This is a genomic window from Mesorhizobium sp. Cs1299R1N1, from assembly GCF_037179655.1.
In the GTDB taxonomy this organism is placed as follows: Bacteria; Pseudomonadota; Alphaproteobacteria; order Rhizobiales; family Rhizobiaceae; genus Mesorhizobium; species Mesorhizobium salmacidum.
Genome location: NZ_JAPYKR010000004.1, coordinates 279,521 through 337,191, shown reverse-complemented (window position 1 = coordinate 337,191; position 57,671 = coordinate 279,521). Strand labels below are relative to the sequence as shown.

Below are 57,671 nucleotides of genomic sequence, written 5' to 3'. Positions count from 1 at the left end.
ACGAACTGTTCCATCGCTTCTGGGAGCATCCGCTCGGCGTGCGCGATTTCGGCCATGCCAGCTTTCCCTATCACCGCACCATCTACGAATGCATCGCGGCACGCGATCCACGGGGCGCTCGCGCCGAGGCGCTGAAGCTCATCGCCACCGTCGAGGACGACCTGAAGCGCGGTGCGGCCAAACTCAAACTTCGGACCTGAGATGAACGAGCAGCCAGCCGGTTTCGATCAAGACTATCTCGCCGAGGCGGCGACGCTTTTGGCGCATGACGAGCCGTTCCCAGGCGGCGCCGTCGTGCCGCCGATCTACCAGACCTCGCTGTTCACCTTCGCCAATTATGCCGAAATGGCTGAGACCTTTGCCGGCAAACGAAAGCAGCCGATCTATTCGCGCGGCGACAATCCGACGGTGATGGAGTTTGAGTCGCGGGTCGCGGCGCTCGAAGGCGCCGAGGCTGCACGCGGGTTCTCCAGCGGCATGGCGGCGATCAGCGCAACCGTGCTTGCCTTCGTCGGAGCGGGCGAGCGCATCGTTGCGGTGCGCAATTGTTACGGCGATGCCTACCGGCTGTTCGAACGCCTCCTGCCGCGGCTCAACGTCAAGGTCGATTATGTCGACGGCTCCGACCCGGATGCGGTCGCGGCGGCATTGCCCGGCGCCAAGCTGCTTTATCTGGAAAGCCCGACCTCGATGGTGTTCGAGCTCCAGGACCTGCCGCATCTGACCCGGCTGGCAAAAGAGCAGGGCATCGTCACCACCATCGACAATTCCTGGGCGACGCCGGTGTTCCAGAAGCCGATCTCGCACGGCGTCGACCTCGTGCTGCACTCGGCCTCGAAATATCTCGGCGGCCATAGCGACACCGTTGCCGGCGTGGTGGCGGGCTCGGCCGCGCACATCAAGCATATCAACGAGCAGACCTATTCCTATCTCGGCGGCAAGCTGTCGCCCTTCGAGGCCTGGCTGCTGCTGCGCGGCCTGCGCACGCTGCCGCTGCGCCTGCCGCACCACATGAAGAGCGGGCTTGCCATCGCCGAGCGGCTGAAGGCGCACGGCAATGTCGAGCGGGTCAACCACCCTGTCTATTCGAACCATCCGGGCAAGGCGACGCTTGCCGGCTATGGCGGGTTGTTCTCGTTCGAGGTTACCGAGGATATCGACATTCCCGTCTTCGTCGACGCGTTGAAATATTTCCGCATCGGCGTCAGCTGGGGCGGGCATGAGAGCCTGGTCGTGCCGGCCAAGGCGTCGCTGGAGCAGACACCGGGACTGAATTCGATGGCGCGCTTCGGCGTCAGCCCCCGAACCATCCGCTTCAATGTCGGATTGGAAAGTGTCGAGGATCTCTGGGCGGATGTCGCCCAGGCCTTCGAAAAAGCCAGAAAATAACAAGCGGGTTCAAAATGGGAGTCTTGAACATGAAAAAACTGACCGTCATGCTTGCCACCGTCGCGGGGCTGGCGATTTCCGCCGGAGGCGCGCTCGCCGATTCGACCCTGAAAATGGTCGAGGTGATCACCAGCCCGCCACGCACCGAATTCCTGAAAAAGCAGATCGCCGAGTTCGAGGCGGCCAATCCCGGCGTCAAGGTCGAGCTCGTCTCGCTGCCCTGGGGCCAGGCCTTCGAAAAATTCCTCACCATGGTGCAGGCCGGCGATACGCCCGATGTGGTCGAGATGCCCGAACGCTGGATGGGGCTTTACGCCAACAACGCCCAACTCGAGGATCTCGGCCCCTATATGGCCAAGTGGGACGACGCCAAGACGCTCGGCGACCGCGCCAAGCAGTTCGGCTCGACCGTGAACAACACCCAGTTCATGATCCCCTATGGCTACTATGTGAATGCGCTGTTCTGGAACAAGAAGCTGTTCAAGGAGGCCGGTCTCGACGGCCCGCCGGCCACGCTCGACGATTTCGTCGCCGATTCCAAGAAGATCTCCGCCATCCCTGGAAAGTATGGCTATTGCCTGCGCGGCGGGCCGGGCGCCTTCAACGGCATGCACATGTTCATGAACATCGCCGCCGGCAAGGGCGGCTATTTCAACGAGGACGGCACTTCGACCATCAATGAAGAGGGCTCGGTCAAGGGCCTGCAGATGCTGGCCGACATGTACAAAAACGGTCTTGCGCCGAAGGATTCCGTGAGCTGGGGCTTCAATGAGACCGTCACCGGTTTCTATTCCGGCACATGCGCCATGCTCAACCAGGATCCGGACGCGTTGCTCGGCATCGCCGACAAGATGAATGCCGACGACTTCGCCGTGGCGCCGCTGCCGGTCGGACCGAGCGGCAAATCCTACCCAACGCTGGGCTATGCTGGTTGGGCGATGTTCGCCAATTCCCAGCACAAGGACGACGCCTGGAAGCTGATGGCGACCCTTTTGTCGCCGAAGGACAATCTGGAATGGGCCAAGGAAGTCGGCGTCGTGCCGATCCACAAGGGCGCCGAGCAGGATCCCCATTTCAAGACCGAGCAGTTCAAGGGCTGGTTCACGGAGCTGAGCGACAGCTCCAAATACGAAATGGTGACGCCGCCGACGCATCTGGAAAACCTCGGCAATTTCGTCGACCAGGTGGCGATCAAGAACTTCCAGGAAGTGCTGCTTGGCCAGAAGACGGCCAAGGACGTCGCCGACCAATGGGCTGCCTTCCTGACCAAGGAACAGCAGGACTGGTTGGCGAAGAACAAGAAGTAAGCGCCTCTTTTGCCTTCTCTCCGTTCACGGGGAGAAGGTGGCCCGATAGGGCCGGATGAGGGGCAGCGCTGTGTTCTGGGAAGCTGGCGCCGCCCCTCATCCGCCTGCCCGTCCCCCGCTGCAGCTGCGGAGGGTGGACCGGCATCTTCTCCCCGAAAAACGGGGAGAAGGACGCTTGTCGCCAACGCCGCGCCCCCAGAGGACGTCCACAGCCAATGACTTATGCCGTATCCGAAATTCGATCCGCAGGGCTGCCGCGAAAGAAGCGGCTCTCCCACGCGACGATCGAGCCCTGGCTCTATCTCAGCCCGGCGATCATCCTGCTGGTCGTGGTGCTGCTCGTGCCGCTGGTCATCGGCATCAGCTACTCCTTCCGCAAATTCTCCGCCTTCAAGTCGGAATATGTCGGGCTCGGGCAGTATCAGGCGATGCTGTCGGATCAGGTGCTGGGTCAGGCGCTGATCAACACGCTGTGGTGGACGGTGACCAGCCTGTTCTTCCAGTTCTTCCTCGGCCTTGGCCTCGCGCTGCTGCTCGACAAGCCGTTTCGTGGCCGCAAGGCGGTGCAGGCGCTGGTCTTCCTGCCCTGGGCGGTGCCATCCTTCTTGTCGGGCCTGACCTGGGCGTGGCTGTTCAACCCGATCGTCGGACCGCTGCCGCACTGGCTGTTTGCCTTGGGGCTGAAGGCCGAACCGACCAACGTTCTCTCCGATCCCTCAACCGCCATGTGGGGCCCGATCATCGCCAATGTCTGGTTCGGCATTCCGTTCTTCGCCATAACGCTGCTGGCGGCGCTGAAGTCTATCCCCTCGGAACTGCATGAGGCGGCGGCGATCGACGGCGCTTCGCCGTGGCAGCGCTTCACCAAGGTCACGCTGCCGTTCCTGGCGCCGACCATCGCCATCACGGTGATGCTGCGCACCATCTGGATCGCCACCTTCGCCGATCTGATCTTCGTCATGACCGAGGGCGGACCGGCCGGCTCGACCAACACGGTTCCGGTCTACATCTATGTCAGCGCCTTCAAGTCGTTGGACAAGGGCTATGCCTCGGCTGTGGCCGTGCTGCTGCTCGTCCTGCTCATCGCCTACGCGATCGTGCTGATCGCCATCCGCCGCTCGCTTGTGAGGCACGTCTGATGATCGCTGGACGCTCAGCCCCGCAGCGCTTCTTCGGCGGCATCGGCCTGTACGCCGCGATCGCCGCCTATGTGGTCTTCGCTCTGTTCCCGATCTACTGGACGCTGAAGATCTCGGTCACGCCGGAGCGGCTGCTCTATTCCGAAGGCATCACATTCTGGCCGTCGCACATGACGCTACAGAACTTCGTCACCGTGCTCGAGGCCACCGATTTCCCACGCTATTTCCTCAACAGCGTCATCGTCTCGGTGTCGACGGCGGCCCTGGTCACGGTCATCGCCACGCTCGCCGGCTACGCCATGTCGCGCTTCACCTTTCGCGGCAAGGCTGCACTGGCGCTGATGCTGCTTTTGACCCAGACCTTTCCGCTGGTGATGGTCATTCCGCCGATCTACCGCGTGATGGGTCAGATCGGCCTGATCAACAGCCTGACCGGGCTGATCGTCATCTACACCGCCTTCAACACCGCCTTCGCCACCTTCCTGATGCAGTCCTTCTTCGATGGCATCCCGAAGGATCTGGAAGAAGCGGCGATGATCGACGGCTGCACCCGCGCGCAGGCGATGCGCCGGGTGATCGTGCCGCTGACGCTGCCCGGCATGGGCGCGACGCTGGGCTTCGTCTTCACCGCCGCCTGGAGCGAGCTTCTGTTCGCGCTGATGCTGATTTCCAGCGACGACCAGAAGACCTTCGCCGTCGGCCTGCTCACCTTCATCGGCAAGTTCGCCGTCGACTGGGGGCAGATGATGGCGGCGTCGATCCTGGCGCTGATCCCGGTCTGCATCTTTTTCGCCTTCCTGCAACGCTATCTCGTCACCGGCCTGACCGCCGGCGCCGTCAAAGGATAGATCGATGGCCTCTGTTACGCTCGAAAAGGTTCGTAAGGACTACGGCGCCGTGCGCGTCCTGCACGCGGTCGATCTTGAGATCGCCGATGGCGAGTTCGTTGTGCTGGTCGGACCGTCCGGCTGCGGCAAGTCCACGCTTTTGCGCATGATCGCTGGGCTCGAGGAAGCCTCCGGCGGCGAAATCCGCATCGGCGAGCGGCTGGTCAACGACGTGGCGCCCAAGGACCGCGACATCGCCATGGTGTTCCAGTCCTACGCGCTCTATCCGCATATGGACGTATCGAAGAACATGGGCTTCAGCCTGATGCTGCGAAAGGCCGATAAGCCGGCGATCGATGCGCGCGTCGATGGTGCGGCCAAGCGGCTGGGGCTCGACCCGTTCCTGCAACGCTTGCCCAGGCAATTGTCCGGCGGCCAGCGCCAGCGCGTCGCCATGGGCCGCGCCATCGTGCGCGATCCCAAGGTTTTTCTCTTCGACGAGCCGCTGTCGAACCTCGACGCCAAGCTGCGCGTCCACATGCGCGCCGAGATCAAGGCACTGCACCAGCAGTTGAAGACCACTTCTGTCTACGTCACCCACGACCAGATCGAGGCGATGACCATGGCCGACCGCATCGTCGTCATGCATGACGGGCTGATCCAGCAGGTCGGCGCGCCGCTCGATCTCTATGACCGGCCGGCCAATATGTTCGTCGCCGGCTTCATCGGCTCGCCGGGGATGAATTTCCTGCCGGCCACGGTGGAGAAGGGCGGCAAGCTGGACGCCGTGTTGTCCGATGGCCAGAAGCTTCGGCTGCCGGACGGCTTGCCGCTCAGGGATGGCGACGTCATCACCGTCGGCCTGCGCCCCGAGCATATCCGGCTGGCCGATGACGGCGCCCTGCAAGGCGAAGTGGGAGTGGTGGAGCCGCTCGGTCTGTCGACGCAGTTCTATGTCAAGCTGGCCGGCCAGCAGCTTTGCGTCTTTGCCATGGGCCGCGCCGGCGTGAAGCCCGGCGACATGGTGCGGCTGGCGGCCGATCCCGCGTCGCTGCATCTGTTCGATCCGAAAAGTGGCGATCGCATCGGCTGAATGAATTCATCCAGGGCTGAGGGAACTCAGCCCGGAGCCTTCCGCCTTGTAAACGAAAAACGCCGCCCGATGGGCGGCGTTTCGGCATTCCAGAGGAAAAACCCAGATTACTTGATCTTGGTTTCCTTGAATTCGACGTGCTTCTTGGCGACCGGGTCGTACTTGCGGAACGACAGCTTGTCGGTTTTGGTACGGCTGTTCTTGCTGGTGACGTAGAAGAAACCGGTGTCGGCGGTCGACAGAAGCTTGATCTTGATGTTTGCGGCTTTGGCCATGATCTCAGTCCGTTTGTTCGTGGAGTTTTGGCCGCTGGAGCACGGGGAAAACACCCGGACGCGGGAAACTTGGCGCGACACATAAAGAACGTGCCTGGAAAGTCAAGCCCGGCGGACCTGATGTGGCCCGCCCAAGCTGCACTGCATGCATATAATCAGGCGTTTTCCACCTCTGATACCGCAACCTTCTTCCAGTCTCCGGTCGTGTTCCACCAGCGATTCGGATTGGCGCGGTCGTCCAGACCCTTGGAGCGGCTGGCAAGGATCGGCTGGATGCGGATCACCGGCTCCTGATAGGAATGCGCCTGGAAAATCGCCTCGACGACGCGGGCCGCCAGCGCCTGGTCATCGGGCAATTCGAATGAAACCTCGACCGTGCCCGGGCGGCGGCGCAACTCGGTTTCGGCGCCGGCCGCGGCCCCTTCAAGCGGCCTGTAGCGTTCGATGCCGTGCGCCGACTGGTAGGCGTTGCGATCATACTTGCCCATGGCCAGCGGTGCGATCGCAACGACCGCGTCCATGATGCGGTCGACATCGGCAGCCGGAGCCTGGAAGCTGACGAGCAGCAGGAGCGTCATTCGCAGCGAAGTGGTTTCAAAGCCGCTGTCGATCATCGGAGTGTCCTCGGTTCAGGATGTTTTAGGACACCCTTTTAACCGGTGGCTGCTGACACGGTTCTGTCAGCAGCCTGCCGCTGCACCGTGCCGATGAACGACCGGGTTGGGCTCTACAGGAGTATTTTGCGGACGAGCCGGAAGCAGACCAGGGCGATGTAGGCGGCGAAGAACAGGCCGAGCGACCAGCCAAAGCCGGAGGGCCCGAAACTATCCATGCCGATGCCGATCGCCTGCGGGCCCAGCACCATGCCGACGCCGTAGCACAGCACGAAAGCGGCATTGGCCGACGCCAGTTCGTGGCCGGAAAGCTGCGAACCGAGATGGGCGAGGCCAATCGTGTACATGGCGGCAACGACACCGCCCCAGACGAAAAGCAGCGCGGCCATCAAGTGCCAGTTCGCGGCAAAGAACGGCATGAACATCGTGCCGGCGAGACCGACCGTGGCGCAGGCGAGCAGCAGATAGCGCCGGTCCGTGACGCGGTCGCTGATCATGCCGATCGGGATCTGCAGCAGCACGTTGCCGAGGCCGATCATGGTCAGCAGCAGCGCCGCATCGGCCTCGGAGTAACCGATGCGGTTGCCATAGATCGGAAACAGCGCGAAGCCGCCGGTCTCGACCGCGCCGAACACAAGCACGGCGAAAGTCGCGGTCGGCACCAGCCAGATGTAGCGCAGGAAGTGGCTGGTTTCGCTGTCGGCCACGATGGTGGGGCTTTCGTTGCGCGCGGCCAGCACCGGTATCGCGGCCAGCGTCACCAGGGCGATGATGACGCCGAACGGCCTGAAGCCGGAACTGCCGAGATGGGCGAACAGCCACGGCCCCGCGGCAAAACCGAGCGACAGGACGGTGGCATAGATGCCAAGCACAAGGCCGCGTCGGTGTGGCGGCGCCGACGTGCTGATCCAGAATTCCGACAGGATGAACAGCACGGTCAGCGCGATGTGCAGCACGATGCGCAGGGGAAACCACATCCAGAAATCGGGCGCGAAATGGAAACCGACGAAGGCCAGCGCGCCGGCGGCGATCATGGCAATCATCGTCCAGGCGACGCCGAAGCGCATGGCCAGCGGCGTGGCCAGTGGCGCCCCGGCGATCGAGGCCAGGCCGGCGACGGCCGTATTGAGGCCGATCATCGAGGCCGAATGGCCGCGTGTTTCCAGGATGACGCTGAGCAGCGGCATGCCGAGGCCAATGGCAATGCCGACGACGCTGATCGACGAGATCGCCGCCACCATCGGCAGCCAGTGTACGCGTTCGTCGCCCTTTGGTTGGGTATCGACCGTCATGAGATGCTGAATACTCTGTCTGTTTGATCTTACGCAATTCCGGACGGAAAACCGCGTCACACTTTTCCTGGAATTGCTCTAGAGAAGTTCGCGGGTGAAGCGGTTGCGGACAAGCCTGTAGAAGGGGACAGGGCCGCCCGGACGCAGCAGTGGATCATTGGCGAGCCGCTTTTCAAGCTCGTCCAGGATCATTCGGGTGATGTCGGGTATATCAGCCTGCTTGGCCTTGGCGAGCGGCAGCCAGACCAATTCCTCCAGTTCGTTGGTCGGGCCGCCATCGGCCAATTCGACGGCGACGTCGCCACGCCAGGCGCTGAAGAAGCGGGTGTCGAAGCGGCGCACCCGGTTCGGCGGCGTGATGGCGCGCGCGACAAAGCGCAACGCCTCCAGCGACGGTGCCACGCCATGTTCGACGAAACCCTGCCAGTCGCGCCTGGTCGAGGCAAAGGCGCCTTTGCGGCCGATCAACAGCCCGGCTTCCTCGTAGGTCTCGCGGACCGCCGACAAAGCGATGGCACGGGCGCGGGCGTGGCTGGTGCGGCCGGGGCCGGCGGTCAGCTTGGCTTCTTCGTGCTGGTTAAGTGTGGTCGCCGTCGGGATGCGGCTGTCGGCAGGGTCGGTGCGGCCGCCCGGGAAGACGAATTTCCCTGGCATGAAAGCGTGTCCGGCATGGCGGCGTCCCATCAGCACCAGGACGTCGTCGCCCTTGCGGTCGAGCAGGATGAGCGTCGCGGCGTCACGCGGACGCAGGGGCCGGCCGCCATGCGTGGCAAGACCCTTGTCGAGCTTGTCGGCATCCGCCTTGGTCATTGCTTCCATGCGCAGGACCTAGCGGAAACTTCTTGCATGCGAAAGTAGCCCTAACGATTGGCATGTTGCGCCAGCCAACATTTCAGGCCCCGGGATGCGGCTCGATCACATCCTTTTCGCCACCAAACCCGTGCATATAGAACGCCCATTGCAATCCGATGACGGCGCCTTTGACTGGCTGCAGCAGCGCGACCGACAGAAGGATGGTCAAGGGCACCCAGATGAGGATGTGCTGCCCGGTGGACAAGGTCGAGGTCGCCTCGACACCCATGAAGGCGCCGAGCACGATGTGGCCGACGATGACGATGACGAGATAGGCGGGCAAATCGTCGGCGCGATGGTGATGAATCTCCTCGCCGCAGACGCTGCAGGCTTCGACGGTCTTGGTGAAGCCGCGGAACAGCTTGCCTTCGCCGCAATTCGGGCAGCGGCCCAAGAGGCCCCGCTTCATCGCCGTCCACAATGGGCGGGCAATCCGGCCCGAGTGATGTTCGCCGCCAAAAACCTGTTGTTCCATCATCGTCTCCTGCCGCGCGGCCCCGGTCGCGATTGCGACGCACGGGCGCGGCCCTTGGCCTTGTGAAACGACCTGCTGGAGCCTGGCAGGGGCTTTGGGTCGGTCAACATCTCGAAGCGCATCGCTCCGGCCATCGGCGCCACCTCGACGAGCCGGACCTCGACACGGTCCGCGAGCTGGTAGCCTTTGCCCGAGCGTTCTCCGAACAGGGAGCGAGCCGTTTCGTCATATATGTAGTAATCGCCGCCCAGAGTTGACACAGGAATGAAACCATCGGCGCCATACTGCGGCAATTGGACAAAAAGTCCTGATTTGGTGACGCCGGAGATACGGGCATCGAAGCGGTCGTTGATGCGCTCGGCGAGATAGGCGGAGATCAGCCGGTCGACTGTGTCGCGCTCGGCAGCCATTGCGCGCCGTTCCGTGCCGGAGATCAGCACCGCAACGTCTTCGAGGCGAACCTCCTCATCTTGCGTCAGCCCTCCGGGACCAAGGCCGAGCGCGGCAATAAGCCCGCGATGCACGATCAGATCGGCATACCTGCGGATCGGCGAGGTGAAATGCGCGTAGCGGCTGAGGTTGAGGCCGAAATGGCCGATGTTCTTGGGTGAATATTCGGCCTGGCTCTGCGAGCGCAGCACCACCTCGTTGACCAGCGCCTCGTTGTCGGCGCCGCGTACGCGCTCCAGAATGCCGTTGAACTGGCTGGGCCGCATCTGCGCACCACGCGCCAATGACAGGCTAAGCGTCTGCAGGAATTCGCGCAGCGATTCCTGCTTGGCCAGCGACGGCGCGTCATGAATGCGGTAGACCAGCGCCTGCTTCTTGCCCTCCAGCGTTTCGGCCGCGGCGACGTTGGCCTGGATCATGAACTCTTCGATCAGCTTGTGGGCATCGAGCCGCTCCGGCACGATGACGCGGTCGACCGTGCCATCCGGCTTGAGCAGGATCTTGCGCTCCGGCAGGTCGAGCTCGAGCGGCTGGCGGCTGTCGCGGCCGCGCTTGAGGATCGCGTAGGCGTCCCACAGCGGCCTCAGCACCGTGTCGAGGATCGGGCCGGTCTTGTCGTCCGGCACGCCGTCGATCGCCGACTGGGCTTGGCTGTAGGCGAGCTTGGCCGCCGACTTCATCATGACGCGGTGGAAGGAATGCCTGATCTTGCGGCCATCGGCGGAGAAGGTCATGCGCACCGCCAGCGCCGGACGATCCTGGCCCTCGCGCAGCGAGCAGAGATCGTTGGAGATGCGCTCGGGCAGCATCGGCACGACGCGATCGGGGAAATAGACCGAATTGCCGCGCTTCATGGCCTCGCGGTCGAGAGCCGTGCCGTAGCGGACATAGGCGGCGACATCGGCGATCGCGACGGTGGCGATAAAGCCGCCCAGATTTTTCTCGTCGATGTCAGGCGTAGCGAACACCGCGTCGTCATGGTCCTTGGCGTCGGCCGGATCGATGGTGACCAGCGGCAGGTCGCGCCAGTCCTCGCGATGGGCAAGCGTCGCCGGCTTCACCACCTCGGATTCGGCAATGACATCGGCTGGAAAAATGTGCGGAATGTCGTGCGCGTGAATGGCGATCATCGAGACCGCCTTTTCGCTGGTCAGCGAACCCAGCACGTTGAGCACCTTGGCGCGCGGCAGCCCGTAGCGGGAGGCGCGCGCGGGCTCGACCTCGACAAGATCGCCATTTTTGGCGCCGTTCTGGAATTCCTTGTCGACGATCAGCTCAGGCTGGCGCCGTTCCACCGGTTCGATGCGGAAGCTGCCGTCCTGAAGCACACGGAAGACTCCGAGGACGGCATCCGTGCGCTTCTCGAAGATCTTCATCACCCGGCCGGTATAGGCAGGCCCCGACGGATCGTCGGTCGGAAAGGTCTTGGCCAGCACGCGGTCGCCAATGCCTGGCGCTGGTCCGCTGCCCCCACGCGAAACGCGGATCGAGACCACGGGAGGCTCGCCCGGGCCGACCGCCTCGGTCGGGTGCGCCAGCAAGATACCATCGCCATCGCGGCCAAAGATGTCGAGCACGGCGACATGAGGCAAGGTGCCGACCCGGGCCAGCCGCTTGCGCTCCTTGGTCAGAACGCCTTCGTCCTGCAGATCGCGCAGGACATCCTTCAACCAGACGCGGTCGTCGCCGCGCAGTGCGAACGCCTTGGCGATGTCGCGCTTTCCGGCGCGATCCGGGTTTTCGGCGATGTAGCGCAGGATTTCGTCACGCGAGGGCCGGTAGTTGTCCTTGACCTTGGCCCGGGTGTCGGCGGTGCGGGGATCGCCGTGGCTTCTTCCGGTGATCCTGCGCGCCACGCCGTTCTACCCTTTTTTCTTCGCGGCCGGCTTCTTGGCGGCTGCCTTCTTGGTTGAGGTTTTCTTGGTTGTGGGGGCCTTGGCCGCCGCAGCCTTGCGGAACGGTTTCTTGCCGCCGCCGCCCTTTGCTTCCTTCTCGGCTATCAGCGCCAGCGCATCCTCGATGGTCACCGATTGCGGATCCTTGCCTTTGGGCAGCGTGGCGTTGACCTTTCCGAAATTGACGTAAGGTCCGTATTTGCCGTCGCGCACGACGATCTTGCCGCCGCCGTCCGGATGGTCGCCGAGCTCCTTCAGGGCTGCCGGCGTGCCGCCGTTGCGGCCGCCCTGGCCCTTGGACTGCTTCTCGGCAATCACGGTGACGGCGCGGTTGAGGCCGATCGAGAACACGTCCTCGATACTGTCCAGATTGGCGTAGGTGCCATCGTGCAGCACGAACGGACCATAGCGGCCGAGCCCCGCCGAGATCATCTTGCCGGATTCGGGATGTTTGCCCACGTCGCGCGGCAGCCCCAGCAAGGCGAGTGCCTTCTCGTGATCGATGGATTCCGGCGTCCAGCCCTTGGGCAGGCTCGAGCGCTTGGCTTCCTTGCCCTCGCCGCGCTGGATGTAGGGGCCGAAACGGCCTGAGCGCAGCGTGATTTCCTCGGCGGTGTAAGGATCCTTGCCGAGGATCTTGGTGCCGTCCTCGCCACCGCCATTCTCCCCGTTGGGATTGGCGGCGTCGCCGAGCTGGCGGGTGAAGGAGCATTCGGGATAGTTCGAGCAGCCGACGAAAGCGCCGAACTTGCCGAGCTTCAGCGACAGATTGCCGGTGCCGCATTTCGGACAGATGCGCGGATTGGAGCCGTCCTCGCGGGCGGGGAAAACCAGCGGCGCCAGTTCCTCATTCAGTGCATCGAGCACATCGGTGACGCGCAATTCCTTGATGTCGGCGACGGCGCCGGAAAAATCCTTCCAGAAATCGCGCAGCACGTCCTTCCAGGCGAGCTTGCCGTCGGAAATCTCGTCGAGCTTTTCCTCCAGCGATGCGGTGAAGTCGTACTCGACATAGCGCTCGAAGAAGCTTTCCAGGAAGGCCGACAGCAGACGGCCCTTGGCCTGCGGCACCAGCCGGCGCTTGTCGATCGTGACATAGTCGCGGTCCTCGAGCGTCTTCAGGATCGCCGTGTAGGTCGAGGGACGGCCGATGCCGAGTTCTTCCAGCTTCTTGATCAGCGACGCCTCGGAATAGCGCGGCGGCGGCTCGGTCGTGTGCTGGGCGGCATTGATTGCACGGCGGGCGAGCTGCTCGCCGGCGCGGATTTCCGGCAGACGGCGGTTTTCCTCGTCTTCCGTGTCGTCGTCCTTCTGGTCGGTATAGGCGGCTATGAAGCCGTCGAAGCGGACGACCGAGCCAACGGCGCGAAGCTCGGCGGTGCGGGCGCCATTCACCGCCTCGATCTCGACAGTGGTGCGCTCGATCTCGGCCGACTGCATCTGGCTGGCGATGGCGCGCTTCCAGATCAGTTCATAGAGCCGTGCCTGGTCGGCATCGAGATATTGCCGGACCGACGCCGGGGTGCGCATGAAATCCGTCGGGCGGATGGCCTCGTGTGCTTCCTGGGCGTTCTTGGCCTTGGTGGTGTACTGGCGCGGCTTTTCCGGCAGGTATTTCGGGCCGAATTCCTTTGCGACCGCATCGCGAGCGGCGTCGATCGCCTCGGGCGCCATCTGCACGCCGTCGGTTCGCATATAGGTGATCAGGCCGGTGGTTTCGCCGCCGATCTCCATGCCCTCATAGAGCCGCTGCGCCACCTGCATGGTGCGCGTGGCCGAGAAGCCGAGACCCGACGACGCGGCCTGCTGCAACGTCGAGGTGGTGAAGGGCGGACCGGGGTTGCGCTTGGTCGGCTTGGCTTCGACGGACAGCGCCTTGAAGGTAGCACCCTCGAGCATCGCCTTGATGTCGTCGGCCTGCGCCTTGTTGGAAATGTCGAGCTTTTGCAGCTTCTTGCGCTCGAATGCGGTCAGGCGGGCTTCGAAGGTCTCGTTGCGCGGTGTGCCGAGGATGGCAGCGATCTGCCAGTATTCCTCGCGGATGAAGCGCTCGATTTCGGATTCGCGGTCGCAGACCAGGCGCAGCGCCACCGACTGGACGCGGCCGGCGGAGCGGGCGCCCGGCAATTTGCGCCACAGCACCGGCGACAGCGTGAAGCCGACGAGGTAATCGAGTGCCCGGCGGGCGAGATAGGCGTCGACCAGCGGCGCATCGATCTGGCGCGGATTGGCCATCGCCTCCAGCACCGATGATTTGGTGATGGCGTTGAAGACGACGCGGCTGACTGGCTTGTCCTTCAGCGCGCGCTTCTGCTTCAGGACTTCCAGCACGTGCCAGGAAATCGCTTCGCCTTCGCGATCCGGGTCGGTGGCGAGGATCAGGCCGTCGGCATCCTTGACCGCCTTGGCGATGTCGGCGAGACGCTTGCCGGACGCGGTGTCGACCGCCCAGGACATGGCGAAATCTTCATCCGGACGCACCGAGCCATCCTTGGCCGGCAAATCACGGACATGGCCGAACGAGGCCAGAACCTTGTAGTTCCTGCCCAGGTATTTGTTGATTGTCTTCGCTTTGGCCGGCGATTCGACGACGACGACGTCCATGAGGTCTCATATCAGCTGTGATGCGGCAGAAGAATTCCGCTGCGCGCGACGAAATCTCGGTTCTGTTCGCCGCTCACATGGCCGCGCTTTTGCATCCGGTCAAGGGGAAGGGGCCAAATTGCGGGGATGCCGGCAGCAATACACTCTTAGAGTGTATGGAGAAATCACAGAATTTCGGTCAAGGCGACGGCAGTCGGGAGTCGGCGGAAACGGCCGCTTCAAACTCCGGGCGAGTCGTGGAAAGCCGTTCGCTCGCCTGCCGTCGATCGATGCTGGCCGCCGGCTGAACAGAGGAATGCGGCGACCAGCTTGCCCGCCCGCAGGCAGGGAGCAGGGGCAGGCCTAATCGGCCTTGACGACGTGCCAGACACCGGCGACGCCATCACCGCTCATGTCGCCGGTGTTCTTGTCCTTGATGAAGGTGTAGACGGGCTTGCCGTCATGGGCCCACATCTTGGTGCCGTCGGTGCGATCGACAACGCTCCATTCGTCGCCGGCCTTGGCGCCGGCCTTCGCCTTCAGCGGCGGCCAGTTGGTGGCGCATTTGTCGTAGCAATTGCTCTTGCCTTTCTCGTCCTTGTCATAGGTGTAAAGCGTCATGCCTTTGGCATCGGTATAAATCTTGGTGCCGCCGACATCGGCTTCCTTCCACGCCTCTGCGGCAAAGGAGGCGGCGGTGCTGAGCAGAAGCGCGGCCAGCGCTGCGGTTGTCGTTTTCATGGAAATCTCCGTGGCTGATATTCGCAGGCGCGCGGAAAGTCGCGGCCTCGTTGTGTCAACGCCCTGCGCATGTGCTTTCTTCCCCGACCCGCGATGACTTGCCACACGATGGTGATTGGCGGACAAACCCGCGTGCAGCTATATCGTCGCCAAACAGTCGGAGCTTTGGAATGGCATTGGATATCGGCTATGTCAGCGCGGTCGGGGCGGGGGCCATCTCGTTCCTGTCGCCGTGCGTGCTGCCGCTGGTGCCGCCCTATCTCTGCTACATGGCCGGCGTGTCGGTCGACGATTTTCGCGGCAATGCGAGCGCGACGGCCCGCGAAGGCGCGCGCGGTGCGCTGCTTTATTCCTCGATCGCCTTCGTGCTCGGTTTTTCGACCGTGTTCGTCGCGCTCGGTGCCGGCGCGTCGACCATCGGCCGGTTGCTGCGCGTCTGGCAGGAGCCGCTGGCGATGGGCGCCGGCGTGCTGATCATCCTGATGGGCCTGAACTTTTTGGGCATCCTGCGCATTCCGCTGTTGTCGCGCGAGGCGCGTTTCCAGTCGCAGGGCAAGCCGGCCAGCGCCGTCGCCGCCTATGTCATGGGGCTTGCCTTCGCCTTCGGCTGGACGCCCTGCATCGGCCCGGTGTTGGGACCGATCCTGACGCTGGCCGGCGGCCGCGAAACCGTGGGCGAGGGCGCGCTGCTGCTCGCCGCCTATTCGCTAGGCCTCGGCATCCCGTTCCTGATCGCCGCGCTGTTCTCCGGCGCCTTCATGCGCTTCCTCGGCAAGTTCCGCGTCCACCTCGGCCTTGTCGAGAAGTCGATCGGTGCGCTGCTGGTGGTCGCCGGCGTGTTTTTCCTCACCGGCGGTGTGCAGACGGTGTCCTACTGGCTGCTGGAGAATTTCCCGGTGTTGGGGCGGTTGGGCTGAGGCTTGGCGGCGTGGGGCGAGGCACGGGGTTGAGCCGCGGACCCGCTGATTAAAGAGTCAGCTGCTCTACCATCTCACCGGAATTTAACCGCATTGGTGCAGCATGGCGCCACTGCTAGCATGTCTTGATTCCCAACCCTTTTCAGATGGTTGCCTTTCCATGAGCCAGAGAACCTGCCTGTCCGTCATCCTCGCCGCCGGCGAAGGCACACGCATGAAGAGCGCACTGCCGAAGGTGCTGCACCAGATCGCGGGGTTGCCCATGGTCGCCCATGTGGTGAAGGCGGCCGAGGCCGCTGGTGCGAGCGGCGTGGCGCTGGTGATCGGTCATGGCGCCGACGAGATGCGCAAGACGGCGGCGAAGTTCGCACCTGAGGCTGAGACCTTTGTGCAGGAAAAGCGCCTTGGCACGGCGCATGCAGTGATCGCTGCCCGCGCAGCGATATCAAAGGGTTATGACGACGTCCTCGTGATGTTTGGCGACACGCCGCTGATCGATGCGGATGCCCTGACGGTGGCGCGGCTGAGGTTGGCGGAAGGTGCCGCCGTCGTGGTGATCGGATTCCGCCCACCCAATCCGACCGGCTATGGTCGGCTGATCGAAAAGGGCGGCAAGCTGATTGCCATCCGCGAGGAAAAAGACTGCTCCGAAGAGGAGAGGAAAATCGGCTTCTGCAACGCCGGCATGATGGCGGTGGCCGGCGCGCACGCGCTGAAACTGCTCGACGCCGTCGACAACAAGAATGCCAAGGGCGAGTATTACCTCACTGACATCGTCGAGATTGCCGGCGCACAGGGCCTCGATGTCGTTGCCACCGAAGCCAGCTTCGAAAGTGCGCTCGGCATCAACAACCGCGCCGAACTGGCGCAGGCCGAAGCCATCTGGCAACAGCGCCGGCGCCATGAGGCGATGCTGTCGGGCGTGACGCTGATTGCGCCGGAAACCGTCTATTTCTCGCACGATACCGAAATCGGCGCCGACACGATCATCGAGCCCAATGTCTGGTTCGGACCGGGTGTGATGGTTGCCTCGGGTGCGAAGATCCACGCCTTCAGCCATATCGAAGGCGCTACCATCGCGTCCAGTTGCGATGTCGGGCCGTTCGCACGGCTGCGGCCAGGCGCCGATCTCAGGAACAAGGCCAAGGTCGGCAATTTCTGCGAGGTCAAGCAGGCCGTTATCGAGGAGGGCGCCAAGGTCAACCACCTGACCTATATCGGTGACGCGCGCGTCGGCGCCGGCGCCAATATCGGCGCCGGCACCATCACCTGCAACTATGACGGCTATTCGAAATTCTTCACCGACATCGGCGAGGGCGCCTTCATCGGCTCCAATTCCTCGCTCGTGGCACCCGTCACCATCGGCAATGGCGGCTATATCGCCTCGGGCAGTGTCATCACCGAAAGCGTTCCCGACGACGCTCTGGCCTTCGGCAGGGCTCGCCAAAAGACGATCCCCGGCAAGGGGAAGGAGTTGCGCGAACGGTTTGCTTCGGCCGCGGCGGCGAAGAAGAAGGCAGCCGGCACCGACCATTAGCCATTGGTCGACAAGTCTGCTTTTGGTCGACAAGTCTGCTTTCTTGCCGAAGCAATCGAAAAAAACGAACGATTGCAGTAACCGGATTGCAAGAGCGGTCTGTCATGGTGCATGCGTGCGCAAGTGTCCGTTACACCGGACGAAATGCAATGTGACTTTCGCGGCAGGCCGGCCACCCCTAAATAGCGCTGGTTTTCCATGGGCAATCGGGGACTGTCTGCATGTGCGGTATCGTTGGAATTGTCGGCCACTCGCAGGTTGCGCCGCTCATCGTCGACGCGCTGAAGCGGCTCGAATATCGCGGTTATGACTCGGCAGGCGTCGCCACCATCGAAAAGGGTCAACTTGGCCGCCGCCGCGCCGAGGGCAAGCTGGTCAACCTCGAACGCCGGCTCAAGGATGAGCCGCTCGACGGCACGATCGGTATCGGCCATACACGCTGGGCGACCCACGGTGTGCCCAACGAGACCAATGCGCACCCGCACTTTTCGGAGGGCGTCGCCATCGTCCACAACGGCATCATCGAGAATTTCGCCGAACTGCGCGACGAGCTGGTCCGCGACGGCTATTCCTTCTCGTCGCAGACCGACACCGAGGTCGTGGCGCATCTGGTGGCACGGGAACTCGCGAAAGGTCTGAAGCCGATCGAGGCCGCGCACAAGGCGCTGAAGCGGCTGGAAGGCGCCTTTGCGCTGGCCATCATGTTCAAGGGCGACGAGGACCTGATTGTCGGCGCGCGCAACGGCCCGCCACTGGCGGTTGGCCATGGCGATGGCGAGATGTTTTTGGGCTCCGACGCCATCGCGCTCGCTCCGTTCACCAATTCGATCACCTATCTCGAGGACGGCGACTGGGCGGTGGTGCGCCGCGAGAGCGTCGCCATCTTCGACATCGACGGCAAGAAAGTCGACCGCAAGCGCCAGCAGTCGCTGTCGACCAGCTTCATGGTCGACAAGGGCAACCGCCGCCATTTCATGGAAAAGGAAATCCATGAGCAGCCCGAAGTGATCTCGCACACACTGGCGCACTACGTCGATTTCGTCTCCGGCGTCTCCAAGCCGCTCGACCTGCCATTCGATTTCGCCAAGATCGGCCGCCTGGCTATCTCCGCCTGCGGCACTGCGTATCTTGCCGGCCTGATCGGCAAATACTGGTTCGAGCGCTATGCTCGGCTGCCGGTCGATATCGATGTCGCGTCGGAATTCCGCTATCGCGAAATGCCGCTGTCGGCCAGCGATGCCGCCTTCTTCATCTCGCAGTCGGGCGAGACCGCCGATACGCTGGCTTCGCTGCGCTATTGCCGCAAGGCCGGCATGAAGATCGGCGCGGTCGTCAATGTGCGGGAATCGACCATGGCGCGCGAATCCGACGTCGTGCTGCCGACGCTGGCGGGGCCTGAGATCGGCGTCGCTTCGACCAAGGCTTTTACTTGCCAGCTCTCGGTACTGGCCTCGCTCGCAGTGCGGGCGGGCGTGGCGCGCGGGGCGATCTCGAAGGAGCAAGAGAAGACCCTGGTGCGAGCGCTTTCGGAAGCACCGCGCTACGCCAACCAGGTGCTGAAGCTCGAAGAACAGATCGAACGGATCGCGCGGGAGCTGTCTCGCTACAAGGACGTGCTCTATCTCGGACGCGACACCAATTTCCCGCTGGCCATGGAAGGCGCGCTGAAGCTCAAGGAAATCTCCTACATCCATGCCGAAGGCTATGCCGCGGGCGAGCTGAAGCACGGGCCGATCGCGCTGATCGACGAGAACATGCCGGTGATCGTGATTGCGCCGCACGATCGCATCTTCGAAAAGACCGTGTCCAACATGCAGGAAGTGGCGGCGCGTGGCGGCAAGATCATCCTGATCACCGACGCCAAGGGCGCGGCACAGGTGAGCGTGAAGACGATGGAGACCATCGTGCTTCCGGATGTGCCGGAAATCATCTCGCCCATCATCTACGCGCTGCCGATCCAGATGCTTGCGTATTTCGCCGCCGTGTTCATGGGCACCGACGTCGATCAGCCGCGCAATCTGGCGAAATCGGTGACAGTGGAATAGGCGCTTGTAAACAAGCGCCTTTAAAAACTTCGCAGTTCCAAAGCGCCTTCCGGTTCACTAATGTCGGGTCGCAATAGCGCCCCCGGGTGAACCATGTCAGACGCTTCGAAGACTTCCGGCATGACCCGGCTGAGGAACTATTTCCTCACGGGCTTCATCGTCTGCGCGCCGCTGGCGATCACCGCCTATATCGCCTGGTCGTTCATCGGCTGGGTCGATTCCTGGGTAAAACCCTATATTCCGGCGCGTTACAGCCCCGACAGCTATTTGCCGTTCCCGGTTCCGGGGTTTGGGCTGATCGTCGCGCTCATCCTGATCACGCTGATCGGCTTCCTGACGGCCAACATTGTCGGCCGCGCCATCGTCGGGTTTGGCGAGCGCCTGCTTGGCCGCATGCCGCTGGTGCGCGGCATCTATGGGTCGCTGAAGCAGATTTTCGAGACCGTGCTGTCGAACAAGGGCGACATGTTCCGTCAGGTTGGGCTGGTCGAATATCCACGCAAGGGCGTGTGGTCGCTGGTGTTTGTCGCCAGCGAGAAGGAAACCGAGATCAACCAGAAGCTCGACCAGGAAGGCGATCCACTGATTGCGGTGTTCATGCCGTGCACGCCGAACCCGACGACCGGTTTCCTGATGTATGTTCTGAAGTCGGATATCGTGCCGCTCGACATGACGATCGAGGACGGCGCCAAGCTGATCGTATCGGCCGGGTTGGTGGCCCCCGAGGTGAAGACGAAACTGGTGACGCTGAACGGTGAGCCGATCAACGGAACCCTGGCCAATCCGCCGCTAGGGCCTCATCCGGCGCGCAGGAGCCGCACGGCCTCGTCGCGGCCGAACAAGTAGAGCAGGAGCCGCAGCGCCTCGCCGCGATCCGATTGCAGTTCGGGATCGCGCGACAGGATCAGCCTGGCGTCGTCTCGGGCGGCCTCCAGTAGGTCGGCATGCGCCTCGATGCGCGCCACCTGGAAACCAGGCGTGCCGGACTGGCGGGTACCGAGCAATTCGCCTTCGCCGCGCAGTTTCAGATCCTCTTCGGCGATCAGGAAGCCGTCCTCGGTCTCGCGCATCACCGACAGCCGGCGTTTGGCGGTCTCGCCAAGCGGGTCCTTGTAGAGCAACACGCAGGATGACTTGATGTCGCCGCGTCCGACCCGGCCGCGCAGCTGGTGCAACTGGGCGAGCCCGAAGCGTTCGGCATGCTCGATGACCATGATCGTGGCGTCAGGAACGTCGACGCCGACTTCGATGACCGTGGTGGCGATCAGGATGCGCGTCTCGCCTTGCTTGAAGGCACGCATCGCCTCGTCCTTCTCGGCACCCTTCATGCGGCCATGGACAAGGCCGATGCGATCGCCGAACAGCGGCTTCAGCGAAGCGAAACGATCCTCGGCCGACATTAGCTTGATTTCTTCGGATTCCTCGACCAGCGGGCAAATCCAGTAGATCTTCTGGCCATCCGCGACGGCATCGAGCATGCGGCCGACCAGCTCGTCGAGCCGTTCGAGCGGCAGCGTGACGGTGCGGATCGGCTGACGGCCGGCCGGTTTTTCCGTGAGCTTCGAGACATCCATGTCGCCGAAGGCGGTCAGCACCAGCGTGCGCGGGATCGGGGTCGCGGTCATCACCAGCATGTCGGGCGCGTCGCCCTTGGCGGTGATGGCAAGCCGCTGATGGACGCCGAAGCGATGCTGCTCATCGATGACGGCCAGGACCAGATCGTGGAAGCTGACCGTTTCCTGAAACAGCGCGTGGGTGCCGACGATGATATCGATTTCGCCGCTGGCAAGACCAGCCAGTGTTTCGGCTCGCTCGCGGCCCTTTTCACGGCCGGTCAGGATGGCGATGCGCAAGCCGACCTTGGCTGCAAGCGGGGTGATCGTCGCCAGATGCTGGCGCGCCAGGATTTCGGTCGGCGCCATCAGCGCCGCCTGGCCGCCGGCCTCGACGGCGCGTGCCATGGCCAACAAAGCCACGACCGTCTTGCCCGAACCGACATCGCCTTGCAGCAGCCGCAGCATGCGCTCTGGATCGGCGAGATCGGCGTTGATTTCGGCGAGCGCGAATTCCTGCGAGGGAGTGAGCGAATAGGGCAGGGCCGCACGCAGCTTCTCGACGATGCGGCCATCGCCGACGAGAGGGCGGCCTGACAGGCGTCGCACCTTTGCCCGCACCAGGGCCAGCGAGACCTGGCCGGCGAGCAATTCATCATAGGCGAGGCGGCGCCATGCAGCCCCTTCGACCGTGACATCGATCGGATCGCCGGGATAATGGATACGGGTCAGCGCGTCGCCAAAGGACGGAAAGCTCTGGCGGCGCATGAAGGCATCATCCTGCCATTCCGGCAGGTCCGGCAGGCGGCCGAGCGCCTGGCCGATCGCACGGCGCAGCACCTTGCCGGACAGCCCCGCGGTCAGCGGATAGACCGGCTCGACCAGCGGCAGGTTCTCGGCTTCGCTGGCGAGTGCGATATGGTCGGGATGGACCATGGTCGGGCGTCCGTTGAACCATTCCATACGGCCTGACACCACGACATGCTCGCCGACAGGCATTGCCTTTTCGAGATAGGCGGCATGGGCATGGAAGAAGGTCAGACCGATTTCGCCGGTATCGTCATGGGCGTAGACCCGGTAGGGCACAGACCTGTTGCCGCGCGGCGGCGGCTGGTGGCGGTCGATGCGCAACTCAAGCGTCACGATGGCGCCTTCCGCCGCGAGGGCGATGCCAGGTCGATTGCGGCGGTCGATGACGGTGTGGGGCAGCACGAACAGGAGATCGCCGGCGCGCGCGGCGCGATCGCCGAGGTCGGCCGCCACGACCTTCTCGATCAGGGCACCGACCTTCGGCCCGACGCCGGCAAGCGAGGTGATCGGGACAAACAGGGGATCGAGTATGGAAGGACGCATGATGTCAGCTTATGTCGCGACGGCCGCAGCGCAAAGGCTGACACCGCCCACTATCCACGCTATATGCGCCGCTTGAAGCGAGGATGCGGCACAATGACCGGAACGAAACGATCAAGCGAGGGGCTGGACGCCCACCGCCGCAAGCTGTTGTTCCGCTCCTGGCATCGCGGCTTACGCGAGATGGACCTCATCCTCGGCACCTTCGCCGATGCCGAGATCGGCACCTTGACCGCCGAGGAAATCGACCAATATGAGAGGCTCCTCGATATTGCCGACACAGAATTCCTGCCGCTGGTCACGGGCGAACGCCCGGTGCCGGCGGAGATCGACTGTGCCGTCCTGCAAAAAATCCTGGCGTCCCGCCGGACCATGACATTCTGAACAAAAGCAATTCCAGGAAAAGTGCGAAGCGGTTTTCCGTTCGGAATTGCGATAAACAAGACCGTGATTTGATGGCTCTCATCCCCACCATTGGCTTGCCGAAGGGCCGCGCCGGCCAGTTCATCGTCGACGGTGTCGCCGACGGCTACGAGGCCTTCGCGCTGGTACAGACGGCGCTCGAAATCGCACCCGACAAGCCGGTGCTGTTCGTGGCCCGCGACGGCCAGCGCTTGCCTTCCATCATCGAGGCGCTGTCCTTCGTCGCGCCCGGCCTGCCTGTGCTGGAACTGCCTGCCTGGGACTGCCTGCCATACGACCGTGTGTCGCCCGGTTCCGATGCCGCCGCCAAGCGCCTCGATGCACTGACCGCCATGATCGCGCTGGCGAAGAAACCGCACCGTGCCGTCATTCTCACCACCGCCAACGCGCTGCTGCAGCGCATTCCGCCCGCTGAGCTTGTCGAGGCGCAGACCTTCCACGCCAGGCCCGGCAACCAGATCGACATGAATGCGCTGATCGCAAGGCTGGAGACGTCGGGATTCGAGCGGGTGCCGACCGTGCGCGGCATCGGCGAATTCGCGGTGCGCGGCGGCATTCTCGACCTTTTCGCACCCGGTTGGACCGAGGCGCTGCGGCTTGATTTCTTCGGCGACACGCTGGAATCGATCCGCGTCTTCGACGCCGCCACGCAGCGCACCACCGGTCAGCGCAAGTCGATGGCGCTGCAGGCGATGAGCGAAGTGGCGCTGACGCCGGAAACCATCAGCCGCTTCCGCCGCTCCTATATCGAAGCCTTTGGCGCGCCATCGCGTGACGACGGGCTCTACGCGGCGGTCAGCGAAGCGCGGCGCTTCGCCGGCATGGAGCATTGGCTGCCGTTCTTTTACGAGCGGCTGGAGACCGTGTTCGACTACCTGCCCGACGCACCCGTGGTTTTCGACCATCTGGCGCATGAGGCGCTTGCCGAGCGCCATACGCTGATCCTCGACCACTACGAGGCGCGCAAAAAACAGGCTGACGGGGCGCTTAGGGATGCGGTGCCCTACAAGCCGGTCGCACCGGACCTGCTCTATCTCTCGCCGGAGAATCTCAAGGCTTCGCTTGGCGAGCGCGAAGACATTGACTTTACCGTGTTCGATGCGCCCGATTTGGGGGGTAAGAAAGTCTTCCACGCCGGCTCGCGCCATGGTCGCAGCTTCGTCGAGGAGCGAGCCGATCCGAACGTCAATGTCTTCGATGTCGTCGTCCGGCACATAGCCGACGAGCGCGCCGCACGCCGCCGCGTCGTCATCGCCGGCTGGACCGAAGGATCGCTCGACCGGCTTGGCCAGATCCTGGCCGAGCACCATCTCGGCAATCTCAAGCAGGTCGAGACGCTGGCGGAAGCGGAACAGCTCGAGCCGGGACAGGCCGCATTGGCGGTTTTGCCGCTGGAATCCGGCTTTGAAACTGAAAAGCTGGTCGTTGTCGCCGAACAGGACATTCTGGGCGACCGGCTGATCCGCCGATCGAAGCGCAAGAAGCGCGCTTCCGATTTCATTGCCGAGGCCTCGGCCTTGTCGGCCGGTGACATTGTCGTCCATACCGACCATGGCATTGGCCGCTTCATCGGCCTGCGCACCATCGAAGTGGTCGGCGCGCCGCATGACTGCCTGGAAATCCACTATGCCGGCGACGACCGGCTGTTCCTGCCGGTGGAAAACATCGAGCTGCTGTCGCGCTACGGCTCCGACACAGCCGAGGCGACGCTGGACAAGCTCGGCGGCGGCGCCTGGCAGTCGCGCAAGGCCAAGCTGAAGCGGCGCCTCCTCGATATGGCCGGGCAACTGATCCGCATCGCCGCCGAGCGTCAGATGCGCGCCGCGCCGGCGCTGGTGCCGGCCGAAGGCCTCTATGACGAGTTTGCCGCCCGCTTCCCTTACGAGGAAACCGACGACCAGCAGACGGCCATCGACTCGGTGCGCGGCGACCTTGGCGCCGGCAAGCCGATGGACCGGCTGATCTGCGGCGACGTCGGCTTTGGCAAGACCGAAGTGGCGCTGCGCGGCGCCTTCATCGCGGCGATGGAAGGGTTTCAGGTCGCGGTGGTGGTGCCGACGACGCTGTTGTCGCGCCAGCATTTCAAGACGTTCTCGCAGCGTTTCTCAGGGCTTCCCATTCGTGTCGCCCAGGCCTCGCGGCTGGTCGGAGCCAAGGATCTGGCCGAGACCAAGAAGGGCATTGCCGAAGGGCAGGTCGACATCGTCATCGGCACCCATGCGCTGCTCGGTTCCGCCATCTCGTTCAAGAATCTCGGCCTGCTGATTATCGACGAGGAGCAGCATTTTGGCGTCAAGCACAAGGAGCGGCTGAAAGACCTGAAGACCGACGTCCATGTGCTGACGCTGTCGGCGACGCCGATCCCGCGCACGCTGCAGCTGGCGCTGACGGGCGTGCGCGAACTGTCGCTCATCGCCACGCCGCCGGTCGACCGCATGGCGGTGCGCACCTTCATCTCGCCGTTCGATCCCTTGGTGATTCGCGAGACGCTGCTGCGTGAGCGTTACCGTGGCGGGCATTCCTTCTATGTCGTACCTCGTATCAGCGATCTGGCGGAAATCCATGATTTTCTGAAGGAATCCGTTCCCGAACTGAAGGTGGCTGTGGCCCACGGCCAGATGCCGCCGGGCGAACTCGACGACATCATGAACGCCTTCTACGACGGCCAGTACGACGTGCTTCTGTCGACCACAATCGTCGAATCCGGCCTCGATATCCCGACAGCCAACACGCTGATCATCCATCGCGCCGACATGTTCGGCCTGTCGCAGCTCTACCAGCTGCGCGGCCGCGTCGGGCGCTCGAAGGTGCGCGCCTATGCGCTGTTCACCCTGCCGGCCAACCGCAAGCTGACCGACACCGCCGAGCGCCGTCTGAAGGTGCTGCAATCGCTCGACACGCTGGGTGCCGGCTTCCAGCTCGCCAGCCATGACCTCGACATCAGGGGCGCCGGCAATCTTCTCGGCGAGGAACAGTCCGGGCACATCAAGGAGGTCGGCTTCGAGCTCTACCAGCAGATGCTGGAGGAGGCGGTGGCCGAGGTGAAGGATTCCGGCGAAGTCCAGGATGGCGGCTGGTCGCCGCAGATCGCCGTCGGCACCGCGGTGATGATCCCGGAAGGCTACGTGCCGGACCTGCAGCTCAGGCTGGCGCTCTACCGCCGTCTCGGCGATCTCGAAAATACCGAGGAAATCGACGCCTTCGGCGCCGAGCTGATCGACCGTTTCGGCGCGCTGCCGGAGGAAGTAAAACATCTCCTCAAGATCGTCTTCATCAAGGCGCTCTGCCGCAAGGCCAATGTCGAGAAGCTCGATGCCGGGCCGAAGGGCGTCGTCATCCATTTCCGCAAGCGCGAATTTTCGAACCCCGTCGGGCTGGTCAAGTATATTGGCGAGCAGGGTTCGCTGGCCAAGATCCGGGCCGACCATAGCGTGGTCTTCACCCGCGACTGGCCGACGGCGGAGAAGCGTCTGGCGGGCTCGGCTGTCGTCATGACGCAACTGGCGAAGTTGGCTCAGAAGACGGCCTGATCTCACCTTTCGGGGCGTCCTGAGGGCGTCAAGCCATTCGCCAGCACCGAAATTCCGGTCTAGAATAGGAAATCGGCTTCGTGTATGGAGCCGCCACCCCATTTAGGGGCTGGAAATGGCGGGCAAGATGTTCGCCGGAAAGAGCGTTGGGTGCAGCGATGACGAAATGGTCGCCGAATTCGTGGAGAGCAAAGCCGATCAAGCAGGTTCCCGCTTATCCGGACCTTGCCGCGCTGAAGAACACGGAAGCCCAACTCGCCACCTTTCCGCCGCTGGTCTTCGCCGGCGAGGCGCGCAAGCTGAAGAAGCAGCTGGCGACTGTTGCCGCAGGTGAAGCCTTCCTGCTCCAGGGCGGCGACTGCGCCGAGAGTTTTGCCGAACATGGCGCGGACAACATCCGCGACTTCTTCCGCGTCTTCCTGCAGATGTCGGTCGTGCTGACCTTCGCCGGTGCGCAGCCAGTGGTGAAGGTTGGCCGCGTCGCCGGCCAGTTCGCCAAGCCGCGCTCGTCCGACAACGAGACCAAGGGCGAGGTGACGCTGCCGAGCTATCGCGGCGACATCATCAATGGCATCGAATTCGACGCGAAATCACGCATTCCCGATCCCGCCCGCCAGGAAATGGCTTATCGTCAGTCGGCGGCGACGCTCAATCTTCTGCGTGCCTTCGCGCAGGGCGGCTATGCCAACCTGGAGAATGTGCATCGCTGGATGCTCGGCTTCGTCTCCGACAGCCCGCAGGGCGAGAAATACGAATCGCTTGCCAACCGCATCACCGAGACCATGGATTTCATGCGCGCCGTCGGCATTACGTCGGAAACCAATTTCGCGCTGCGCGAAACCGACTTCTACACCAGCCACGAGGCGCTGCTGCTCGGCTACGAGGAGGCGCTGACCCGTGTGGATTCGACCTCCGGCGACTGGTACGCCACGTCGGGCCATATGATCTGGATCGGCGACCGCACGCGCCAACCCGATCACGCGCACGTCGAATATTGCCGGGGCATCAAGAACCCGCTCGGCCTGAAATGCGGTCCGTCGCTGACGCCGGACGGCCTGCTGGAACTGATCGATCTGTTGAACCCCGAGAATGAGCCGGGGCGATTGACGCTGATCGCCCGCTTCGGTTCCGACAAGGTTGCCGACCATCTGCCGAAGCTGGTGCGCGCGGTGCAGAAGGAAGGCCGCAGCGTGGTCTGGTCGTCGGACCCGATGCATGGCAACACGATCGAAGCGGCCGGCTACAAGACGCGGCCCTTCGACCGCATCCTGAAGGAGGTGCAGACCTTCTTCGAGGTGCATCGCGCCGAAGGCACGCATCCAGGCGGCATCCATGTCGAGATGACCGGCAAGAACGTCACTGAATGCACCGGTGGCGCACGCGCCATCACGGCCGAGGAGTTGCAGGACCGCTACCACACCCATTGCGATCCGCGCCTCAATGCCGACCAGGCGATCGAACTGGCGTTCCTGGTCTCGGACCTGTTGAAGAAGAGCCATCCGGTGCAGCACAAGCAGGTCGCGAACGGCTGAGCCTGGCCAATTGGATCGATAATGCAAAGGCGCCTGGGAAACCCGGCGCCTTTTCCATTTTCATCTTTTGCGTCCGACCGTGCCGATGCAACCGCAAAAGCTTCAGTCTTGCTTGTAGAGCAGCCAGCTCTTGCCTGCGCGCCCTGCCATGGCCGAATGCCTGGTAACGCGGTTGCGGCCACTGACTTTCGAGCGATAGAGCGCCCGATCCGCCTTGGTGTAGAGGTCCTCGGGGCCTTCGGCCTCGGACGCCATGCAGATACCCATCGATACCGTCACCGTGCCGTAATTCATGCCGGTCTGGCTGCTGGTGAACGGCGTCTGCTCGATCAGGGCGCGAATGCGTTCCGCGATCTCGTAGGTTGCCTCTTCGCTGGCGCCCTCGATGATCAGCGCGAACTCCTCGCCGCCGGTGCGGGCGACGAACATGTCGCCGCGAATGCTGGTCTGGAAAATCTCGGCGATGATCTGGATGATCTTGTCGCCGACAGGATGGCCGTAGCGGTCGTTGATGTCCTTGAACCGATCGATGTCGACGAGGATCAGGGCATTGAACAGGATACCCTTGTTGCTGTTGTAGATCCTGGTGATTTCCTTGTCGAAAGCGCGGCGGTTCCAGATCTTGGTCAACGGATCCGTGTCGGCCAGCCGCTTGTATTCCTCGAGCTTCGACTTGACGCTCTCGAGTTCTGCCGTCTTGTCGCTGAGCGTCGAGGCGATCTGCCGGCCGTGATCGATCGTCGAATTGGTCGCGATGGTCATTGCGTTGGCGATCTTTTGCAGAAGGTCCTGGGAGAGAAGGCTGCGGTTGCTCAGGCCGCTTGATGTCTCATCGAGGATCCTGCCGTATTTTTCGATGTGGCTGCGCTCGCTGCGCAGGAGCGACGCGACCTCCTCGAGTTCTCGGGCGATGACGTCTCTGGCATGCTCGACGATCCCGGGACCATGGTTATGGGCGAAGAAGGTGCGCCCGATCTGGTCGAGTTCGTCCTGCGTCGGCCGGTTGCTCAACGACACGACGGCGAGGCTGAGCTCGCGATTGGTGCCGCTCAAGGCCTCATAGAAAATCTCGTAGTTGCGTGGCAGGCCGAGTACGCCAAGCTGGCGCATGGTCGCGACAACGGTGGTTGCGATATCGGTGCTTCGTTCGGTCGAGGCTGCTGCCGGCTGCATGTCTGATTCACTCTTCCCCTCGGATCCCGACGCAGAATTCGCGGGTCCATTGATCGCCGACCTGGGGAGCGCTACCCAATGCTCCAGAACATCTTGCGAAGAGGCGCGGCCCCATCCGCACCCTTCGCTTGTGAGATCATAGTTGCATCGGCGCTAAAGTTTCCTTAATTCGCACGACTTCCACAGGTTTTCTCTACCTGTGGCTGTACGCGCGTAAAGTTTTGTATTGCCATCGCGGGACAGCACTCAGTTTGGTGGTCTTGAATTCGAAGTTCTGCGGTGTGCTGCCGCAAATGAAACTGAATTTCGAATTCGTCACGCCAATCGATGTCGTACTTGCTTGCGCGTAACCACCGCGAAGCTGGAATCCTGACGGTGATGCTGGACGAAGTTTCTTCGAGGAGTGCCGAAATGAGCGACAACCACCAGGGATCATGTCTGTGCGGAGCGGTCCGCTTCCGGACAAGTGGGACGCTGCGTGGCGTTGTCTACTGCCATTGTTCGCAATGTCGTAAACAGAGCGGGCATTTCTATGCCGCGACCAATGTCGCCGATACAGACATCGTGATCGAAGGCCCCGAAAGCATCACCTGGTATGAAGCGTCCGCTTTCGCCAGGCGCGGCTTCTGCAAGACATGCGGGTCGCTGTTGTTCTGGAAGGCAATGGATAAGGGCCATATTTCGGTCATGGCGGGATCGTTCGACAAGCCGACAGCGCTCAAGGGCGAATGTCATATCTTCGTCGGCGACAAGGGCGACTATTATTCGATAGACGACGGGCTGCCTCAGTTTGAAAAGTCGACACCATCCGTACCGGTCGCTGAATGAAATTTGGACGATCCGCCTTATTCCATTGATCGGGGCATTGCTTTATCCCGGGCCGGTGATTTCGAGAGGGGCCTGGGTATGCAGCGGCTGATCGATGCTTTTATCAATTCGGTGCGGGCATTTCGCAAGCTTGCGGTCAGCGAGAAGGCTTTCCAGCAGGAATTGATGCTGCTGGTGCTGGCCTTGCCGGCCGGATGGTTCATTTCAGTGTCGTGGCGCGGCTACGCGCTGCTGATCGGCGCGGTGCTCCTCTTGATCATGGTCGAAGTGCTGAACACCGGCATCGAGGCGGCGTGCGACGCAATTTCTCGTGAATTCCACATCGACATCCAGCTCGCCAAGGATTGCGGCTCGCTGGCGGTGCTGATTTCGGTAGTGATTGCTGGCGGCGTCTGGGGCATCGCTCTCATCGAACGCATAACGGGGGTGCCGATCTGAGACTTTGATCCCTATATGACAGTCACCAAAGGAGACCGTCATGGCAGAGCTCACGAATTCCTCGCTTCTCGAACGCTTGGGCCTGCCGGAAGACCTGCGCTGGCTGGCCGAAAAGTATCCGCGCGAGAACTGGCAGGCTCACGCCAATATTCACGGCATGGCCAATATGTGGCTGCAGCGGCACGACATGTTCCGCGAGCTCGGCGGCATGCTCACCGGCGGCATTGACGACTATCGCGAAGGCGCACTGGCGGCTCCCGATTTCGCGCGCTGGTTCGCACCGCGCCTCAACCATTTTCTCGGGCATCTCGACGGCCATCACAATGTCGAGGATTACCAGTATTTCCCGGCATTCACCAAGGCGGAGCCCCGTCTGAAACGTGGCTTCGACATTCTCGATGCCGATCACCACACGATCCACGAAGGACTGGAGCGCAACGCCGAGGCAGCGAATGCCTTCATCCGTACACTTCAGGAGAGTGAGGACAAGCAGCGCTTCGCCGCCGATGCTTATGCCGACGAAAACAGCCGACTGATCGCGATGCTGACCCGGCATCTCGCCGATGAGGAGGATCTGATCATCCCGCTCATTCTCGATCGGGGTGATCAGGGGCTCGGCATCGACTAGCCCGGTCAAAACTCCTTGGCGCGCTCCCGCTTGGCGATGTGGCGGGCGACAAGCCAGGCAAGCACGGCCACGGCAAGGCCGATGCCAAGCCCGACGAACAGCCGCTCGTGGCGCATCAGCGCCTGGCCAACCAATTCTTCGGCCCCCAACCCGAAGACATAACCGATCGTGCTGAACAGCACCGCCCAGATCACCGATGAGATGGCGTTGAGGATAACGAAGCGCGGCGCCGTTATGGTCGAAAGGCCGGCCGCCACGCCGCCGACCAGGCGCATGCCGTAGACGTAGCGGTTCGACAGCACGAAGATGTTGGGATGAGTGTCGAGCAGGCGGTAGGCGCGGCGAAAGCCGGGCCGCCGGCGCAGCCTGACGACATGGCGATTGTCGGCGAAACTCCTGCCGAGGGTGAAGAAGAAGGTGTCGCCGGCGAAGGCACCCAGCGCTGCCGCGACAAAGGCATGCCACAGTACGAAAACATGCTGGTGAGCGAAGAAGCCACCCAGGATCGCGGCACTTTCGCCTTCGGCCACGCAGCCGAGAAAAACCGCCAGCAACCCGTATTGTTCGATGAAATGGTGGATCGCGTCGGTCATGAAGCCGACTGCTGTGACAGTCTTTCGTCGATCCGCTTGACTACTTCCGCCAGCCGCACGATCTCGTCGCGCATGCCGATGATCTCGCTGTGGCGCAGTTCGTCCAGTTTCTCATGCAGCGCCATGATCTCGATCTCGGCCTTCAGATTGACCTCATAGTCATGGGCGGCATCGATGCGGTCGCGCTCGGTCTGGCGGTTCTGCGCCATCATGATCACCGGCGCCTGCAGGGCGGCGACCATCGACAGCACCAGGTTGAGGAAGATGAAGGGGTAGGGGTCGAACGCATCGCGCGACAACAGCCAGACATTGCCTGATGTCCACACGATCAGGAAGGCGACGAAGGTCAGGATGAACGACCAGGAGCCCCCGATGCGGGCTATCGTATCGGCAAGGCGGTCGCCAAAGGTCTGGTGGAAGGCCACGGCCTTGTTGGTGTCCCTGGTGATGGTGGTACGCTCGATGGTGCTTTGCAGCACCCGGCTCTCCAACTGGCTCAGCCCATCCGGCTTTCGCCTCAGCCAGCGGTTCGCCAGATCGTCGATCGTCTTGTTCATGGTCGTCTCCAAGCGCTTTGCTGCGCTAGAGGTAGAGGCTGCCGGCCCGGGCGGGAAGTGCTAGATTGAGGCGAAACGAGGGGGACCGATGGCCGACTTCAAGAAAATTCGTGCTCGCGCGGCAAATCGCAAGGGCGGTGAGGCGGAACTGACCTCCCTGTTGGGACCGATGCCCGACAATGCGGTGGTGGCCGACATCACCGATGACCGTATCCTCTCGACGATGGCCGAGCGCGTCTTCGCCGCCGGGTTCGTCTGGCGTGTCATCGAGCAAAAATGGCCTGGATTCGAAGAGGCGTTCCTGCGCTTCGAGCCCAAGCGGCTGTTGTTCCAGCCTGACGATTTCTGGCACGACCTGGCTTCGGATCAACGCATCGTGCGCAATCCGCAGAAGATCAAATCCGTTCGCGACAACGCCGCTTTCGTTGAACGCGTGTCCAGGGAACATGGCGGCTTCGGCAATTTTCTCGCCGAATGGCCCGCCGACGACCAGGTCGGGTTGATGGCTTATCTGGGCAAGCATGGCAGCCGGCTCGGCGGCAACACCGGCCAGTATTTCCTGCGCTGGCTGGGCTGGGATGCTTTCGTTATTTCGGCCGACATGGCGGCCGCACTTCGCGACGCGGGCCTCGACATCGCCGAAAATCCGACATCGAAGAAGGACCTCGACAAGGTCCAGATACAGATCAACCGATGGGCTGACGAGACAGGCCTGCCGCGCCGGCACATCTCGCGCATCCTGGCGATGTCGATCGGCGAAAACCACTCTCCGCAATCGTTGCGCGACTATATGGGCGACGATTGACGGTCTGAATTGGTCCAAACGAACGCCATTGCGAGGTGAATTCCGCCGCGCTAAGTCAGCAGCATGACCAAGAAGCTCGACATACTGCGTATCGCCATCGCCCAGCTCAATCCGACCGTCGGTGACGTCGCCGGCAACCTCGCCAAGGCACGCGAGGCGAGGGCGGATGCCGCCCGCCAGGGCGCCGATCTCGTGCTCTATACCGAGCTTTTCCTTGCTGGCTATCCGCCGGAGGATCTGGTGCTGAAGCCGGCCTTCCTCAGGGCATGCGAGCGCGCCGCCGAGGACTTTGCCGCCGATACCGCCGACGGCGGTCCGGGCGTCATCATCGGCACGCCGCTGAAGCGCAAGAGCGGCACGCATAATTCCATCGTCTTCGCCGATGGCGGCAAGATCATCGCCGAACGCTACAAGATCGACCTGCCGAATTACGGCGAGTTCGACGAGAAGCGCGTCTTCCAGGCAGGGCCTGAGATCCAGGGACCGGTCAACTTCCGCGGCGTGCGCATAGGCATACCGATCTGCGAGGACATCTGGGGCGAGGTCGGCATCTGCGAGACGCTGGCCGAAAGCGGCGCGGAAATCCTGCTGGTGCCTAACGGTTCGCCCTACTATCGCGCCAAGATCGACGTTCGCCACCAGGTCGTTATCAAGCAGGTCATCGAATGCGGATTGCCGATGATCTATGCCAACCAGCTCGGCGGCCAGGACGAGCTGATCTTCGACGGCGCCTCCTTCGCCATCGGGGCCGACAAGACGCTCGCCTTCCAGATGAGCCAGTTCGAGGACGCGGTCGACGTCACCATCTGGAAACGTACGGACAACGGCTGGGTCTGTTCGCAAGGACCGATGTCGAAAATCCCGGACAAGGAGGAGGCCGACTACCGCGCCTGCATGCTCGGCTTGCGCGACTACGTCAACAAGAACGGCTTCAAGAATGTCGTGCTTGGCCTGTCCGGCGGCATCGATTCGGCGATCTGTGCCGCCCTTGCGGTCGATGCGCTCGGCGAGGAGCGGCTGCGTGCCGTCATGATGCCTTATCGCTACACCTCGAAGGACTCACTCAAGGATGCAGAGGACTGCGCCCGTGCGCTCGGCTGCCGCTATGACATCGTGCCGATCTTCGAGCCGGTCGAAGGATTTTTGCACACGCTGACGCAGATGTTCGAAGGCACCAAGGAAGGCATCACCGAGGAGAATTTGCAGAGCCGTGCGCGCGGCACCATCCTGATGGCGATCTCCAACAAATTCGGCTCCATGGTGGTGACCACGGGCAACAAGAGCGAGATGTCGGTCGGCTACGCCACGCTCTATGGCGACATGAACGGCGGCTTCAATCCGATCAAGGACCTTTACAAGATGCAGGTCTATGCGCTGTCGCGCTGGCGCAACAGTCATGTGCCGCCGGGCGCGCTCGGACCTTCGGGCGAGGTGATCCCGAAGAACATCATCGACAAGGCGCCGTCGGCCGAATTGCGCTTGAACCAGACAGACCAGGATTCGCTGCCGCCCTATCCGGTGCTGGACGATATTCTGGAATGCCTGGTCGAGAACGAAATGGGTGTCGACGACATCGTCGCGCGTGGCCACGACCGGGCGACGGTGACGCGCATCGAACATCTGCTCTACATCGCCGAATACAAGCGCCGGCAGGCGGCACCGGGTGTGAAGATCACCAGGAAGAATTTTGGCCGCGACCGCCGCTATCCCATCACCAACCGTTTCAGGGATCGTGGATAGGCGTCTTTTCGCTTGCTGAGCGAGAGTGCGCGATGCTGCGAGTGCAAGCATGGCGACTGTCGCGGATCGATTTCCGAGCGACCTCCGACCTGTTGATGGCCTGCCGGGTGAAAACCATGCGGCCACGATAGGCACAGGTCCGACTGTTGCAAAATCGCCTCATCGGCTGGACCAGAAGTGCTTTTGGCCATGGCTTGCCTTGGCGAACGATTGAAGCGTCCGTATAACGGCGTCTCCGCGATTCCCTTCAGGGAGGACCGAATGCCCGGATTTGACATCGTTATGCGAGGCCGCGAGGCCTAGGTCTGCGCCGGTGTTCCGAAGTATCGGAACCAAACCGGACGCAGAAAAAGGCATTTGCCGCTGCCGGTCGCCGCCCAAGGGCAGGCGACCAACCTTAGCCGAACCTCCGCATTCAAGGGCCATTCGCCCGGCGCGGTTTTTCAATTTTCGACCTTACTGGGATCGGGCTCGTTTGCGCCCGAATGACATCATGGCTCGTTTCAAGATCGATTTGCGCGCCAGCGCCTTTCGCAGCGTTCTTGGGTTTACGCTCATCCATTGGCGGCGTCAGCCCTGGCGGCTCTCGCTGATCATGGGCGGTTTCCTGCTGTCGACGCTGGCCGACGTGCTGACACCGCTCTATTCCGGCCGGCTGGTCGACGCCGTCGCCAGCAGTGCCGGCGCGGACGCCATTGCCTGGAATGCAGCGATGACGGCATTCTTCATCCTGATGGCGCTGGCGCTCACTGGCGTCGTGCTGCGCAATCTTGCCTTCATGGGCATCGTCGAGTTGACACTCAAGATGATGGCCGACATCGCGGCCGACGCCTTCCATCGCGTCCAGCGCTTTTCGACCGATTGGCATGCCAACAGTTTTGCCGGCTCGACCGTGCGCAAGGTGACGCGCGGCATGTGGGCACTCGATCTGCTCAACGACACCATCCTGATCGCGCTGCTGCCGTCCGTTGTCATGCTCGCCGGCTCGACGCTGCTGCTTGGCTGGTTCTGGCCGCTGATGGGCGTAGTCGTCGCAGCCGGCTCGGTGCTGTTCATCATGGTGACGGCGATGCTGTCGCTCGGCTATGTCGCGCCGGCGGCAAGGCTCGCCAACACCTGGGACACGCGTCTCGGTGGTTCGCTGGCCGACGCGGTGAGCTGCAACGCCGTGGTCAAGGGCTTCGGCGCCGAGGAGCGCGAGGAGCGCCGCCTCGCCAGGGTGGTTGCCAAATGGCGCGCCCGCACACGGCGCACCTGGGTGCGCGGCACCATCAACGGCACCACGCAAGGGGCGCTGCTGCTGGTCATGCGCGCCGCGGTGATCGGCCTGGCGCTGATGCTGTGGTCGTGGGGGCAGGCGAGCGCCGGCGATGTCGCCTTTGTGCTGACCTCGTTCTTCGTGCTGCAAGGCTATTTGCGCGATATCGGCACGCATATCCGCAATTTGCAGCGTTCGATCAACGACATGGAGGAACTGGTCGATTTCCAGTCGGAGCCGCTCGGTATCGAAGATCGGCCCGGCGCCGGACCGATTGCCATCACGCAGGGTCACATTGCCTTCGACAACGTCACCTTCCACTATGGCAATCACCGGTCGCCGCTCTACCGCGACTTTTCGGTCGATATCGCGCCAGGCGAACGTGTCGGACTCGTCGGTCACTCGGGTTCGGGCAAGACGACATTCGTCAAGCTCATCCAGCGGCTCTATGACGTTAGCGCGGGAAAGATCGTGATCGATGGCCAGGATATCTCACAGGTCGCCCAGGCGTCGCTGCGCGGCCAAATCGCCATCGTCCAGCAGGAACCGATCCTGTTCCACCGTTCGCTGGCCGAAAACATCGCCTATAGCAGGCCAAGCGCCAGCCAGGAGGAGATCGAGCATGCCGCCAGGCTGGCGAGCGCGCACGACTTCATCGCCAACCTGCCGAAGGGCTATGGCACGCTGGTCGGCGAGCGCGGCGTGAAACTGTCGGGCGGCGAGCGCCAGCGCGTGGCGATCGCCCGCGCTTTCCTGGCCGATGCGCGCATCCTGATCCTGGACGAGGCGACGTCGAGCCTCGATTCGGAATCCGAGGTGCTGATCCAGCAGGCGATGGAACGGCTGATGGTCGGCCGCACGACGCTGGTCATCGCGCATCGGCTTTCGACGGTGAGGGCACTCGACAGGCTGCTGGTCTTCGATCGCGGCAAGATCGTCGAGGAAGGCTCGCATGACGAGTTGATCCGCCTGAAGGGCGGCATCTACCGCCGCCTGTTCGAGCGCCAGGCGCTGGAGCTGACCAAGGGCCTCGTCGATTGACCTGAGATGGCCTCCGGCTTTGGCCGGAGGCCATCCGGAGTGCCTATCACTTGGCGTATGCTGGCTGAGCGAACCCGCCAGTGAAGCCCTTTTCCAGACATCGATTTGCGACGTCTGTTTACGTTACCGACCGAAATTCGTTTCTCTACTTTTGGTTGTTGTATACCAAAGAAGCAATCTAAGCGGTCTCACAATGCGTCTTGATTCCGAAACTACCGGTGTGGAAAAGGTGGCTGCGCCATCGGTGCTGGAATCCCAGCACGGCTCGGTTCGGCCGCTTGCCGCCGAAGATCTCGAACGCGTCGCCGCACTCTTCCTGACGAAGTTTCGCGGGCGTCGGCGTCACCGCCTCGATCGCGCGATCGCGGAAACGGCGGAGTATATGGGGAAGATCTATCTTGACCCTGCCGGCCAGTCCGGTGAGAGCAACGCTCTTGTCCAGATCAACCCGCAGGGCGATCTAGGTGGGTTCCTTGGCGTCCTGAAAGCCCGTTACGAGCTCAACGGAGCGGCATTGAATGCGGCGATCATCGGTCCGTTCATGGCCGACCCCGGCGCCGATCACGGATCGGCCGGACCGCAATTGCTGCGTGCCTTGCATCAAGGCGAATTCGATCTGCAGCTGACCGATTCGGCCAACCGGGTGTCTCTGGCCTTCGCGCGTCCGATGAAATACCAGCTCCTGCCGGTCCATTGTCTGGGATGGACCTATGTTTTCCGGCCGGCCGCGATGGCCGCCGCCGCATTGCACCGCAAATGGCCCCGCCTGCCTCGCCTGGCACTCGATCCCTGCGCGAGAGCATTCGACGTTCTCGCGAAACGAAGGTTCGAACCGCCCGTCCAGCATTCATCGTCGCAACGGGTCCATGCCGAGCCGATCAATGCCGCGCAATTTGCCGAGCGGCTGCCGACCCTCTTGTCCGATTACGCCCTTCGCCCGAGTTGGAGGGATGGCGAACTGCCCCGGCTGCTCTCACTGGCGACTGAGAAGCGGGCCAACGGCCCCCTTCATTTCGGCGGGACTTACGACGCGACAGGCAAAATGCTCGGTTGTTACGCCTTCTACGGTCGACCCGGCGACATGGCGATCCTGTTGCAAATCCAGGCTTCCGGACACCACTGGGGCGCGACGCTGGATGGCCTTGTCGCGGCTGCGCGGGATATGGGCTGCGTGGGCATCACCGGGCAGACCCAGAGCAGGTTCATGCCTCACCTCTTCGGCTACAGGAATCTCTTCTTCCGTTATGCCGGGGGGACGATGGTCCGCTCGCGAATCCCCGATATCACGGAAGCGGTCCGCTCCGGCGACATCGCTATCGGCGGGTTGATGGGCGACCGCTGGACCCGCCTCAGTTCCGATGACTTCGGCCGCTGATCGTCTTCCACGACCTCTTCGTCGACTCCGCCGGTTGGCTGCACCTCTTATGGCGGTGCCGCCAGGCTGGTGGCCGCCATCCGCCGCTTGAGGCGTGCCCGGCCCGGTCTTTTCATTCCAGCCGCCATGTTCTATGTCTGCGGCACGGCGCGGGGGCGCATCTTGTCAATCACAAAGGCATCCGGTACGCCCCGCTCATGACAGTTACCGTTCGTTTCGCCCCGTCACCGACCGGCCGCATCCATATCGGCAATGCGCGCACCGCTCTGTTCAACTGGCTGTTTGCCCTCAACAACAAGGGCCGCTTCATCCAGCGCTTCGACGACACCGACATCGCCCGCTCGAAGCAGGAATTCGCCGACGCCATCCTTTACGACCTGCATTGGCTTGGCATCTTTCCGGATGTCACCGATTATCAGTCGCGGCGCTTCGAAGTCTATGACGCCGCGGTCGAGCGGCTGAAGGCGGCGGGTGTTCTCTACGCCTGCTACGAAACGCCGGAAGAACTCGACCTCAGGCGCAAGGTGCGCCGCACGCGAGGCCTGCCGCCGGTCTATGGCCGCGAGGCATTGGCGCTGACGACAGAGCAGGTGGCCGAATATCAGGCCGACGGGCGCCGGCCCCATTGGCGTTTCCTGCTGCCCAATTTCTCCAGCGATCCGCGGCAGCCGGAGCGCACCGAGATCCACTGGGACGATCTGGTGCGTGGCGAGGAGACGGTGGATCTGGCTTCGCTGTCCGATCCGGTGCTGGTGCGTGAGGACGGCACCTATCTCTACACGCTGCCCTCCGTTGTCGACGACATCGAGATGGGCGTCAGCCACGTCATCCGCGGCGACGATCATGTCACGAACACCGGCGTGCAGATCGCCCTGTTCAAGGCGCTGGGTGCCGAGCCGCCGGTCTTCGGCCACCACAATCTCCTGACCACCGTCTCGGGCGAGGGGCTGTCGAAGCGCACCGGCGCACTTTCCATCGAGAGCCTGCGCGAAGACGGCATCGAGCCGATGGCCGTCGCTTCGCTGGCCGTGCTGGTCGGCACGTCGGAGAATGTCGCGGCCGCACACGACCTTACCCAACTTGCCGGCCATTTCGACCCGGCCGCGACCTCGAAATCGTCGTCCAAGTTCGATCCGGCCGAACTGTTCGTGCTCAACCGGGTGCTGCTGCAGCGTATGCCGTTCGACGAGGCGCGGGACCGGCTGATGGTGCTGGGTATTTCAGGCGAACACGCCGAACCGTTCTGGCTGGCGGTGCGCGGCAATATCGACCGGTTGGCCGATGCGGTTGCCTGGTGGCGTGTCCTGCGCGAAGGGCCGCAGGAGAAGCCCGAGTTTTCCGATGACGACCGCGATTTTCTGCATCAGGCACTCGATCTCCTGCCTGAGGAACCGTGGAACGGGACGGTCTGGAAGGATTGGACCGGCAAGATCAGGGAAGCGACCGGCCGCAAGGGCAAGGCGCTGTTCATGCCGCTCAGGCTTGCCCTTACTGGACTGCCTTCGGGGCCGGAGCTTGCAGATCTATTGCCGCTGATGGGTCGGGAAGGAACGATGGCCCGACGACCCTGACCTTGCGCTGTTCCGGAGGCAGGGCCGAAACCGGCGATGCCACCGGCTTGGCCGAAAGGCGCTTGATGGCTTCACGGTCGAGTCCGCCGTCTCTATTGGCCAGGGTCTCGGGGTCGGCACCCGGATCAGGCTTCGAGGCCGGAATAGTCGGCGCCGCATCCGGTTCGGGCTGTGATTGTTGCTGACTTGGCGGGTTGCCGCCAATGATCTGGAAATTCTGCGCGGCATTGCAGCCGCAAGCGGGCGGCCGCGACATGTTGGGCTGTTTGTAGAGATAGGCGGTTGGCAATTCGCCATAGGGCCTGCCGGTGACCGATGACGTCATCGATGCCGAATCGTCGTCCATGCCGCGCGAATAGAAAACCTGCATCTCGGTGCCGGGGCAGGCCGATTCGCAATTCTTCTGGTCGCGCTCGAAATCACCGGCCGAGGCGGCGTTCGACATGGGGAAGAAATAGCCATCGCAGGTGCGCACGCAGCTGGTGTGGAATTCGCCGCCGCTGCTCGCAACGTCCGGAATGCCGGGCTGGTTGAGGACGCGGCTGACGTCGCGTTCCTCGCCGGAATCGTCAGGTTGGTCCAACGTATCGATCTGCCGGTTGCCGCCGCCGAAAAGCTGATCGAAGAGGTTGGCATTGGCCCCATCTTCACGATTGGCTTCCTGCGGAGGCGCGCGGCGGGGTGCCACCGCATCGTCACGGCAGTCATTGGCATCGAGCGCCGCCAGGATACGGCCCCGGTCGCGGCGTGAACCGCCGCCGCCGGCGAGTTGGGCACGCTTGGCCTGCAGACTATCGAGATTGGCGTTCATGCGCTCGATGGTGGCGTTCAGCCCGGCACACTGGTTGATGTTGCGCGAAAACAGCGAGAACCCACAGCCGGCACTGCTCGCCTGGCCGCGAGCCTTCGAGATCTGTTCGCGCTGCCTTTCGATCGCGGCGTCGTATTTCCGGACCAGTGCCGGGCCGCCGCCACCGCCGCGTGAGGCCGCGGCGAGGTCGGCCTCCAGTTGACGGCAGATCCGTGAAGCGGCCTGCGGCTCGCCGACCGCTGCGCCGGACAGCAGAAGGCCAAGCAGCACGGCAGCATGCGCCTGCTTCAAACCTCCGCTTGCCATCCGCCTCGATCCCGCTTGCCTCTGGTCGCCAAGGCTAACCCGTTCGCGGTTAATCGTCCATTTCGGAAGTCAGTCCAGATTGGCGATCGCCTGCGCCTTGTGCGCGGCTTCGACCACCGCCAGCGCCGTCATGTTGACGACGCCGCGCGAGGTCACCGAGGGCGTCAATATGTGCGCCGGCTTGTCGGTGCCGAGAAGGATGGGGCCGACATGCAGGGCATCCATCATGGCCCGCAGCGCCGTCAGCGTGATGTTGGCCGAATCGAGGTTCGGGAACACCAGGAGATTGGCTTCGCCCTTCAGACGCGAATGCGGATAGACGCGCTGGCGCAGATGCTCCGACAAAGCGGAATCGGCATGCATTTCGCCGTCGCACTGCAGCTCCGGCGCGATGCGCGCCAGAATGGCCGCGGCCTGACGCATCTTCAGCGCGCTCGGCGAATCACGCGAGCCGAAATCCGAATGCGACAGCAGTGCCGCCTTCGGCTCGATGCCGAAACGCTGGATTTCTTCCGCCGCCAGCACGGTCATCTCGGCGATTTCGTCGGCCGTGGGGTCGACGGAGACGTGAGTGTCGGTGAGGAAGATGATGCCGCGCTGCGAGATCAGCATGGAAAGGGTCGACAGGTCCCGGTCCTTGATGCCGGTGCGCGGCCCAATGATCAGCGTCACGTTTCGCAGATGCCGCTCGAAACGGCCTTCGAGGCCACAGACCATGGCGTCGGCGTCGCCGCGCTTCAGCGCCAACGCCGCGATCACCGTGTTGTCGGTGCGCACCATGGTACGCGCGGCCTCTGTCGTCACGCCGCGGCGGCCGGCGAGTTCGATCAGGAGGTCGACATAGTGGCGGTAGCGCGGATCGTCCTCCGGGTTGATCAGGCCGAAATCGACACCGGGCTTGATGCGCAGGCCATAACGCTTCAGCCTGACCTCGATGACGTGCGGGCGGCCGATCAGGATCGGCTCGGCGATACCTTCCTCAAGCACAACCTGGGCGGCACGCAGGACACGCTCGTCCTCGCCGTCGGCGTAGATGACGCGTTTGGCGCTCGAGGACTTGGCGGAGGAGAACACCGGCTTCATCACCAGACCGGAGCGGAAGACGAAGCGATTGAGCTTGTCGATATAGGCGGCGAAGTCCGTGATCGGCCGTGTCGCCACACCGGTGTCGCAGGCTGCCTTGGCGACGGCCGGCGCGATGCGCAGGATGAGGCGCGGGTCGAAGGGCGAGGGGATCAGGAATTCGGGTCCGAAGATCGGCGTTTCGCCCGAATAGGCGCGCGCGGCGACATCGGAAGGTTCTTCCCGGGCAAGGGCGGCGATCGCCCGCACCGCCGCCATCTTCATCTCCTCATTGATGGCACTGGCGCCGCAGTCGAGCGCTCCCCTAAAGATATAGGGGAAGCAAAGCACGTTGTTGACCTGATTGGGAAAATCGGACCGGCCCGTGCAGATCATGGCGTCCGGACGCGCCGCGCGCGCCACTTCCGGCATGATCTCCGGATTGGGATTGGCAAGCGCCAGGATCAACGGCTTCGGCGCCATGTGTTGCAGCAGCTCCGGCTTCAGCACACCGGCGGCCGAGAGGCCGAGAAAGACATCGGCGCCCGCTATGACGTCGGCGAGCGTGCGCGCCTCTGTGTCTTTTACATAAGGGTCTTTCCAGCGGTCCATCTCGTCGACACGACCCTTGTAGGCGACGCCGAAACGGTCGGTGACCCAGATGTTCTCGACGCGCACGCCGAGCGAAACGAGCAGATTGAGGCAGGCAAGGGCGGCAGCACCTGCGCCGGAAGTGACGACCTTGATGTCCGAAATGGTCTTGCCGGCGAATTCCAGCCCATTGAGCACGGCGGCGGCGACGATGATGGCGGTGCCGTGCTGGTCGTCATGGAACACCGGTATGCCCATGCGAGCTTTCAGGCGTTCTTCGACTTCAAAACACTCCGGCGCCTTGATGTCCTCGAGGTTGATGCCACCAAAAGTCGGTTCCAGCGCGGCGACGGTTTCGACCATGCGCTCGATTTCCGGCGCATCGATCTCGATGTCGAAGACGTCGATGCCGGCGAACTTCTTGAACAGGACCGCCTTGCCCTCCATCACCGGCTTGGAGGCCAGCGGCCCGATATTGCCGAGGCCGAGCACGGCCGAGCCGTTCGACACGACGCCGACCAGGTTGGCGCGCGCCGTGTAGTCGGCGGCAGTCGCCGGATCGTCGCGAATCTCCAGGCAAGGGGCGGCGACGCCGGGCGAATAAGCGAGCGCCAGGTCGCGCTGGTTGCCGAGTGGCTTGGTGGCCTGGATCTCGAGCTTTCCCGGCGTCGGGTGCTTATGGAAGTAGAGGGCGGCTTCGTCGAGGTCCGAACGTGCCGTTTTCTTGTTCTCGCCTTCCATGCGGCCGCTCCTCCAAACCTGCTTCGAAAGTCCTTTTAGCATGAGGCCAAGATTTTTCGCGACGCTAATTGACGCGCCGGCAGCTTTAAATGCCGGCGCGTCAAAATCCAATATTTCTCAGTTGGTTACGGTGGTTTCATGCGAAATCAGGTTGCCCTGCTTCGCGGGTCAAAAGGCGCTGACGTAGAGACCGCCGTCGACGGGTATGTTCTGCCCGGTCAGATAGCCGGCGTGGACGGAGCACAGGAAGGCGCAGATCTGGCCGAATTCCTCCGGAGTGCCGAGCCGCTTGGCCGGTACGTCGGCACTGATGCGGGTCTTGCGCGCCGCGGCTGCCTTGGGATCCTCTGGCGTGCCGGCCTCATGCGGGCCGCGCAGCCGGTCGGTATCGAGCTTGCCCGGCAGCAGGCTGTTGATAGTCACGTTGCGCTCGATCACCGTGCGCGCCACGCCGGCGAGGAACGACGTCAGGCCGGCGCGCGCACCAGATGACAGGTCAAGGCCGGGGATGGGGACATAGACCGACAGCGAGGTGATGTTGACGATGCGCCCGAAGCCGCGCGCCGCCATGCCGTCGATGACCGCCTGCACCAGTTCGATCGGTGTCACCATGTTCTGGGTAACGCCTTCGAGGATCTTTCCACGATCGAGTTCGCGGAAATCGCGCAACGGCGGCCCGCCATTGTTGTTGACGAGGATGTCGGGTTCCGGACAGGCGGCGAGCAACGCTTTCTGTACCTCCGGCTTCGAAACGTCGCCGACGACCTCCGTCACCGTCACGCCATGGCGCTGGCGCAGCTCCGCGGCGGTTTTGGCGACCAGCTCCGCATTGCGCCCGTTGACGACGATGTCGCAGCCTGCCTCGGCCAGCGCCATGGCGCAGCCACGACCAAGCCCCTTGCTCGAAGCGCAGACGATGGCCTTCTTTCCGCGGATACCGAGATCCATGATGATTTTCTCCTTGATTTGCCCGGCAGGCTAGCGCCAGCGCTGGACCAATCGCAACCGTCATACGGTTGTTGCATGAATCGGGGCATAGGCTGCTCGAAAGCAAGGGTGATCCGCGATGCCAGGCCAAGAGCCCCGCACTTTCCGCAGCATGTTCATTTCCGACGTCCATCTCGGATCGAAGGCGGCGAAGGCCGATTTCCTGATCGATTTCCTTCGCTACCACGATGCCGACATCATCTATCTGGTCGGCGATATCGTCGACGGCTGGCGCCTGAGGCGCAGCTGGCACTGGCCGCAAAGCCACAATGACGTCGTGCAGAAACTGCTGCGCAAGGCGCGCAAGGGCGCCTCGATCACCTATATCGCCGGCAATCACGACGAATTCGCCCGCCAGTTCCAGGGCGTGCATTTCGGCGGCATCGTCGTTGCCGACCGCGCCATCCACGAAACCGCCGATGGCCGGCGACTGCTGGTCATCCATGGCGACCAGTTCGATACCGTCGTCCACAACCAGCGTTGGCTCGCCTATCTCGGCGACCATGCCTATGACGCCGCCATGCAGGTCAACCGGGTGATCACGCGGCTGCGCCAACTGCTCGGCCTGCCTTACTGGTCGTTTTCGTCCTGGGCCAAGGTCAAGGTCAAGAAGGCGGTGAACTTCATCGGCTCGTTCCAGACGGTGCTCAGCGAGGAAGCGCGACGCTCGCATGTCGACGGCGTCATCTGCGGGCACATCCACCATGCCGCCATCGAAAGCTATGGCGACGTGCAGTATATCAACACCGGTGACTGGGTGGAGAGTTGCACCGCCGTGGTCGAGCATTTCGACGGCCGCATGGAAATCCTGACCTGGGCGCATATCCTGCCTGAAGCGCCTGACGAACCCTTCATCCCGATGCTCATCGAGGACAGGGTGGTGCAGGCCGCCTGAGGCGGAAGCCGGCCCTGCGCTTTCTGGTGTTAATCGGCTGGTCCAGCCGGTTTCGCCCGGTTTTTCCTCATGTTAAGGATCGGTTCTCGCTGCTCGCCGGTCGTTGGCCGCAGCGTCATTGGATCGATTCATGCTGCTGCCGCCGCTTTCGCCCGAACAACTCGTGAAGCCGAGCCGTTTTGAGCTGCGCATGAGCCTGATCTTCGGCACGCTGTTCATATCGCTTGGCACCCATTTGCCCTATTTCCCGCTTTGGTTGCAGGCCAAGGGATTTCACGCCGAACAGATCGCCGTCATCCTGGCAGCGCCGATGTTCCTGCGCGTGCTGACGACGCCGCTGCTGACGACACTTGCCGATCGAGCCAGGGACCGCGCCGACGTCTATGTCGTACTGGTCGCGGCCTCGCTGCTGCTCTCCGCGGGGTACTTCCTGACACCGACCTACGCGACGGTGCTGGCGGTGTCGTTGTTGCTGACCATTGTCTGGACGCCGCATTCGCCGATCGCCGATTCGCTCGCGCTTTCGGGCGTGCGCCGCTTCGGTTCCAACTATGCGAGCATGCGTAAATGGGGGTCGGTCTGCTATCTCCTGGCCAATATCGCGGGCGGCTTCATTCTGGCGGCCAGCGGCCCTCAAGCCGTTCCGGTGATCATATTCCTTGCCCTTGGCGCGGCACTCGCCGCAGGCCTGCTGGCGCCGCGCATGGGGCGGCCGCGCAAAGCCTCGCCACTGTCGGCGGCGGAAATCCAGCACGCGGCGCCGGGGCTTTTTAATGCTTATTTCCTCTATTTCACGCTTGGCGTCGGCATCATCACCGCCAGCCATGCCTTCCTTTACGGCTTCGTCTCGATCTACTGGAAATCGATCGGCATCAGCGATTCCGTCGTCGGCCTGCTGTGGGCTTGGGGCGTCGTCTCCGAAGTCTGCATGTTTTTGTTGTTCAATCGCATTTTCGCCTCCGTATCCGTCGTCCGGGTAATGCTCATTGCCGGCATCGGTTCGATCGTGCGTTGGTTCGCCTTTCCGTTGGTGTGGCCGCTCGGCCTTGGCGTCGGCGGGTTTTTCGCCGTGCAGTCGCTGCATTCGGTGTCTGTCGCGATGGTGCTGATCGGCCTGCAGAAGATGATCGCCGAGACCGTGTCCGAAGAGCGCACGGGTGCCGCGCAAGGCATCGCCTATTTCTTCAACGGTTTCTTCATGGCCGCCGTCACGCTTGCGTCCGGTCCGCTCTATGACCGTCTGGGCGTCGACGGGTTCCTTGCGATGATCCCGATCGCGATCATTGGCCTCGTGCTGATCGGGCTTGCCGCGCGCTCAGCCCCACAGCGCCCGGTCCGGCGGTGAGACGAGCGATCCCTGGTAAACGAGGCCCGGCACACGGTCCCGGGCAAGCAGCAGCGGCCCGTCGAGGTCGACGAAATCGGCTCCTTGCGCGAGCAGCACAGCCGGCGCCATTGCCAGCGACGTGCCGACCATGCAGCCGACCATGACGCCAAAGCCCAGTTCACGGGCGCGGTCGCGCAAGGTGAGCGCCGCCGTCAGGCCGCCGGACTTGTCGAGCTTGATATTGACGGCGTCGTAGAGACCGACAAGCGCTTCGAGGTTCCCCGCTTCATGAACGCTTTCGTCGGCGCAGACCGGCACCGGATGCGCGATGTGGCGCAGGATGCCGTCCCGGCCCGCCGGCAGCGGCTGTTCGATCAGGGCAATGTCCTGTTCGGCGGCAAAGGCGAAGTTCGCGACAATGTTGTCGTCGGTCCAACCTTCATTGGCATCAAGGATCAGTCGGCTCTCGGGTGCTGCCTGTCTCACCGCCCGGATGCGGGCGATGTCGTTGGCGCCGCCGATCTTGACCTTGAGCAGCGGCCTGCCGGCATTGGCGCGAGCCTGCGCCGCCATCGCTTCCGGTTCGCCGAGCGACAGCGTGTAGGCGGTTTCGAGCTGATGCAACGGGGCCGGCCAGATTGCGTTCGCCACCGGATTGCCGCTGATCTTGGCTTCAAGGTCCCAAAGGGCACAGTCTATGGCGTTACGCCCCGCCCCCGCCGGCATTGCGTCGAGCAGGGCGGTGCGGTCCATCCCGCTGGCGATCCGGTCGCGCATCGCCTCGATCGCATCGTGAACACCCTCCATCGTCTCGCCATAGCGCTTATAAGGAACACATTCGCCGCGCCCGACATGGCCACCCTGGCTGATCGTGCAGGTGATGACCTCGGCCTCGGTTTTGGAGCCGCGCGAAATGGTGAAGGTTCCGGCGATCGGAAACCGCTCGGCCTCGACCGAAATGACACGCGCCATATTTTTCTGCTCCGGCTATGCGAGAAGGGTTGTCGGCAAATCGACAAGGTCGGACCCATCAGGCTAAACAGGACGCCATGTTGACCATAGGCAAGCGCGACGCAAGCGGCACGACCGCCTCGGGGGGTGACCACGACCCGCGCGTGGCGGTCGGCGAGGAAGATGGCGTTCTCGGCTGCGCATTCTCCGGAATCTGGACGACACGCACCGTGGCGCTGATCGACGCCGACATGCGCAAAATCGAGAAACGAAGCGGTTTCAAGACCCTGGCGCTTGATCTTTCAAAAATCGAGAAGATCGATACCGCCGGCGCCTGGCTGATTGACCGGCTGGTCAGCGCCTTCGAGAAGAAGAACGTCGAGGTCCGGCTGCAAGGCCAAAGCGAGATCGCCTCCATCCTGCTCGACGCGGTCGGCGAAGCTGTCCGGCGCGAACCCGAATCCGGACCGGCGCGGCCGCCCAACATTGTCATTCGGGCACTGGAGGCGGTTGGCCGGCGCGTCTACGAGATGCGCGACGATTTCCTCGCTTCGATGAATATATTGGGCGCCACCATCCGCGGCGCGCAGATGAAGCTCGGCCGCGGCCATGCCGTCAACCCGGCGGCGATCTTCAACCAGATCGATCGCATGGGCGTCGGCGCAATCCCCGTGGTGGTGCTGATGTCTGCGATCGTCGGCGCCATCGTTGCCCAGCAGGGCGCTTATCAGCTCAGCTATTTCGGCGCCGATATCTTCGTCGTCGATCTCGTCGGCGTGCTGATCCTGCGCGAACTCGGCGTGCTGATGACGGCAATCATGATCGCCGGCCGCTCCGGCAGCGCGATCACCGCCGAAATCGGCTCGATGAAGATGCGCGAGGAGGTCGACGCGTTGAAGGTCATCGGCCTCAATCCGATCGGCGTCCTGGTCTTTCCGCGCCTTGTGGCGCTGGTGATCGCCTTGCCCTGCCTGACGATCATCGCCAATTTCGCCGCACTCGGCGGCGGCATTGTTGCTGCCTGGCTTTACTCCGATATCCCACCCGCTGCCTTCATCGACCGGTTGCGTGTCGCAATCGATCTCAGCACGATTTTCGCCGGGCTGATCAAGGCGCCGTTCATGGCCATGATCATCGGCACGATCGCCTCCGTCGAGGGCATGAAGGTCGGCGGCAGTGCCGAATCGCTCGGCCAGCACGTGACCGCTTCGGTGGTGAAGTCGATCTTCGTCGTCATCATCCTCGACGGGCTTTTCGCCATGTTCTACGCAGCGATCGAGTTCTGACAAGATGGCGAAGGGCAACGGGATAGAGGTGAAGGGCGAGGACGACAGTGAAATCGTCCTCTCGGTGCACGACGTCACCGTTGCCATTGACGACAAGCTGATCCTCGACAAGCTGTCGCTCGACATCACGCGCGGCGAGATACTGGGGTTCGTCGGAGCGTCGGGCGCCGGCAAGTCCGTGCTGTTGCGCACCATTCTCGGGCTGATGCCCAAGCAGTCGGGAACAATCAAACTGTTCGGCGTCGACGTCGACAAGGCAAGCGATATCGAGCGGCTGCGCATCGACATGCGTCTTGGCGTGCTGTTCCAGCATGGTGCGCTGTTTTCGGCGCTGACCGTGATGGAGAACGTGCAGGTGCCGATGCGCGAATATCTCGACCTGCCCAGGAAGCTGATGGACGAGCTGGCGCTGCTGAAGATCGAGCTGGTCGGCCTGCCGCCGGACGCGGCGCAGAAATTTCCCTCCGAGCTCTCCGGCGGCATGATCAAGCGTGCCGCGCTTGCCAGGGCGCTGGCGCTTGATCCGGACATCGTCTTTCTCGACGAGCCGACGTCGGGCCTCGATCCGATCAGCGCTGCCGAGTTCGACGAGCTCGTCGTCAAGCTGCGCGACACCATGGATCTGACCGTTTACATGGTGACCCACGATCTCGACACGCTGTTTACCGCATGCGACCACGTGGCGGTGCTCGGCAAGAAAAAGGTGCTGGTCGAAGGCAGTATCGACGACATGCTGAAGAGCGAGGAACCGTGGGTGAAATCCTATTTCCGCGGAAAACGCGCCCGGCAACTTGATCTTGCCGCACGTGCATAGCCATAAGTGAAGCAATGGAAACCAGAGCCAACTACGTCATTGTCGGCATTTTCACGCTGGTTGCGATCCTGGCGGCTTTCGGCTTCGTCTATTGGACGGCCGCGATCGGCGACAGGGGCGAGACGACGCTGCTGCGGGTGCGCATTCCGGGCTCGGCTTCCGGTCTCGGCCGCGGCAGCTTCGTGCTGTTCAATGGCGTCAAGGTTGGCGACGTCAAGCGCGTCTATATCGACGTCGACAATCCAACTGTCGCCATCGCCGACACCGAGATCGACCGGATGACGCCGATCACCAAGTCGACGCAGGCCGATATCGGCCTCGCCGGCCTCACCGGGCAGGCCAATATCGAGCTCAAGGGCGCCGATCCCAAGGAAGTGAAGCTGCTCGACCAGGCCGAAAAGGAAGGCAAGGTCGCCGAGATCGTCGCCAACCCTTCGGCCGTGACCAATCTGCTGCAGACGGCGCAGAACATCTTCACCCGCGCCGACAAGGTGCTGACGGAGCTGGAAGGCTTCACCAAGGATGTCCGCGGGCCGCTGACGCAGACCGTGCACAACGTGCAGACATTTTCCGATGCACTGGCCAGGAATTCCGAGGGCATCGACAAATTCCTGTCCGCCGTCAGCGCGCTGTCCGACGAGCTGAAAGGCGTTTCAGGAAAGCTCGACGGCACGCTGAAGGCGGCGGAAGGCCTGCTCAATGCCGTCGACAAGGACAAGATCAAGAGCATCGTTTCCAACGTCGATACGGTGACAGGCAACCTCAAGGAAACCTCGCGGCAGCTCGACGGCGTGATCAAGAACGTCGATACGGCGGTGGGATCGGTCAACGACTTCGCCAAGCAGACGCAAGGCACGCTGGCCAAGGTCGATGGCGTGCTCGACGGCATCGACCCGGCACAGGTGCGCGAAGCGCTGGCCAACATCCAGAAGGCCAGCGACAGCGCCAACAAGGCGGCGGCCGACATCGCGGAGGTGACCGGCAAGATCGCCAATCGGGCCGACGACATCGACCAGACAATCAAGGACGCCAGGCACCTGGCGCAACGGCTTAACGACGCCTCGGTGCGGGTCGACGGTATCCTCGCCAAGGTCGACAAGCTGCTCGGCTCGGGCCAGGCCGACGGTGTGATGGCCGACGCAAGGGATACGCTGAAATCCTTCAAGCAGGTCGCCGATACGCTGAACGCCCGCCTTGGGGTCATTACCGACAATCTGGCGCGCTTCTCCGGCCAGGGGCTGCAGAATGTCGAGGCGCTGGTGCAGGACAGCCGTCGCTCGATCAACCGCATCGAGGAGGCGGTGACGGATCTCAGCCGCAATCCGCAGCGCATCCTTTCGGGTGGCGAAGGCGAGGTTCGGCAGTTCGACGGCAGGGCGCGGCGTTGACTTCGGCGCCGGCCCGCAGCAAGAACATAGCTCGTGAATGCGGGTTGATCTTACGATCCGGGGACAACGGGGATCACGCGTGACGTTGAGTAGGCTTGGAACGGGCGGGTTGAAATCAGCCGCGGCGCTGCTTGTCCTGACGGTTGCCGGTTGTGCGGTGCTGGGCGGCAAGCCGGCACCGCTCGACACGTTCGAACTGTTGGCGCCAATGGTCGACGCGCATGGCCATAGCCGCCGGCAGATTCTGATCGCCCAGCCCTCGGCGCTGAAGGCGCTGGACAGCCAGAACATCGTCATCAAACCCTCCGACCGCTCGATCCAGTATCTGAAGGGTGCGCAGTGGGCTGACCGCCTGCCGCTGGTCGTGCAGGCGCGGTTGGCCGAGACGTTCCAGCGCTCGGGCAGCTTTGCCGGCGTGGGGAAACCGGGCGAGGGGCTAGCGATCGACTATCAGGTGATCGTCGAGGTTCGGTCCTTCGAGGTGCGCGTCGATGGCGGCGAACATGCCGAGGTCGACCTGTTCGTGCGCTTGCTCAACGATCGCAACGGCGAAGTGAAGGCTTCCAAGAGCTTCACCGCATCCGCGCCCGTATCGGGCAGCGGCAACCCCGCCTATGTCCGCGCTCTCGACGCAGCCTTCGGCGATGCGGCCAAGCAGATCGTCCGCTGGACGGGTTCGGTGATCTGAGCGCCAGGCGCGCAGGGATTCAACCAAACTCTTTGGGGCTACAGACGTTCGAAGGCGTCCGGCCGCAGCTTTCCAGTCTTCATCAGGTGCTGCAGGGTGTAGGTCACGGACAGCGCGTCGTCTAGCGCGTCGTGCCCCTGCAATGGCGGGTGTTCGACGCCGTAGTAATCCGCAAGCTTGTTGCTCGGCGTCCTTGCCAAATCCTCGATCGGCATGCCGGCCGCGATCAGCAGCTTGACGGCGTTATCGAACCGGTTGGCCGGGATGGAAGGCTTGATGCCCGCGACATAGCAACTGATGGCGATCATGTTCAGTTCGTCCTTGCCCCAGGACCAGAGCCGAGCCCCATCTGAGAAACGATCGATGCCTGCAAGGGCATCTTCCAGCTCGACGCCCTCGGCCTCGATGATTTCTTCTGTGATGCCGGTCAGTCGGGTGAAGAACGGATCGAGCCCGTATCTCTCGCCAAATCGGTCGATCGGCCTGATATAGGCGTTGTGCGTGCCCAGCACGGGGAAGTCGCCTTCGAGGCCGAGCCTTGCCGCGCCGATCTGGGCGATGACCGGATCGGGGTCATCGGCCGCGCACCAGAATCTGCGTTGCGAGCCCTCAAGGCAGAGAAACTCGCAGTCGAAGATGATTGCCGTCTTCACAACTCAGGATCCGGTTCCGGAAAACGAAATAAAACCCGGATGCGTCTTCCGGATGGCGACGTCAGTCCCTTCAAGAAAAAAGGCGGGAGTCCCCCGCCTTTTTCGTTTTGGCTTGTCGACCGCTTACTGCAGGCGGCCGCTGGCATGGGCCAGCATGGTGTAGACCTTGCCGGTGTCCGACGTGAGATAGGTCTGCGCCATGATGTTGTCGCGGTCGTTGCGCGAGACATCCTTGAGCAGCTTCTCGAAATCGTCGCAATAGCGGTCGACGGCGGCGCGGAATTCGGCCTCCGCCTGGTATTTGCGGCGGATTTCGTCGAACGTCTGCTGGCCTTTCAGCGTGTAGAGCCTGCGCGTGAACACGTCACGCTCGCCACGCCGATAGCGGTTCCACAGCTCGATCGAGGCATCGTGGTCGATGGCCCGGGCGATATCGACGGACAGCGAGTTCAGCGATTCCACGACATGCAGCGGCGAACGCTGGGCAGGGGCCGGGCGCGGTGCTTCCGCGGGCGCCTGGGGGGCCGCCGGCCTGAGCTCGGCATCGTTCGACGCGGCGGTCAGCAGATCGCGCACCCAGCCGCCTTGCGGCGCGCGGGCAGTGGCATCGGCTGCACGCTGGCGCGGTGCCGCCTCCGCCGGACGCTCCAGATCGAGCGTGCCACGCAGTCCCGCGCCGCCCAGCGGTGCCTGTGGCGGGCGCAGATCCGCCTGCGGCTGTGCCGGGGCACGACGGGGCGGCTCGGCGGCGCGTGGGGCCGGTGCCTGCGGCGCCGGGCGCAAGGGGCGCGGTTCCGAGGAGTCGCCACCACGACCGGATTTCGCAACGATATCCGAAAGCTCCTTCAAGGCGTTGATCTGCTCGGAAACGGCGCGGCGGATAGCCGAGGTCGATTCCTTGGCCTCTTCCGGCATCTCGATGACGCCTTTCTTGAGCTCGGCGCGGGTGAGGTCGAGTTCGCTCTTGATCGAGCCCGCCGTGCGCCGCATTTCCTCGGTCGCATCGGCGAAGCGCTTGGTTGCCGACTCGACGACATCGGTGATGGCGTTGCGGATCTTGTCGGCCGATTCCAGCGTCTTGCCTTCGGCGTTCTGCAGCGTCTGGCCCACGAGGTTTTCGAAAGAACGCATGACCCTTTCGAGATCTTCCGACTTCTTGACCAGGCCGACGGCGAGGTCCTCGAGCGACGACTGTCTTTCCAGCGTGTGTTCGAGGTTGCTCTGGGCCGAGCTCAGGAGGTCGGAAGCGCCGGCGAGCAGACGGCTGTGTTCGTCGAACTTGGTGGCGATCGAGGCGACTTCGCGCAAGGTCGACGACGACAGTTCCGTCAGCCTTGTCGTGTTCGAATCGACCAGACGCGCCGAGCTGGCAAAGGTCTGTGCCGCCTTTTCGGTGGTCGCAGCGAAGCTTTGCGTACTGCCGGTCAGACGTTGGTCGACCTCGCCGAGGTTGACCGCGGCCTGCTCGATCAACTGACCGAGCTGCGAGCTGGATTTGGTCATGCGGCCGATGAGATCGGCGACGCTGTCGGACAGCGAAGAACGGGCGCCTTCGACCGCCGACAAGGTTTCGGCGGTACGGTTGGCGAGCGCGTTGACCAGGGTCGCATTCTCGCTACGCAGCTTCTCGGTCGCGCGTTCGGTGACTTCTTCCATGCTCTTTTGCAGTTCCGAGCCGCCCTGGGCGAAGCGCTCGACCAAAGGCCGCGCGGTTTCGTCGAGGATCTTCGACATCTCGGCGGACCGCGCCGCGAGCATGGTGTTGAGCTCGCGGGTGTTGGCACCGATCGTCTTGGCGGCGTCGTTGGTGCTCTGGCCGATATGCTGGCCGACCGCGGTGAAGGTCTCCGCGATCACGTTGGCACGCGATACGAGTTGCGCCTCGGCGGTCGATACCTGCTCGTTGAGCCTTTGGCCCATCGTCTCGGCAGTGTTGGCGAGCCGGTTTTCGACGCCGGCGATCTGCTCTTCGACTCGGGCGGCGGCGGCCGCCGCGCTCGACGCGAGACGCTCGTCGGCACCGGCGAGCGCCTGCTCGATTTCGCGGGCATGCACGGCAAGATCCTGGCCGGTCTGGCGCGCGCGATCGGCAACCCTCTGTTCGGTGCTTGCGAAGGCGCCGACGATGGTCTGCGCATGCTCGCCGATCGTCGAGGTGCTGTCGGCGATGCGCGAAACCAGGCGCTGGTCGGCGTCGTCGAAGATGCGGGCGATTTCGGACGCCCGGCTGGACAGCGCGCCCGAACCCTCGGCGATGCGCGAGACCAAATGCTGGTCGGCGGCGTCGAAGATGCGGCCAAGGTCCGACGCGCGGGCGGCGAGCGCCTCGGCGGATTCGCCGATGCGCATGCCGAGCCGCTGGTCGGCGCTTTCGAAGTTGCGCAGGATGTCGCCGGCGCGGGCGGCCAGCGACTGCGCCGTCTCCACGGCACGGGCGACGAGCTTCTGGTCGGCCGCGTCGAACGTGCCGGCAATCTCGCTTGCGCGGGCGGCCAGCTGATCGGCGGTCTCCTGGGCACGGGCGGCGAGCTTCTGGTCCGCCATGTCGAAGGTCCCGGCGATCTCGCCAGCGCGAGCGGCGAGCTGGTCGGCGGTTTCATGGGCGCGGGCCAGCAGCGAGCTGGAAGTGTCGTCGGCGCGGGCGAGCAAGGCGTTCGACGTATCTTCCGCACGGGCGTGCAGGCGCCGATCGGCCTCCTCGAAGGTGCGGGCGATGTCTTCGGCCCGTGCCAGCAGGGCGGCGGACGTCTGTTCGGCGCGCTCGGCGATCTTGCGATCGGCGTCACTGAAGGCCGCACCCGCCTGCTCGTGCAGCGTGCTGGTGACTTCCAGGACCTTTTCGCGCAAGGCGCCGGCGACGAAGACCGCGCTCTTCTCGAGCACGCTGCGGACGTTATCGACACCAGTCGACAGCGCGCGCTCCATGGTGCCGGCGCGTTCCTCGATGATGCCGGTCTGGCGGCTGAACGCCTGCTCGATCTTGTCGACATCGGCAGCAATCGCGGCGGAAATGTCCGTGCTCCTGGCCGCGATCTGGTCGATGTGGCCGGACAGCGAGCGATCGACGTCCCTGCGGGTCTCGGCGAGCTTGCCGAGATCGTCTTCCAGCGCGCGGCTGAGCATATTGCGGCCTTCGGACAACTTGCCGACATGTCCAGCGATGATCTCATCGATATCGCCGCGGCTTTCGGCCAGCCTCTGCAGGTCGGCTTCGAGAGCGCGCTTGAGAATGTCGCGGCCCTCGGCGAGCTTCTCGACCTGGCCGGCAACCAGACCGTCGATGCTGGATCGGCTCTCGGCCAGCTTGGCGAGATCGTCCTCCAGCGCCTTCGACAGTGTCGAACGCTCCTCGACAAGCCGCTCCGCATGATTGTTAACATGCCCGCTAACGGTCAGCAGGTCGGCCTCAAGCGCCTTCGACAGTGTCGAACGCTCCTGGGCAAGCCGGTCCGAATGGCTGTTGACAAGGCTGTTGACGGTTTCGAGATCGGCCTCCAGTGCACGGGCGAACTGGGAGCGATCGTCGACCAGTTTCTGGGACTGGTCGGCAACGGTGTTTCTGACCGTGTTGAGGTCGGCCTCCAATGCGCGGCGCAGGATGTCGCGACCTTCGGCCAGCTTCTCGACCTGGCCGGCGACCAGCCCGTCGATGCTGGAGCGGCTTTCGGCCAGCTTGGCGAGATCGTCCTCCAGCGCTTTCGACAAGGTCGAGCGATCCTGAACCAGCCTGTTCATGTGATCGGCGATAACGCTGTTCACATTCTGCAGATCGGCTTCCAGAACGCGCGAGAGCTGTCCGCGATCCTCGGCCAGTTTGTCCGACTGGCTCGATATGACGCTCTTGATCGTGTTGAGGTCGGATTCCAGCGCACGCTTGAGGATGTCGCGGCCCTCGGCCAGCTTCTCGACCTGGCCGGCGACCAGCCCGTCGATGCTGGAGCGGCTTTCGGCCAGCTTGGCGAGGTCGGCTTCAAGCGTCTGCGACAGCAGGCCGCGGTCTTCTGCCAGGCGCCCGGAATGGCTGTCGATCAGGCCGCGTATGCCCGACAGGTCGCTTTCGAGCGAACGGCCGAGCTGCGAGCGGTCTTCGGCCAGTTTTGCCGAATGCGCCTCGATGAGGTTCTTGATACCGGCAATGTCGTTTTCCAGCGCCTTGGCGAGCACCGCTCGGCCCTCGGCGATCTTCTCGACCTGGCCGGCGACAAGGCCGTCTATGTCGGCGCGGCTGTCGGACAGTTTGCCGAGATCAGCTTCCAGGGCGCGCGACAGGATGTTGCGGCCTTCAGCCAGCTTTCCGACATGTCCGGCGACCATTTCATCAATGATCGTGCGAGCTTGCACCAATTTACCAGAGTCTTCGTTGAGAGCCAGAGAGAGCCTGTTGCGGCCTTCTTCCAATCGTTCGAGATGACTACCGAGCGACGCATCGATGGCGGCGCGCGATTCGTTGACCTTGCGCAGGTCTTCTTCGAGCGCACGCGCTATCAGGCCGCGGCCTTCGGCCAGCTTCTGCACCTGGTTGGTCACGGCGGCATCGATGCCGGCGCGGCCATCGGCGAATTTCTCCAGGTCCGCCTGCATGGCGGCCGCCATGCGCTCACGGCTCTCGGAGAGCTTGCGGCTGTGGTTTTCGACGGCTTCCTCGATACCGACGCGCGCATCGGCAAGTCTCTGGATGTCGGCGTCGAAGGAGCGCGACACGACGTGGCGGGCTGCCTCCATGCGGCCGGCGAAATCGCTGGCGCGCGCTTCGAGCATGGATGAGGTCGAGGTGACGATGTCGGCCATGTCGGCGCCGATCTGGGTCTTGCCCTGATCGATCATGGCCGACAGCGTGTCCTTGCTCTCGGCGAAGGTGTGGGCGATTTCACGCGCACGCTCGACCAGAGTTTCGTTGATCTGGCGGGCACGGGCCTCAAGCGCGGCATTGAGCTTCTGGGTGCCGGTATCCAGCGCTTCTGCGCGGGTCTGGAACTCGCTGATCAGCGCCTGGCCGCGTTCGGCCAAGGTGCGCTCGATGCCGTTGAGGCTGGCTTCGAACTCGGAATTGAGGGTGCGCGCGGCGCCGCCGAGCAGCGAGACCATGCCGGTGGTGCGGTCGTCGAGCAGGTCGGTCAACGAACGGGTCAAGCCGTCCGTGGTGTCCGTCAGCTTGGCGATACGGGTGTCGAGCAGGCTGGCGAAAGCCTCACCAGAGGTTGAAAGCCGGTCGGTGATGTTGTCGAGGCGGCCCTCCACGGAGTCGAAGATCGACATCGAGCTTTCGTTGATGCGGTCGATCAGCGTGTCGCCGGAATTGGTGATCGTCATCGACAGTTTGGTCGACGCATTGAGGATGCTGTCGC

46 protein-coding genes (2 of these 46 running past the window's edge) are annotated in these 57,671 nt (G+C 63.3%); 28 read left to right on the top strand and 18 right to left on the bottom strand.

From position 1 onward, the window contains the following. The 6 genes from O7A70_RS11505 to O7A70_RS11480 form a co-directional block, all read left to right on the top strand. A protein-coding gene (locus O7A70_RS11505) for a FadR/GntR family transcriptional regulator (RefSeq protein ID WP_337140479.1) crosses the window boundary here: on the top strand, positions 1 to 200 show its 3' end. The gene continues 529 nt to the left of window position 1, outside the view; only the last 200 of its 729 coding nucleotides appear in the window; its start codon lies beyond the left edge, outside the window; it ends in the stop codon at positions 198 to 200. A gap of 1 nt (position 201) precedes the next feature. Beyond that, on the top strand, positions 202 to 1,389 hold the full coding sequence (locus O7A70_RS11500; protein ID WP_337140477.1) for a PLP-dependent transferase: 1,188 nt from the start codon (positions 202 to 204) through the stop codon (positions 1,387 to 1,389). Positions 1,390 to 1,418: 29 nt separating this feature from the next. Beyond that, positions 1,419 to 2,696, top strand: coding sequence for an ABC transporter substrate-binding protein (locus tag O7A70_RS11495; protein ID WP_337109185.1), 1,278 nt, complete (start codon positions 1,419 to 1,421; stop codon positions 2,694 to 2,696). A 215-nt stretch (positions 2,697 to 2,911) separates the two neighbouring features. Continuing rightward, complete coding sequence (locus tag O7A70_RS11490) at positions 2,912 to 3,835, top strand: carbohydrate ABC transporter permease (RefSeq protein ID WP_337140476.1); 924 nt, start codon at positions 2,912 to 2,914, stop codon at positions 3,833 to 3,835. Next, a complete protein-coding gene (locus O7A70_RS11485; protein WP_337140475.1) occupies positions 3,835 to 4,683 on the top strand; it encodes a carbohydrate ABC transporter permease in 849 nt (282 codons plus the stop codon). The genes O7A70_RS11490 and O7A70_RS11485 overlap by 1 nt, the downstream gene beginning before the upstream one ends. 4 nt (positions 4,684 to 4,687) lie before the next feature. After that, the gene (locus O7A70_RS11480; RefSeq protein ID WP_337140474.1) at positions 4,688 to 5,755 is read left to right on the top strand and encodes an ABC transporter ATP-binding protein; all 1,068 of its coding nucleotides are present in this window, start codon (positions 4,688 to 4,690) and stop codon (positions 5,753 to 5,755) included. Positions 5,756 to 5,862: 107 nt separating this feature from the next. Here O7A70_RS11480 and rpmG read toward each other — a convergent pair whose 3' ends face one another. The 7 genes from rpmG to topA form a co-directional block, all read right to left on the bottom strand. Continuing rightward, a complete protein-coding gene (gene rpmG, locus O7A70_RS11475; protein WP_006201775.1) occupies positions 5,863 to 6,030 on the bottom strand; it encodes a 50S ribosomal protein L33 in 168 nt (55 codons plus the stop codon). Between the two features lie 155 nt (positions 6,031 to 6,185). Then, entirely contained in the window at positions 6,186 to 6,644 is a 459-nt protein-coding gene (locus O7A70_RS11470) for a hypothetical protein (protein ID WP_027146692.1), read from the bottom strand. 113 nt (positions 6,645 to 6,757) lie between these two features. Beyond that, complete coding sequence (locus O7A70_RS11465) at positions 6,758 to 7,936, bottom strand: MFS transporter (RefSeq protein WP_337109180.1); 1,179 nt, start codon at positions 7,934 to 7,936, stop codon at positions 6,758 to 6,760. A gap of 78 nt (positions 7,937 to 8,014) precedes the next feature. Further along, positions 8,015 to 8,755, bottom strand: coding sequence for an NUDIX hydrolase (locus tag O7A70_RS11460; RefSeq protein WP_337140473.1), 741 nt, complete (start codon positions 8,753 to 8,755; stop codon positions 8,015 to 8,017). Positions 8,756 to 8,828: 73 nt separating this feature from the next. After that, a complete protein-coding gene (locus O7A70_RS11455) occupies positions 8,829 to 9,263 on the bottom strand; it encodes a DUF983 domain-containing protein (protein ID WP_337140472.1) in 435 nt (144 codons plus the stop codon). Beyond that, the gene (gene rnr, locus O7A70_RS11450; protein ID WP_337140471.1) at positions 9,263 to 11,569 is read right to left on the bottom strand and encodes a ribonuclease R; all 2,307 of its coding nucleotides are present in this window, start codon (positions 11,567 to 11,569) and stop codon (positions 9,263 to 9,265) included. Before rnr ends, O7A70_RS11455 begins: the two co-directional genes overlap by 1 nt. A gap of 6 nt (positions 11,570 to 11,575) precedes the next feature. Continuing rightward, positions 11,576 to 14,212 (bottom strand): type I DNA topoisomerase, encoded by a 2,637-nt coding sequence (topA, locus tag O7A70_RS11445; protein WP_337140470.1) that lies wholly within the window; start codon positions 14,210 to 14,212, stop codon positions 11,576 to 11,578. Between the two features lie 20 nt (positions 14,213 to 14,232). On the opposite strand from topA, the gene O7A70_RS11440 reads away from it, so the two are divergent. After that, positions 14,233 to 14,499, top strand: coding sequence for a hypothetical protein (locus O7A70_RS11440; RefSeq protein ID WP_337140469.1), 267 nt, complete (start codon positions 14,233 to 14,235; stop codon positions 14,497 to 14,499). A gap of 55 nt (positions 14,500 to 14,554) precedes the next feature. Here O7A70_RS11440 and O7A70_RS11435 read toward each other — a convergent pair whose 3' ends face one another. After that, positions 14,555 to 14,932 (bottom strand): COG4315 family predicted lipoprotein, encoded by a 378-nt coding sequence (locus tag O7A70_RS11435; RefSeq protein ID WP_337140468.1) that lies wholly within the window; start codon positions 14,930 to 14,932, stop codon positions 14,555 to 14,557. Positions 14,933 to 15,102: 170 nt separating this feature from the next. Between O7A70_RS11435 and O7A70_RS11430 the strand changes: the two genes are divergently transcribed. The 4 genes from O7A70_RS11430 to O7A70_RS11415 all read left to right on the top strand — a co-directional run bounded on the left by O7A70_RS11430 (position 15,103) and on the right by O7A70_RS11415 (position 20,277). Further along, positions 15,103 to 15,849 carry a cytochrome c biogenesis CcdA family protein gene (locus tag O7A70_RS11430; protein ID WP_337140467.1) on the top strand — a complete coding sequence of 249 codons (747 nt, stop codon included), beginning with the start codon at positions 15,103 to 15,105 and terminating at the stop codon, positions 15,847 to 15,849. A 160-nt stretch (positions 15,850 to 16,009) separates the two neighbouring features. Next, positions 16,010 to 17,386, top strand: coding sequence for a bifunctional UDP-N-acetylglucosamine diphosphorylase/glucosamine-1-phosphate N-acetyltransferase GlmU (glmU, locus tag O7A70_RS11425; RefSeq protein WP_337140466.1), 1,377 nt, complete (start codon positions 16,010 to 16,012; stop codon positions 17,384 to 17,386). 221 nt (positions 17,387 to 17,607) lie between these two features. Further along, positions 17,608 to 19,431, top strand: coding sequence for a glutamine--fructose-6-phosphate transaminase (isomerizing) (gene glmS / locus O7A70_RS11420; RefSeq protein ID WP_337140465.1), 1,824 nt, complete (start codon positions 17,608 to 17,610; stop codon positions 19,429 to 19,431). A gap of 93 nt (positions 19,432 to 19,524) precedes the next feature. Then, positions 19,525 to 20,277, top strand: coding sequence for a DUF502 domain-containing protein (locus tag O7A70_RS11415; protein ID WP_140503612.1), 753 nt, complete (start codon positions 19,525 to 19,527; stop codon positions 20,275 to 20,277). Here the strand turns inward: O7A70_RS11415 and recG are convergent. Next, positions 20,229 to 22,337 (bottom strand): ATP-dependent DNA helicase RecG, encoded by a 2,109-nt coding sequence (gene recG / locus O7A70_RS11410; RefSeq protein WP_337140464.1) that lies wholly within the window; start codon positions 22,335 to 22,337, stop codon positions 20,229 to 20,231. The two genes, O7A70_RS11415 and recG, sit on opposite strands and share 49 nt — an antisense overlap. Before the next feature lie 93 nt (positions 22,338 to 22,430). On the opposite strand from recG, the gene O7A70_RS11405 reads away from it, so the two are divergent. From O7A70_RS11405 to O7A70_RS11395, 3 genes are all read left to right on the top strand, one after another. Beyond that, entirely contained in the window at positions 22,431 to 22,718 is a 288-nt protein-coding gene (locus tag O7A70_RS11405; protein WP_027146380.1) for a succinate dehydrogenase assembly factor 2, read from the top strand. 71 nt (positions 22,719 to 22,789) lie between these two features. Further along, complete coding sequence (gene mfd / locus O7A70_RS11400) at positions 22,790 to 26,287, top strand: transcription-repair coupling factor (protein ID WP_337140463.1); 3,498 nt, start codon at positions 22,790 to 22,792, stop codon at positions 26,285 to 26,287. Positions 26,288 to 26,445: 158 nt separating this feature from the next. Next, on the top strand, positions 26,446 to 27,819 hold the full coding sequence (locus tag O7A70_RS11395) for a class II 3-deoxy-7-phosphoheptulonate synthase (protein WP_027146378.1): 1,374 nt from the start codon (positions 26,446 to 26,448) through the stop codon (positions 27,817 to 27,819). A 102-nt stretch (positions 27,820 to 27,921) separates the two neighbouring features. On the opposite strand, the gene O7A70_RS11390 is transcribed toward O7A70_RS11395, so the two are convergent. Next, positions 27,922 to 28,992 (bottom strand): GGDEF domain-containing protein, encoded by a 1,071-nt coding sequence (locus O7A70_RS11390; RefSeq protein ID WP_337140462.1) that lies wholly within the window; start codon positions 28,990 to 28,992, stop codon positions 27,922 to 27,924. A gap of 411 nt (positions 28,993 to 29,403) precedes the next feature. Here O7A70_RS11390 and O7A70_RS11385 point away from each other — a divergent pair, with 411 nt between their 5' ends. The 3 genes from O7A70_RS11385 (at position 29,404) to O7A70_RS11375 (ending at position 30,886) form a co-directional block, all read left to right on the top strand. Continuing rightward, on the top strand, positions 29,404 to 29,820 hold the full coding sequence (locus O7A70_RS11385; protein WP_337140461.1) for a GFA family protein: 417 nt from the start codon (positions 29,404 to 29,406) through the stop codon (positions 29,818 to 29,820). A gap of 78 nt (positions 29,821 to 29,898) precedes the next feature. After that, positions 29,899 to 30,258: a diacylglycerol kinase gene (locus tag O7A70_RS11380; RefSeq protein ID WP_149904914.1), complete on the top strand. Its 360-nt coding sequence runs from the start codon at positions 29,899 to 29,901 to the stop codon at positions 30,256 to 30,258. A 40-nt stretch (positions 30,259 to 30,298) separates the two neighbouring features. Further along, complete coding sequence (locus tag O7A70_RS11375; RefSeq protein WP_337140459.1) at positions 30,299 to 30,886, top strand: hemerythrin domain-containing protein; 588 nt, start codon at positions 30,299 to 30,301, stop codon at positions 30,884 to 30,886. Positions 30,887 to 30,891: 5 nt separating this feature from the next. On the opposite strand, the gene O7A70_RS11370 is transcribed toward O7A70_RS11375, so the two are convergent. Beyond that, positions 30,892 to 31,479 (bottom strand): DedA family protein, encoded by a 588-nt coding sequence (locus tag O7A70_RS11370; protein WP_337140458.1) that lies wholly within the window; start codon positions 31,477 to 31,479, stop codon positions 30,892 to 30,894. Next, entirely contained in the window at positions 31,476 to 32,036 is a 561-nt protein-coding gene (locus O7A70_RS11365) for a DUF1003 domain-containing protein (RefSeq protein ID WP_337140457.1), read from the bottom strand. The genes O7A70_RS11370 and O7A70_RS11365 overlap by 4 nt, the downstream gene beginning before the upstream one ends. Before the next feature lie 88 nt (positions 32,037 to 32,124). Here O7A70_RS11365 and O7A70_RS11360 point away from each other — a divergent pair, with 88 nt between their 5' ends. From O7A70_RS11360 to O7A70_RS11340, 5 genes are all read left to right on the top strand, one after another. Next, positions 32,125 to 32,841, top strand: a complete 717-nt coding sequence (locus O7A70_RS11360) for a DNA-3-methyladenine glycosylase I (RefSeq protein ID WP_337140456.1) — start codon at positions 32,125 to 32,127, stop codon at positions 32,839 to 32,841. Between the two features lie 63 nt (positions 32,842 to 32,904). Beyond that, positions 32,905 to 34,581, top strand: coding sequence for an NAD+ synthase (locus tag O7A70_RS11355; RefSeq protein WP_337140455.1), 1,677 nt, complete (start codon positions 32,905 to 32,907; stop codon positions 34,579 to 34,581). 493 nt (positions 34,582 to 35,074) lie between these two features. After that, positions 35,075 to 36,880: an ABC transporter ATP-binding protein gene (locus tag O7A70_RS11350; RefSeq protein ID WP_337140454.1), complete on the top strand. Its 1,806-nt coding sequence runs from the start codon at positions 35,075 to 35,077 to the stop codon at positions 36,878 to 36,880. 193 nt (positions 36,881 to 37,073) lie between these two features. Further along, the gene (locus O7A70_RS11345) at positions 37,074 to 38,255 is read left to right on the top strand and encodes a hypothetical protein (RefSeq protein ID WP_337140453.1); all 1,182 of its coding nucleotides are present in this window, start codon (positions 37,074 to 37,076) and stop codon (positions 38,253 to 38,255) included. A gap of 197 nt (positions 38,256 to 38,452) precedes the next feature. Continuing rightward, positions 38,453 to 39,826, top strand: a complete 1,374-nt coding sequence (locus O7A70_RS11340) for a glutamate--tRNA ligase (RefSeq protein ID WP_337140452.1) — start codon at positions 38,453 to 38,455, stop codon at positions 39,824 to 39,826. Here O7A70_RS11340 and O7A70_RS11335 read toward each other — a convergent pair. The 3 genes from O7A70_RS11335 to O7A70_RS11325 form a co-directional block, all read right to left on the bottom strand. Further along, a complete protein-coding gene (locus tag O7A70_RS11335; protein WP_337140451.1) occupies positions 39,744 to 40,943 on the bottom strand; it encodes a DUF2865 domain-containing protein in 1,200 nt (399 codons plus the stop codon). The genes O7A70_RS11340 and O7A70_RS11335 overlap by 83 nt on opposite strands. Before the next feature lie 69 nt (positions 40,944 to 41,012). After that, complete coding sequence (locus tag O7A70_RS11330) at positions 41,013 to 43,337, bottom strand: NADP-dependent malic enzyme (RefSeq protein ID WP_337140450.1); 2,325 nt, start codon at positions 43,335 to 43,337, stop codon at positions 41,013 to 41,015. Between the two features lie 168 nt (positions 43,338 to 43,505). Beyond that, on the bottom strand, positions 43,506 to 44,285 hold the full coding sequence (locus tag O7A70_RS11325; protein ID WP_027146364.1) for an SDR family oxidoreductase: 780 nt from the start codon (positions 44,283 to 44,285) through the stop codon (positions 43,506 to 43,508). A gap of 151 nt (positions 44,286 to 44,436) precedes the next feature. On the opposite strand from O7A70_RS11325, the gene O7A70_RS11320 reads away from it, so the two are divergent. Then, entirely contained in the window at positions 44,437 to 45,219 is a 783-nt protein-coding gene (locus O7A70_RS11320; RefSeq protein WP_032936358.1) for a UDP-2,3-diacylglucosamine diphosphatase, read from the top strand. A 130-nt stretch (positions 45,220 to 45,349) separates the two neighbouring features. Then, the gene (locus O7A70_RS11315) at positions 45,350 to 46,564 is read left to right on the top strand and encodes an MFS transporter (RefSeq protein ID WP_337140449.1); all 1,215 of its coding nucleotides are present in this window, start codon (positions 45,350 to 45,352) and stop codon (positions 46,562 to 46,564) included. Here the strand turns inward: O7A70_RS11315 and dgcA are convergent. After that, on the bottom strand, positions 46,535 to 47,518 hold the full coding sequence (gene dgcA, locus O7A70_RS11310; RefSeq protein ID WP_337140448.1) for an N-acetyl-D-Glu racemase DgcA: 984 nt from the start codon (positions 47,516 to 47,518) through the stop codon (positions 46,535 to 46,537). The genes O7A70_RS11315 and dgcA overlap by 30 nt on opposite strands. 77 nt (positions 47,519 to 47,595) lie before the next feature. Here dgcA and O7A70_RS11305 point away from each other — a divergent pair, with 77 nt between their 5' ends. The 4 genes from O7A70_RS11305 to O7A70_RS11290 are packed head-to-tail and all read left to right on the top strand — an operon-like array spanning position 47,596 to position 51,673. Next, entirely contained in the window at positions 47,596 to 48,783 is a 1,188-nt protein-coding gene (locus tag O7A70_RS11305) for an ABC transporter permease (RefSeq protein ID WP_337130390.1), read from the top strand. A 4-nt stretch (positions 48,784 to 48,787) separates the two neighbouring features. Beyond that, a complete protein-coding gene (locus O7A70_RS11300; protein WP_140503653.1) occupies positions 48,788 to 49,597 on the top strand; it encodes an ABC transporter ATP-binding protein in 810 nt (269 codons plus the stop codon). Between the two features lie 14 nt (positions 49,598 to 49,611). Next, positions 49,612 to 50,985, top strand: a complete 1,374-nt coding sequence (locus O7A70_RS11295) for an MlaD family protein (protein WP_027146358.1) — start codon at positions 49,612 to 49,614, stop codon at positions 50,983 to 50,985. Between the two features lie 37 nt (positions 50,986 to 51,022). Beyond that, complete coding sequence (locus tag O7A70_RS11290) at positions 51,023 to 51,673, top strand: ABC-type transport auxiliary lipoprotein family protein (RefSeq protein ID WP_337140447.1); 651 nt, start codon at positions 51,023 to 51,025, stop codon at positions 51,671 to 51,673. A 38-nt stretch (positions 51,674 to 51,711) separates the two neighbouring features. Here O7A70_RS11290 and O7A70_RS11285 read toward each other — a convergent pair whose 3' ends face one another. After that, entirely contained in the window at positions 51,712 to 52,326 is a 615-nt protein-coding gene (locus tag O7A70_RS11285) for a 3'-5' exonuclease (RefSeq protein ID WP_337140446.1), read from the bottom strand. Between the two features lie 123 nt (positions 52,327 to 52,449). Next, positions 52,450 to 57,671 carry the 3' portion of a kinesin gene (locus O7A70_RS11280; protein ID WP_337140445.1) on the bottom strand. The gene runs 943 nt beyond the window's last position, so 5,222 of the gene's 6,165 nt are visible here — the last part of the coding sequence; its start codon lies off the right edge, out of view — the gene reads right to left on this strand; the stop codon is at positions 52,450 to 52,452.

What these genes read in the sequence shown, in the direction of transcription:
- O7A70_RS11300 (WP_140503653.1), top strand. Translation starts at nt 48,788, where the DNA reads ATGGCGAAGGGCAACGGGATAGAGGTGAAGGGCGAGGACGACAGTGAA.
- O7A70_RS11355 (WP_337140455.1), top strand. Translation starts at nt 32,905, where the DNA reads ATGACCAAGAAGCTCGACATACTGCGTATCGCCATCGCCCAGCTCAAT.
- O7A70_RS11440 (WP_337140469.1), top strand. Translation starts at nt 14,233, where the DNA reads ATGCGGCAGAAGAATTCCGCTGCGCGCGACGAAATCTCGGTTCTGTTC.
- O7A70_RS11290 (WP_337140447.1), top strand. Translation starts at nt 51,023, where the DNA reads ATGCGGGTTGATCTTACGATCCGGGGACAACGGGGATCACGCGTGACG.
- O7A70_RS11330 (WP_337140450.1), bottom strand. Translation starts at nt 43,337, where the DNA reads ATGGAAGGCGAGAACAAGAAAACGGCACGTTCGGACCTCGACGAAGCC.
- dgcA (WP_337140448.1), bottom strand. Translation starts at nt 47,518, where the DNA reads ATGGCGCGTGTCATTTCGGTCGAGGCCGAGCGGTTTCCGATCGCCGGA.
- O7A70_RS11320 (WP_032936358.1), top strand. Translation starts at nt 44,437, where the DNA reads ATGTTCATTTCCGACGTCCATCTCGGATCGAAGGCGGCGAAGGCCGAT.
- O7A70_RS11370 (WP_337140458.1), bottom strand. Translation starts at nt 31,479, where the DNA reads ATGACCGACGCGATCCACCATTTCATCGAACAATACGGGTTGCTGGCG.
- recG (WP_337140464.1), bottom strand. Translation starts at nt 22,337, where the DNA reads ATGCGTCCTTCCATACTCGATCCCCTGTTTGTCCCGATCACCTCGCTT.
- O7A70_RS11335 (WP_337140451.1), bottom strand. Translation starts at nt 40,943, where the DNA reads ATGGCAAGCGGAGGTTTGAAGCAGGCGCATGCTGCCGTGCTGCTTGGC.
- O7A70_RS11340 (WP_337140452.1), top strand. Translation starts at nt 38,453, where the DNA reads ATGACAGTTACCGTTCGTTTCGCCCCGTCACCGACCGGCCGCATCCAT.
- O7A70_RS11345 (WP_337140453.1), top strand. Translation starts at nt 37,074, where the DNA reads ATGCGTCTTGATTCCGAAACTACCGGTGTGGAAAAGGTGGCTGCGCCA.
- O7A70_RS11375 (WP_337140459.1), top strand. Translation starts at nt 30,299, where the DNA reads ATGGCAGAGCTCACGAATTCCTCGCTTCTCGAACGCTTGGGCCTGCCG.
- O7A70_RS11470 (WP_027146692.1), bottom strand. Translation starts at nt 6,644, where the DNA reads ATGATCGACAGCGGCTTTGAAACCACTTCGCTGCGAATGACGCTCCTG.
- O7A70_RS11480 (WP_337140474.1), top strand. Translation starts at nt 4,688, where the DNA reads ATGGCCTCTGTTACGCTCGAAAAGGTTCGTAAGGACTACGGCGCCGTG.
- O7A70_RS11455 (WP_337140472.1), bottom strand. Translation starts at nt 9,263, where the DNA reads ATGGAACAACAGGTTTTTGGCGGCGAACATCACTCGGGCCGGATTGCC.
- O7A70_RS11395 (WP_027146378.1), top strand. Translation starts at nt 26,446, where the DNA reads ATGACGAAATGGTCGCCGAATTCGTGGAGAGCAAAGCCGATCAAGCAG.
- O7A70_RS11305 (WP_337130390.1), top strand. Translation starts at nt 47,596, where the DNA reads ATGTTGACCATAGGCAAGCGCGACGCAAGCGGCACGACCGCCTCGGGG.
- O7A70_RS11405 (WP_027146380.1), top strand. Translation starts at nt 22,431, where the DNA reads ATGACCGGAACGAAACGATCAAGCGAGGGGCTGGACGCCCACCGCCGC.
- O7A70_RS11360 (WP_337140456.1), top strand. Translation starts at nt 32,125, where the DNA reads ATGGCCGACTTCAAGAAAATTCGTGCTCGCGCGGCAAATCGCAAGGGC.
- O7A70_RS11460 (WP_337140473.1), bottom strand. Translation starts at nt 8,755, where the DNA reads ATGGAAGCAATGACCAAGGCGGATGCCGACAAGCTCGACAAGGGTCTT.
- glmU (WP_337140466.1), top strand. Translation starts at nt 16,010, where the DNA reads ATGAGCCAGAGAACCTGCCTGTCCGTCATCCTCGCCGCCGGCGAAGGC.
- rpmG (WP_006201775.1), bottom strand. Translation starts at nt 6,030, where the DNA reads ATGGCCAAAGCCGCAAACATCAAGATCAAGCTTCTGTCGACCGCCGAC.
- O7A70_RS11500 (WP_337140477.1), top strand. Translation starts at nt 202, where the DNA reads ATGAACGAGCAGCCAGCCGGTTTCGATCAAGACTATCTCGCCGAGGCG.
- glmS (WP_337140465.1), top strand. Translation starts at nt 17,608, where the DNA reads ATGTGCGGTATCGTTGGAATTGTCGGCCACTCGCAGGTTGCGCCGCTC.
- O7A70_RS11495 (WP_337109185.1), top strand. Translation starts at nt 1,419, where the DNA reads ATGAAAAAACTGACCGTCATGCTTGCCACCGTCGCGGGGCTGGCGATT.
- O7A70_RS11385 (WP_337140461.1), top strand. Translation starts at nt 29,404, where the DNA reads ATGAGCGACAACCACCAGGGATCATGTCTGTGCGGAGCGGTCCGCTTC.
- O7A70_RS11350 (WP_337140454.1), top strand. Translation starts at nt 35,075, where the DNA reads ATGGCTCGTTTCAAGATCGATTTGCGCGCCAGCGCCTTTCGCAGCGTT.
- mfd (WP_337140463.1), top strand. Translation starts at nt 22,790, where the DNA reads ATGGCTCTCATCCCCACCATTGGCTTGCCGAAGGGCCGCGCCGGCCAG.
- topA (WP_337140470.1), bottom strand. Translation starts at nt 14,212, where the DNA reads ATGGACGTCGTCGTCGTCGAATCGCCGGCCAAAGCGAAGACAATCAAC.
- O7A70_RS11415 (WP_140503612.1), top strand. Translation starts at nt 19,525, where the DNA reads ATGTCAGACGCTTCGAAGACTTCCGGCATGACCCGGCTGAGGAACTAT.
- O7A70_RS11435 (WP_337140468.1), bottom strand. Translation starts at nt 14,932, where the DNA reads ATGAAAACGACAACCGCAGCGCTGGCCGCGCTTCTGCTCAGCACCGCC.
- O7A70_RS11365 (WP_337140457.1), bottom strand. Translation starts at nt 32,036, where the DNA reads ATGAACAAGACGATCGACGATCTGGCGAACCGCTGGCTGAGGCGAAAG.
- O7A70_RS11485 (WP_337140475.1), top strand. Translation starts at nt 3,835, where the DNA reads ATGATCGCTGGACGCTCAGCCCCGCAGCGCTTCTTCGGCGGCATCGGC.
- O7A70_RS11465 (WP_337109180.1), bottom strand. Translation starts at nt 7,936, where the DNA reads ATGACGGTCGATACCCAACCAAAGGGCGACGAACGCGTACACTGGCTG.
- O7A70_RS11295 (WP_027146358.1), top strand. Translation starts at nt 49,612, where the DNA reads ATGGAAACCAGAGCCAACTACGTCATTGTCGGCATTTTCACGCTGGTT.
- O7A70_RS11490 (WP_337140476.1), top strand. Translation starts at nt 2,912, where the DNA reads ATGACTTATGCCGTATCCGAAATTCGATCCGCAGGGCTGCCGCGAAAG.
- O7A70_RS11430 (WP_337140467.1), top strand. Translation starts at nt 15,103, where the DNA reads ATGGCATTGGATATCGGCTATGTCAGCGCGGTCGGGGCGGGGGCCATC.
- O7A70_RS11390 (WP_337140462.1), bottom strand. Translation starts at nt 28,992, where the DNA reads ATGCAGCCGGCAGCAGCCTCGACCGAACGAAGCACCGATATCGCAACC.
- O7A70_RS11325 (WP_027146364.1), bottom strand. Translation starts at nt 44,285, where the DNA reads ATGGATCTCGGTATCCGCGGAAAGAAGGCCATCGTCTGCGCTTCGAGC.
- O7A70_RS11380 (WP_149904914.1), top strand. Translation starts at nt 29,899, where the DNA reads ATGCAGCGGCTGATCGATGCTTTTATCAATTCGGTGCGGGCATTTCGC.
- O7A70_RS11315 (WP_337140449.1), top strand. Translation starts at nt 45,350, where the DNA reads ATGCTGCTGCCGCCGCTTTCGCCCGAACAACTCGTGAAGCCGAGCCGT.